Annotated in this window: 43 protein-coding genes (1 of these 43 running past the window's edge); 23 read left to right on the forward strand and 20 right to left on the reverse strand. The window is 71.0% G+C overall.

The features are described 5' to 3' along the window. Together FFS72_RS02390 and FFS72_RS02395 are read right to left on the reverse strand one after the other, a co-directional pair. Nucleotides 1-17,284, reverse strand: a 17,284-nt coding sequence (locus FFS72_RS02390; RefSeq protein ID WP_249353107.1) for a non-ribosomal peptide synthetase, incomplete at its 3' end; no start/stop codon positions are given. 345 nt (nt 17,285-17,629) lie between these two features. Then, complete coding sequence (locus FFS72_RS02395; RefSeq protein ID WP_137872457.1) at nt 17,630-17,962, reverse strand: hypothetical protein; 333 nt, start codon at nt 17,960-17,962, stop codon at nt 17,630-17,632. 162 nt (nt 17,963-18,124) lie between these two features. On the opposite strand from FFS72_RS02395, the gene FFS72_RS02400 reads away from it, so the two are divergent. After that, nucleotides 18,125-18,463 carry an RNA polymerase-binding protein RbpA gene (locus FFS72_RS02400; RefSeq protein ID WP_050064362.1) on the forward strand — a complete coding sequence of 113 codons (339 nt, stop codon included), beginning with the start codon at nt 18,125-18,127 and terminating at the stop codon, nt 18,461-18,463. Nucleotides 18,464-18,574: 111 nt separating this feature from the next. On the opposite strand, the gene FFS72_RS02405 is transcribed toward FFS72_RS02400, so the two are convergent. From FFS72_RS02405 to FFS72_RS02435, 7 genes are all read right to left on the reverse strand, one after another. After that, nucleotides 18,575-19,351, reverse strand: coding sequence for a polyprenol monophosphomannose synthase (locus FFS72_RS02405; protein ID WP_050064361.1), 777 nt, complete (start codon nt 19,349-19,351; stop codon nt 18,575-18,577). Beyond that, nucleotides 19,348-20,985, reverse strand: coding sequence for an apolipoprotein N-acyltransferase (gene lnt, locus FFS72_RS02410; protein WP_137872458.1), 1,638 nt, complete (start codon nt 20,983-20,985; stop codon nt 19,348-19,350). The genes FFS72_RS02405 and lnt overlap by 4 nt, the downstream gene beginning before the upstream one ends. Further along, nucleotides 20,975-22,552 carry an amidohydrolase gene (locus tag FFS72_RS02415; RefSeq protein ID WP_171018529.1) on the reverse strand — a complete coding sequence of 526 codons (1,578 nt, stop codon included), beginning with the start codon at nt 22,550-22,552 and terminating at the stop codon, nt 20,975-20,977. The genes lnt and FFS72_RS02415 overlap by 11 nt, the downstream gene beginning before the upstream one ends. Nucleotides 22,553-22,558: 6 nt before the next feature. Continuing rightward, entirely contained in the window at nt 22,559-23,134 is a 576-nt protein-coding gene (locus FFS72_RS02420) for an FxsA family protein (protein WP_137872460.1), read from the reverse strand. A 65-nt stretch (nt 23,135-23,199) separates the two neighbouring features. Then, on the reverse strand, nt 23,200-24,414 hold the full coding sequence (locus FFS72_RS02425; protein ID WP_137872461.1) for a GNAT family N-acetyltransferase: 1,215 nt from the start codon (nt 24,412-24,414) through the stop codon (nt 23,200-23,202). A gap of 47 nt (nt 24,415-24,461) precedes the next feature. After that, nucleotides 24,462-24,971 carry a peptide-methionine (S)-S-oxide reductase MsrA gene (gene msrA, locus FFS72_RS02430; protein ID WP_137872462.1) on the reverse strand — a complete coding sequence of 170 codons (510 nt, stop codon included), beginning with the start codon at nt 24,969-24,971 and terminating at the stop codon, nt 24,462-24,464. A 180-nt stretch (nt 24,972-25,151) separates the two neighbouring features. Then, nucleotides 25,152-26,198: a hypothetical protein gene (locus FFS72_RS02435; protein WP_137872463.1), complete on the reverse strand. Its 1,047-nt coding sequence runs from the start codon at nt 26,196-26,198 to the stop codon at nt 25,152-25,154. Nucleotides 26,199-26,397: 199 nt separating this feature from the next. On the opposite strand from FFS72_RS02435, the gene FFS72_RS02440 reads away from it, so the two are divergent. The 9 genes from FFS72_RS02440 (at nt 26,398) to FFS72_RS02480 (ending at nt 35,515) form a co-directional block, all read left to right on the forward strand. Continuing rightward, nucleotides 26,398-27,666 carry a DUF1214 domain-containing protein gene (locus FFS72_RS02440; protein ID WP_137872464.1) on the forward strand — a complete coding sequence of 423 codons (1,269 nt, stop codon included), beginning with the start codon at nt 26,398-26,400 and terminating at the stop codon, nt 27,664-27,666. A gap of 171 nt (nt 27,667-27,837) precedes the next feature. Continuing rightward, entirely contained in the window at nt 27,838-28,893 is a 1,056-nt protein-coding gene (locus FFS72_RS02445; RefSeq protein WP_249353108.1) for a site-specific integrase, read from the forward strand. 138 nt (nt 28,894-29,031) lie between these two features. Continuing rightward, the gene (locus FFS72_RS02450) at nt 29,032-29,331 is read left to right on the forward strand and encodes a hypothetical protein (RefSeq protein WP_137872465.1); all 300 of its coding nucleotides are present in this window, start codon (nt 29,032-29,034) and stop codon (nt 29,329-29,331) included. 36 nt (nt 29,332-29,367) lie between these two features. Continuing rightward, nucleotides 29,368-30,063 carry a response regulator transcription factor gene (locus FFS72_RS02455; RefSeq protein WP_137872466.1) on the forward strand — a complete coding sequence of 232 codons (696 nt, stop codon included), beginning with the start codon at nt 29,368-29,370 and terminating at the stop codon, nt 30,061-30,063. Beyond that, nucleotides 30,060-31,391 carry a sensor histidine kinase gene (locus tag FFS72_RS02460; RefSeq protein ID WP_137872467.1) on the forward strand — a complete coding sequence of 444 codons (1,332 nt, stop codon included), beginning with the start codon at nt 30,060-30,062 and terminating at the stop codon, nt 31,389-31,391. Before FFS72_RS02455 ends, FFS72_RS02460 begins: the two co-directional genes overlap by 4 nt. Before the next feature lie 59 nt (nt 31,392-31,450). Next, nucleotides 31,451-32,218, forward strand: coding sequence for a TSUP family transporter (locus FFS72_RS02465; RefSeq protein ID WP_137872468.1), 768 nt, complete (start codon nt 31,451-31,453; stop codon nt 32,216-32,218). Nucleotides 32,219-32,238: 20 nt separating this feature from the next. Next, nucleotides 32,239-33,747 carry a TldD/PmbA family protein gene (locus FFS72_RS02470; protein ID WP_137872469.1) on the forward strand — a complete coding sequence of 503 codons (1,509 nt, stop codon included), beginning with the start codon at nt 32,239-32,241 and terminating at the stop codon, nt 33,745-33,747. 2 nt (nt 33,748-33,749) lie between these two features. Continuing rightward, a complete protein-coding gene (locus FFS72_RS02475) occupies nt 33,750-35,129 on the forward strand; it encodes a metallopeptidase TldD-related protein (protein WP_137872470.1) in 1,380 nt (459 codons plus the stop codon). Continuing rightward, a complete protein-coding gene (locus tag FFS72_RS02480) occupies nt 35,126-35,515 on the forward strand; it encodes a YchJ family protein (RefSeq protein WP_137872471.1) in 390 nt (129 codons plus the stop codon). The genes FFS72_RS02475 and FFS72_RS02480 overlap by 4 nt, the downstream gene beginning before the upstream one ends. Nucleotides 35,516-35,522: 7 nt before the next feature. Here the strand turns inward: FFS72_RS02480 and FFS72_RS02485 are convergent, their stop codons facing one another. Both FFS72_RS02485 and FFS72_RS02490 read right to left on the reverse strand, forming a co-directional pair. Next, nucleotides 35,523-36,194: a pyridoxine/pyridoxamine 5'-phosphate oxidase gene (locus FFS72_RS02485; RefSeq protein WP_137872472.1), complete on the reverse strand. Its 672-nt coding sequence runs from the start codon at nt 36,192-36,194 to the stop codon at nt 35,523-35,525. A 46-nt stretch (nt 36,195-36,240) separates the two neighbouring features. Continuing rightward, nucleotides 36,241-36,594 (reverse strand): hypothetical protein, encoded by a 354-nt coding sequence (locus tag FFS72_RS02490; RefSeq protein ID WP_137872473.1) that lies wholly within the window; start codon nt 36,592-36,594, stop codon nt 36,241-36,243. A 223-nt stretch (nt 36,595-36,817) separates the two neighbouring features. Between FFS72_RS02490 and FFS72_RS02495 the strand changes: the two genes are divergently transcribed. Both FFS72_RS02495 and FFS72_RS02500 read left to right on the forward strand, forming a co-directional pair. After that, entirely contained in the window at nt 36,818-37,570 is a 753-nt protein-coding gene (locus tag FFS72_RS02495; RefSeq protein ID WP_137872474.1) for an alpha/beta hydrolase family protein, read from the forward strand. 81 nt (nt 37,571-37,651) lie between these two features. Continuing rightward, the gene (locus tag FFS72_RS02500) at nt 37,652-38,503 is read left to right on the forward strand and encodes an alpha/beta fold hydrolase (RefSeq protein WP_137872475.1); all 852 of its coding nucleotides are present in this window, start codon (nt 37,652-37,654) and stop codon (nt 38,501-38,503) included. 39 nt (nt 38,504-38,542) lie between these two features. On the opposite strand, the gene FFS72_RS02505 is transcribed toward FFS72_RS02500, so the two are convergent. After that, nucleotides 38,543-38,971, reverse strand: a complete 429-nt coding sequence (locus FFS72_RS02505) for a hypothetical protein (protein WP_171018530.1) — start codon at nt 38,969-38,971, stop codon at nt 38,543-38,545. A 193-nt stretch (nt 38,972-39,164) separates the two neighbouring features. On the opposite strand from FFS72_RS02505, the gene FFS72_RS02510 reads away from it, so the two are divergent. From FFS72_RS02510 to FFS72_RS26315, 3 genes are all read left to right on the forward strand, one after another. Beyond that, the gene (locus tag FFS72_RS02510) at nt 39,165-40,595 is read left to right on the forward strand and encodes a lipase maturation factor family protein (protein ID WP_137872477.1); all 1,431 of its coding nucleotides are present in this window, start codon (nt 39,165-39,167) and stop codon (nt 40,593-40,595) included. A gap of 9 nt (nt 40,596-40,604) precedes the next feature. Then, nucleotides 40,605-40,985: an RNA-binding S4 domain-containing protein gene (locus FFS72_RS02515; RefSeq protein ID WP_137872478.1), complete on the forward strand. Its 381-nt coding sequence runs from the start codon at nt 40,605-40,607 to the stop codon at nt 40,983-40,985. Between the two features lie 189 nt (nt 40,986-41,174). Then, nucleotides 41,175-41,990, forward strand: a complete 816-nt coding sequence (locus FFS72_RS26315) for a hypothetical protein (protein ID WP_212744311.1) — start codon at nt 41,175-41,177, stop codon at nt 41,988-41,990. A 73-nt stretch (nt 41,991-42,063) separates the two neighbouring features. Here the strand turns inward: FFS72_RS26315 and FFS72_RS02525 are convergent, their stop codons facing one another. Further along, nucleotides 42,064-42,444, reverse strand: a complete 381-nt coding sequence (locus FFS72_RS02525; RefSeq protein ID WP_137872480.1) for a PPOX class F420-dependent oxidoreductase — start codon at nt 42,442-42,444, stop codon at nt 42,064-42,066. Between the two features lie 224 nt (nt 42,445-42,668). On the opposite strand from FFS72_RS02525, the gene FFS72_RS02530 reads away from it, so the two are divergent. Then, nucleotides 42,669-44,033: an MFS transporter gene (locus FFS72_RS02530; RefSeq protein ID WP_137872731.1), complete on the forward strand. Its 1,365-nt coding sequence runs from the start codon at nt 42,669-42,671 to the stop codon at nt 44,031-44,033. Between the two features lie 66 nt (nt 44,034-44,099). Here FFS72_RS02530 and cobN read toward each other — a convergent pair whose 3' ends face one another. Next, a complete protein-coding gene (gene cobN, locus FFS72_RS02535; protein WP_137872481.1) occupies nt 44,100-47,720 on the reverse strand; it encodes a cobaltochelatase subunit CobN in 3,621 nt (1,206 codons plus the stop codon). Nucleotides 47,721-47,902: 182 nt separating this feature from the next. Between cobN and cobG the strand changes: the two genes are divergently transcribed. From cobG to cobJ, 3 genes are read left to right on the forward strand one after another with little or no spacing between them, the layout of a single operon-like run. Continuing rightward, nucleotides 47,903-49,057, forward strand: a complete 1,155-nt coding sequence (gene cobG, locus FFS72_RS02540) for a precorrin-3B synthase (protein ID WP_137872482.1) — start codon at nt 47,903-47,905, stop codon at nt 49,055-49,057. 18 nt (nt 49,058-49,075) lie between these two features. Next, nucleotides 49,076-49,702 (forward strand): precorrin-8X methylmutase, encoded by a 627-nt coding sequence (locus FFS72_RS02545; protein ID WP_137872483.1) that lies wholly within the window; start codon nt 49,076-49,078, stop codon nt 49,700-49,702. Then, entirely contained in the window at nt 49,699-51,189 is a 1,491-nt protein-coding gene (cobJ, locus tag FFS72_RS02550) for a precorrin-3B C(17)-methyltransferase (protein ID WP_137872484.1), read from the forward strand. The genes FFS72_RS02545 and cobJ overlap by 4 nt, the downstream gene beginning before the upstream one ends. Before the next feature lie 24 nt (nt 51,190-51,213). Here the strand turns inward: cobJ and FFS72_RS02555 are convergent, their stop codons facing one another. After that, nucleotides 51,214-51,513, reverse strand: coding sequence for a hypothetical protein (locus FFS72_RS02555; protein WP_137872485.1), 300 nt, complete (start codon nt 51,511-51,513; stop codon nt 51,214-51,216). Nucleotides 51,514-51,720: 207 nt separating this feature from the next. On the opposite strand from FFS72_RS02555, the gene FFS72_RS02560 reads away from it, so the two are divergent. Both FFS72_RS02560 and FFS72_RS02565 read left to right on the forward strand, forming a co-directional pair. Continuing rightward, nucleotides 51,721-52,077 carry a YciI family protein gene (locus tag FFS72_RS02560; RefSeq protein WP_050064329.1) on the forward strand — a complete coding sequence of 119 codons (357 nt, stop codon included), beginning with the start codon at nt 51,721-51,723 and terminating at the stop codon, nt 52,075-52,077. Nucleotides 52,078-52,135: 58 nt separating this feature from the next. After that, nucleotides 52,136-53,389: an RNA polymerase sigma factor gene (locus FFS72_RS02565; protein ID WP_137872732.1), complete on the forward strand. Its 1,254-nt coding sequence runs from the start codon at nt 52,136-52,138 to the stop codon at nt 53,387-53,389. Between the two features lie 13 nt (nt 53,390-53,402). On the opposite strand, the gene FFS72_RS02570 is transcribed toward FFS72_RS02565, so the two are convergent. The 5 genes from FFS72_RS02570 to dprE2 are packed head-to-tail and all read right to left on the reverse strand — an operon-like array spanning nt 53,403 to nt 57,080. Beyond that, on the reverse strand, nt 53,403-53,615 hold the full coding sequence (locus tag FFS72_RS02570; RefSeq protein ID WP_137872486.1) for a DUF4287 domain-containing protein: 213 nt from the start codon (nt 53,613-53,615) through the stop codon (nt 53,403-53,405). Between the two features lie 36 nt (nt 53,616-53,651). Next, entirely contained in the window at nt 53,652-54,386 is a 735-nt protein-coding gene (locus tag FFS72_RS02575; RefSeq protein ID WP_137872487.1) for a cobalt-precorrin-6A reductase, read from the reverse strand. Continuing rightward, nucleotides 54,386-55,135, reverse strand: coding sequence for a precorrin-4 C(11)-methyltransferase (gene cobM / locus FFS72_RS02580; RefSeq protein ID WP_137872488.1), 750 nt, complete (start codon nt 55,133-55,135; stop codon nt 54,386-54,388). The genes FFS72_RS02575 and cobM overlap by 1 nt, the downstream gene beginning before the upstream one ends. Then, nucleotides 55,132-56,343, reverse strand: a complete 1,212-nt coding sequence (cbiE, locus tag FFS72_RS02585) for a precorrin-6y C5,15-methyltransferase (decarboxylating) subunit CbiE (protein WP_137872733.1) — start codon at nt 56,341-56,343, stop codon at nt 55,132-55,134. The genes cobM and cbiE overlap by 4 nt, the downstream gene beginning before the upstream one ends. Next, nucleotides 56,343-57,080 carry a decaprenylphospho-beta-D-erythro-pentofuranosid-2-ulose 2-reductase gene (gene dprE2, locus FFS72_RS02590; RefSeq protein ID WP_137872489.1) on the reverse strand — a complete coding sequence of 246 codons (738 nt, stop codon included), beginning with the start codon at nt 57,078-57,080 and terminating at the stop codon, nt 56,343-56,345. Before dprE2 ends, cbiE begins: the two co-directional genes overlap by 1 nt. A 30-nt stretch (nt 57,081-57,110) precedes the next feature. Between dprE2 and FFS72_RS02595 the strand changes: the two genes are divergently transcribed. Both FFS72_RS02595 and FFS72_RS02600 read left to right on the forward strand, forming a co-directional pair. Continuing rightward, nucleotides 57,111-57,524 carry a pyridoxamine 5'-phosphate oxidase family protein gene (locus FFS72_RS02595; protein ID WP_137872490.1) on the forward strand — a complete coding sequence of 138 codons (414 nt, stop codon included), beginning with the start codon at nt 57,111-57,113 and terminating at the stop codon, nt 57,522-57,524. Between the two features lie 87 nt (nt 57,525-57,611). Further along, nucleotides 57,612-57,671 carry the beginning of a hypothetical protein gene (locus FFS72_RS02600; protein WP_137872491.1) on the forward strand. The gene runs 393 nt beyond the window's last position, so only the first 60 of its 453 coding nucleotides appear in the window; it begins with the start codon at nt 57,612-57,614; its stop codon lies beyond the right edge, outside the window.

Consider the following 57,671-nt stretch of genomic DNA (forward strand, 5'->3'; position numbering starts at 1 on the left):
CCGCTGCCCTCGCCCCGCCCCGCCGCGCGTACCAGCGGCGCAGCTGCGCGAAGTCCAGTGCCTCGCCGCCGAAGACCACGTACCGCAGCGAGGTGAGGAGCTGTCCCGCGGAGGCGCGTTCGGCCTCGGCGAGCTGGTAGAACGCGGTCGGGGTCTGGTTGAGGACGGTGACGTGCTCGCGTTCGAGCAGATCCAGGAACGCCTCCGGCGAACGGGAGGTGTCGTGGTCGACGACCACGAGCCGACCACCGTGCAGGAGCGGACCCCACAGTTCCCAGACGGAGAAGTCGAAGGCCGCAGAGTGGAACATCGTCCATACGTCGGTCTCGTCGAACCCGAAGGTGTCGCGGGTGTTCTCGAACAGGGTGAGCACGTTGCGATGCGGCACGAGGACACCCTTGGGGCGTCCGGTGGAGCCGGACGTGTAGATGACGTACGCCACCGACTCCGGAGTGAGGGGCGCGCGGCGGTCGCGGTCCGTCACCGGCCGATCGGAGGCGCCGCGCAGCGCCGCCACGACGGCGGGATCGTCGACCGCGAGGGTCGGGACGTCGCCGGCGGGCAGCCGCTCGGCCTCGGCGCGGGTGGTCACGGTGCACACGGGTGCGGCGTCGGCGAGGGTGAACGCGTGCCGCTCCGCCGGATGCCCGACGTCCAGGGGCAGGTACCCGGCGCCCGATTCGATCACCGCGAGCAGCGCGACGACGAGGTCGATGCCGCGGGGTAGTGCCACCGCGACGAGGGTTTCCGGTGCGGCGCCCGCGTCGATCAGGACCCGCGCGAGGCGGTGCACGCGGGACGCGAGGTCGGCATAGGTGAGGGTGAGGTCCCCGGCGGTGACGGCGGCGGCGTCGGGGCGGCGGCGTACCGCGTCCGCGAACGCGGCGGCGAGCGTGACGTCCGGGGCACGGCGGCCCGGCAGGTTCCAATCCCCGGTCATCGCCTCGAGCTCGGCGGCCGTGCACAGATCGAGGTCGCCGACCGGCCGGTCCGGATCCGCGTCGACCTGCACGAGGAGTCGCCCGAAGCGGTCGGTGATCGCCACCGCGGTCGCCTCGTCGAAGACGTCCGTCGCGTACGTCAGCGTCCCGGTGATCCCGTCGGGAACCCCGTCGTCGGTGAACGTCTCCGCGAGGGTGAACTGCAGGTCGAACTTCGCGACCGGCAGGTCGGGTTCGATCGCGGTGACGGTCAGACCGGGCAGCGTCAGCGCCGGCAGCTCGTTGTTCTGGAACTCGATCAGCACCTGGAACAGCGGCGTGTGGCTGGTGGAGCGGTCCGGGGCGAGCGCATCGACGAGGACCTCGAACGGCAGGTCGGTGTTCTCGAACGCCGCGACGTCGCGGGATCGCATGCCCCCGATCAGATCCCGGAACGACCGCGCCTGCGGGACGGGGCTGCGCAGCACCAGGGTGCCGACGAACATGCCGACCATGTCGTCGAGTGCCGCGGCGCCGCGACCGGCGACGGGAGTGCCGATCGCGAGGTCGTCGCTGCCGGTGAGGTTCGACAGCAGCAACGCCACCGCCGCGTGCATCGTCATGAACATCGTCGCGCCGCGACTGCGGGACAGGTCCGCGAGCGCCCGGTGCGTGTCCGCGTCCACGCGCAACGGCACCCGGGCACCGATCATGTTCCGCTGCGTCGGGCGCGGCCGGTCGGTCGGCAACTCCAGCACCTCGGGCAGGTCCGCGAGTTCGCGGGTCCAGAACGCCAGTTCGGCGGCGTGCCGGGACGTCGGATCATCCGGGTCGCCGAGCAGATCCCGTTGCCACAGCGCGAAGTCCGCGAACTGCACGGCCAGCGGGTCGCGGTCGGCCGCGGCGGGGTGACCGGCGACGCGGGCCTGGTAGGCGACCATCACGTCCCGGGCCAGCGGAGCCATCGAGTACCCGTCCGCGCAGATGTGGTGCACGACGATCGCGAGGACGGCGTCGCGGGGTCCGGTCACGAACACGGCCACCCGGACCGGGACCTCGGCGGTGACATCGAATCCGGCGCCGACGAACTCGGCGAGGCGCGCGGGCAGGTCCGCTGCGGTGACGGTCCGCACGTCGAGGTCCGTCGCGGTCCCGTCGTCCGGGGCGGCGCCGAGGATCACCTGTTCCGGTTCGCCGTCCTCGCCGAGCGGGTACCGGGTGCGCAGCGACTCATGCCTGCCCTGGACGTCCCGCAGCGCCGCGGCGAGGGTCGCGACGTCGAGGTCGCCGGTCAGCCGGACGGCGAGCGGAATGTTGTAGGCCGGTGAGGTGGTGTCGAACTGGTTGAGGAACCACATCCGCTGCTGCGCCGGTGAGAGCGGCAGGTGCTCCGGCCGGGGGCCCGCGGCCAACGGTGGGCGGGCCGCGCCGCCTCCGCTCCCGGCCGCGATGTCGGTGCTCAGCGCGTCGGCGACGGTACGGACGGTCCGGGCGTCGAAGAGGGTCCGCACCCCGACCGGCGCGTCCAGGGTCGCGGTCAGCCGTGCCGCGACGCGGGTCGCGATCAGCGAGTTGCCGCCGAGGTCGAAGAAGTCGTCGTCCGCGCCGACCCGGTCGACGCCGAGAACGTCCGCGAACACGTCCGCGACCGTCTGTTCCAGCGGAGTGGAGGGCGGCACATACTGCGCTGCGGCGAAGTTCGGTTCCGGAAGTGCACGTCGGTCGAGTTTGCCGACCGGGGTCAGCGGGATCTCGTCGAGGAACGTCACCGACTCCGGGACCATGTGCGCGGGCAGCCGGTCGCGGACGAAGGCGCGGATCGCGGTTGCCGTCGGGCGCGGGTGGTCCGAGCCGCCCGCACTGCCGTCCCCTCCCGTGGTGACGTAGGACGCCAGATGGGTGTCGTCGCCGATCTTGTGGGCGACCGTGACCGCGAACGTGACGTCGGGGTGCGCGGCGACCGCGGAGTCGATCTCGCCGAGTTCGATGCGGAACCCGCGGATCTTGACCTGGAAGTCGCTGCGGCCCAGGTAGTCGAGCGTCGGGGTGTCGGTGTCGTCGAGGCGCCAGCGCACGAGGTCGCCGGTGCGGTACATCCGCTCGCCCGGTGCGAACGGGTTGGCGACGAACCGGCCCGCGGTGAACCCGGGCCTGCCGTGGTAGCCGCGGGCCAGGCCGGGCCCGCACAGGTACAGCTCACCCGGCGCCCCCGCGGGCACGGGCTGCAGCCGTGACCCGAGCACCACCTGCGTCGCCCCGAGCACCGGACCACCGATCCCGACGGGGTCCCCGGCGCGCAGGGGGGCACTGATGTCGGCCATGATCGTCGCTTCGGTGGGTCCGTACCCGTTGAAGAACCGGCGATCCGGGTGGTCGGCCGTCCATCGGGTGACGAGTTCGGGTGGGCAGGCCTCGCCGCCGACGAGCACGGAGGTGAACTCGTCCAGTCCGGCCGGGTCGACGGTTTCGAGTCCGGCGGTGGTGACGAACGAGTGGGTGACGTGTTCGCCGGCGATCAGGTCGGCGAGGTCGCGGCCGCCGTACACGCCGGGCGGTGCGATGACCATCGTCGCGCCCGCACCGAACGCGAGCAGGTAGTCGAGGACGGCGCCGTCGAAACTCGGGGACGCGAAGTGCAGGGTGCGGCTGCGGTGGTCGGCGCCGAGTCGGCGTCGCAGTTCGTGGTTGAAGACGTCGAGGCCGCGGTGGGTGACGACGACTCCCTTCGGGGTGCCGGTGGATCCGGACGTGTAGACGACGTATGCGGCGTCGTCCCGGTGCAGCGGGGCGCGCCGGTCCGTGTCCGTCACGGGGTCCGCGGACACCGACGCCAGCATGTCGGCGGCGTCGGGCCCGTCGAGGCGCAGCCAGATCACCTCCCCCGGCAGCCGGGTTTCGGTGTCGGTGAGGGTGACGCCGTGCACGGACCCGGAATCGGTCAGCATGTGCGCGATGCGGTCCGGCGGATAGGTGGGGTCGACGGGCACGAACGCGGCACCGGTCTTGGCGACCGCCCACATCGCGGTCACCGAGTCGGCGGACCGGGCCAGGGCGAGTGCAACGGTCGTGCCGGGGCCTGCGCCGCGCGCGATCATCACCCGCGCCAACCGGTTCGACGTCTCGTCGAGGTCCCGGTAGGTGATCGAGTGGTACGGCCCGTCCGCACCGGGTCGGTGCCGCAACGCGACCGTGTCGGGGTGGGCGGACGCGGTGTCGGTGAGGATCTGCGGCAGCGTCCGGTGCACGCCGGCCGGCGGGCCGGGTGACACCGTGGGGACGGGGCCCCGCGCGGGTGCGAGCAGCGCGCGTTCACGCTCGTCGAGCAGCAGCAGTCGCGGCAACGGCACATCCGGGTCGTCGACGAGGGTGCCCAGGACCTGCGCGAGCTGCCCCCCGAGCCGCTCGACGAGGGCGTGGTCGAACACCTCCGGGAAGTACTCGAGGTCGAGGGTCAGGTGGTCGTCGTCGGACGCGATCAACGCCAGCGGGTAGTGCGCGGCGTCGGCGGTGTCGTGGACGTCGATCACCCGCATGCCTGCGATGTCGGTGTCGGCGGTCAGTGCGTGCCGGTCGATCGGGTACGACTCGAACACGGTGAGGGAATCGAACACGGCGCCGGGCCCGACCGCGCCGACGATGTCGGACAATCCGACGTGGTGATGGTCGAGGAGGGTGGCCTGCTCGGACTGCAGCCGGGTACTGGCTTCGATCAGCGTCTCGTGCGGTGCGAGCGTGACGCGCACGGGCAGCGTGTTGATGAACAGGCCGACCATCGCCTCGATGCCCGGGATCTGCGGGGGCCTGCCCGCGACGGTGCCACCGAAGACGACGTCGTCGCGTCCGGTCAACTCCCCCAGCACGATTCCCCAGGCGAGGCGCACCATCGTGGACAGGGTGATGCCGCGATCGCGGGCCAGGGACCGCAGGCCTGCGGCCACATCGGTGTCGAGGTCGACGCGCACCTGCCGCGACGTCTCGCCTGCCGCCCCACCGTGATCGAGCAGGGTCGGGTCGGTGGCCCCGGCGAGGGCGTCGCGCCACGCGGTCAGCGAGTCCGTGGTGTCGCGGCCCGCGAGCCAGTGCAGGTAGTCGCGGTAGGGATGGACCCGCGGCAGATCGGTGTCGTCGCCGCCGGTCGCGTACAGGGTCAGCAGGTCCCGCAGCACCAGCGGCATCGACCAGCCGTCGAGGAGGATGTGGTGGTTGGTGAGGACGATGTGGTGCGTGTCGTCCCCGGTGCGGATCATCGTGATCCGCAGCAGCGGCGCGGTCGCCATGTCGAATCCGCGGGCCCGGTCCTCGGTCATCAGCCGTTCGAGTGCGGCGTCCCGGTCGGCGTCCTCCAGGTCACCGAGATCGACCTCGACCCAGGGCAGTTCGACGCTGCGGTGCACGATCTGTACCGGTCGGCCGTCGTCGTCGGGCACGAACGCCGCCCGCAGGTTGGGGTGCCGGTCCAGCAGCGCCTGGCCGGCGCGGCGGACCCGCCGCGGGTCCGCGCCGCGCACCACCAACGTCAACTGCACGGTGTAGGAGTCGACGGCCCGCCCACCCGGCGCCGCGCCCGATCCGGCGGCCTCCGCGTGGTACAGCAGACCCGACTGCAGCGGTGAGAGCGACCAGATCTCCTGCAGACCCGGATGCCGGGCCTCGATGCGGTCGATCGCCGGCTGGTCCAGGTCGACGAGGTCGACGTCGGACGGGGTCAGGCCACCGGCGTCCGGGCCGGTCACGTGCCGCGCGAGCGCCGTCAGCGCGGAGGTCCACAGACCGGCGATCTCGGCGACCTCCGCGCCGGTCAGCACACCGGTCGGGTACGCCCACGTCGCGCGGAGCACCGGCCGGTCGCCCTGCATCGTGGTGACGGCGTTGACGTCGAGGACGGACGCCAGCGGCATGTCCCGGTCCTGGGCGCGCTGCATGTCGACGTCCCCGACCGGGGTCCATGTGGCGTCGGCTCCGCCCGCCGTCAGGTCGGTCGCGAACCGGCCCAGGTAGTTGAACGAGACCTGCGGTGCGGCGTGGGCGGCCAGTTCGGGACCGGCATCCGGGTCCAGGTACCGCAGCAGGCCGTAGCCGACGCCGCTGTCGGGGATCGCGAGCAACTGTTCCTTGACGGCCTTGATCGCCGTGCCCGCCGACCGTCCACCCGCGAACGCGTCGTCCAGGTCGACACCGGGCAGGTGCAGCCGCAGCGGGTGCAGTGAGGTGAACCAGCCGACGGTGCGGGACAGGTCGGCGCGGCCTTCTCGGGCGGAGCCTCGGGCATGGGTGGCCACGACCTGCTCTTCGCGGCCGTGCCCTTCGAGCCCGAGGAGGGTGCCGCCGGAGACGTCCTGTCCGCGGTCGTGACGCCACCGGGTCAGGGCCAACGCCAGCGCGGCGAGCAGGCCGTCGGCGACGCTGCCGTGGTACAGCTCGGGGACCGCGGTCAGGACGGCGTCGCTGACGTCGGTGGGTACCTCGACCGTGATCCGTTCGGCGGTGGACTCGACGTCGACGGCGGGGTCCAGGGGCCGCGACCCGATCACGGGGTCGGGACCGGTGTGCACGGCCCGCCAGAGGTCCAGTTCGTCGCGTCGCGAGCCCGCGACGTCGACGAGTGCGTGCGCCCACCGCCGCATCGAGGTGCCGACCGGCGCCAGTGCCGGCTCCTGGCCCGCGGTCACGTGCGACCACGCGATCGCCAGGTCCGGGACGAGCACCCGCCACGAGACGCCGTCGACGACGAGGTGGTGGATCACGACCATCAGCCGGTCCTCGCCCGCCGCCGAATCGAGCCACACGACCTGCACCATCACGCCGTTCACCGGATCGAGGCGGTCCTGGGCGGCGTCGAGGACGGCGAGTGCCGTCGACGCGTACTCCGGGGTTCCGGGCGCCGACCGGACCGTGACCCGCCGCACGCACGAGGCGGCGTCGACGGCGCCGACGGGCCGCGTCTCCATCACCGGCCCCGTGGCGGGGTCGTCGATCCGCAGTCGTGCCCGCAGCATGTCGTGGCGGTCGATGACGGCCTGCACCGTCGCGACGAGCGGCTCGAGCGCGGTGAGATCGCGGGGGGCGCGCAGCATCGTCGGCTGGGACATCCGGCCGAACCGGTCGATTCCGTCGCGTGCCCCGTCGGGGTGCCCGCTGCGCTCGATCAGCCACCGGACGATCGGGGTGGGCGGCATGTCGCCGACACCGCCGCCGGGCAGTTCCTCCAGCGCGGGCACGGGTGCGTCGCCCGTTTCGGCGACGGCGGCGAGCGCGGCGACCGTCTTGTGTTCGAACACCTGCCGCGGGGTCAGCTGCACCCCGGCGTCCTTGGCGCGGGCCACCAGCTGGATGGACATGATGCTGTCGCCGCCGAGCGCGAAGAACGAGTCGTCGACACCGAAGTCGGTCTCGTTCAGGCCGAGTACCTCGCCGTACAGGGCGACGAGGGTGGTTTCGGCGGCGCCGTTCGCGGCGCGCCGTGTGGCTGTGCGGGCGGTGAAGTCCGGTTCGGGCAGGGCCCTCCGGTCCAGTTTGCCGACCGGGGTCAGCGGCAGGTCGTCGAGGACGACGAGGGCGGCGGGCACCATGTACGGGGCGAGTTGGGTCGCGGTGAACGCGAGCAGGTCGTCGATGTCCACGTGGTCCACCGCAGGCACCACGTACCCGACCAGACGCGGTCGCCCGGCGGTGTCGGGGTGGGCGACGACGACGGCTCGGGCCACGGACTCGTGGCGGGTCAGCGCCGACTCGACCTCGCCGAGTTCGATGCGGAAGCCGCGGATCTTCACCTGGAAGTCGCTGCGCCCCAGGTACTCTAGCTCCCCCCGGCCGTCCCCCGTCGCTCCGCTCGTCTTGCCGTTCCAGCGCACGAGGTCCCCGGTCCGGTACATCCGACCCCCGGTGAACGGGTCAGCCACGAACCGCTCGGCCGTCGTCCCCGGACGATTCCGGTACCCGCGGGCCACGCTCGGACCCGTCACGTACAGCTCCCCCACCACTCCCGCCGGGACGGGATGGAGCCGGTCGTCGAGGACGACGACCGCGCCGCCGGTCGGCGGCCGGCCGATGGTGACGGGCCTGTCGGGGTCCATCGGTCCGGTGACGGTGGCGACGACGGTCGCCTCCGTCGGGCCGTACGCGTTGAACATCGATCGGTCTCCGGTGGCCCACTGGCGCACCAGTTCCGGCGGGCAGCTGTCTCCGCCGGTGGCGACGCGTCGCAGGTCCGGCACCGCGTCGGCGTCGACGGAACCGAGGGCGGCGGGGGTGATGAAGGCGTGCGTGACCCGTTCCCGGCGGAGCAGGTCGGTGAGTTCGCCGCCGCCGATCACGTCCGGCGGCGCGACCACCATCGTCGCGCCCGCGCCGACGGCGAGGAGCAGTTCGAGGATCGACGCGTCGAAGCTCGGCGACGAGAAGTGCAGGGTCCGCGACTCGGCGTTGATCTCGTACCGGCGGCGTTCGTCGGCAGCGAAGCTCGCCAACCCGCGGTGGGTGACGATGACGCCCTTCGGCACACCGGTCGAGCCGGACGTGTAGATGAGGTAGGCGGGATGATCGATGCGGAGCGCGGTGGTGCGGTCCGCGTCGCCGATCGGCCCGTCGCCTGCGTCGGTGGATGCGTCGTCGTCGAGGGTGACCGCGACGACCCCGTCCGGGACGATGCCGCGTTGCTCGTCGAGGGTGACGGCGAGGGCCGCGCCGGAGTCCTCGAGCATGTGCAGGATGCGGTCGGCCGGATAGTTCGGGTCCACCGGGACGAACGCGGCGCCGGTCTTCGCGACCGCCCACACGGCGACCACGGACCGCGGGGACCGCGGCAACGCGACCGCGACGACGGTGTCCGGGCCCGCGCCGAGCCCGATCAGGCGGCGCGCCAGCCGGTTCGACGCGGCGTCGAGTTCCCGGTATCCCATGGTGGTGCCGTCGGCGCCGTCGACGAGGGCGATGCCGTCGGGGTTTTCGGCGACGGCCGCGGCCAGCAGGTCGGGCAGGGTGCGCGGGGGCACGGGTTCGGGTCCGCGTACCGGGGCCAGTGTCGCCGCGGTGCCGGCGTCCAGGACGGTGACGTCCCCGACCGGGGCGTCGGGTGTCGCGGTCACCGACGCCAGGATCCGCCGCAGCCGCCGCGACAACTCGTCGACGGTGGAGGTGTCGAAAAGGTCGGTGGCGTAGGTGAATCCGGCCTCGATTCCGGCGGGGGTGCCGTCGGGGTCGAACTGTTCGGTGCAGGTGAGCTGCAGGTCGAAGTTCGCGATGGACACCTCGAGGTCGACCGCCGACACCGTCAGACCCGGCAACTCCAGCCGGGCGCGTTCGGTGTTGCGGAACTCGAACATCACCTGGAACAGCGGTGCGTGCGCGGTGCTGCGTTCCGGCGCCATCACCTCCACCAGCCGCTCGAACGGCAGGTCGGACTGATGGAAGGCCTGCAGGTCGCTTTCCCGGACCGCCGACAGCAGGTCGACGAACGACAGGTCGGGCCGCACGTCGGTGCGCAGCACCAGGGTTCCCACGAACATGCCGACCATGTCGTCGAGTTCGGGTTCCCCGCGCCCGGCGATCGGGGTGCCGACGGCGACGTCGGTGGTGCCCGACGAGCGGGCAAGCAGGATCGCGAGCGCCGCGTGCATCGCCATGAACACCGTCGTGCCGCGTTCGCGGGCCGTCGCGATCAGCCGCCGGTGCAGTTCTGCGTCGATGGTGAACGGCGCCACCGCCCCGCGCAGCGACTGCGTCGCGGGCCGGGGCCGGTCGGTGGGCAGCGGCAGCAGATCCGGCAGGTCCGCCAGGGTGGTGGTCCAGTAGTCGAGTTGCCGGGCCATCAGGCTGTCCGGGTCGTCCGCGGCGCCGAGCACCCGTTGCTGCCACAGCGCGAAGTCCGCGTACTGCACCGGCAGCGGCGTCCATTGCGGCACCAGTCCGGCGGTCCGGGCGCCGTACGCGGTCATCACGTCCCGCGCCAGCGGCGCCATGGAGAAGCCGTCCGCGCAGATGTGGTGCAGCACGATCACCAGCACGTGCGCCTGCGGCGCGGTCCGCAGCAGGGCGGCGCGCAGCGGGGGCGCCGCGGTGACGTCGAAGCCCTCCGACGCCAGCGCGGTGATCCGCTGCGGCAGATCGGGTTCGGGCACCGACACCGCGGTCAGGTCGAGGGCGACGTCGGCGGTCGCGACGACCTCCTGCGTCGGTGCGCCGCCGACCAGTGGGAACCGGGTCCGCAGCGCCTCGTGCCGTTCCAGGACGTCGCCGACAGCGGCCTGCAGCGCGTGGGTGTCGAGGTCGCCGTCCAGTCGGATCGGCATGACGATGTTGTACGCCGGTGAGGTGGTGTCGAACTGGTTGACGAACCACATGCGTTGCTGGGCGAGCGCGACGGGGACCGGTGTCGGTCGTGGTTCCGGAGTGAGCGGGGGCCGGTCGGTGGCGGCCGCGGTCGCCGACTCGACCCGCAGGGCCAGCGTCGCGACAGTCGGCGCGTCGAACACCTCGCGGACGCCGATTCGGCTGCCCAGTGCCGCGTTCGCGCGGGCCACCAGACGGGCGGCGATCAGCGAGTTGCCGCCCAGGTCGAAGAAGTTGTCGTGCACCCCGACCCGCGGCGCCGCCACCAGGTCGGCGACGATCGCGCAGAGGATCTCCTCGACGGGGTTGCGGGGGGCGACGAACTCCGCCGACGACACCACGAACTCCGGTTCCGGCAACGCCCGCCGGTCCAGCTTTCCCGTCGACCCGAGGGGGAACTCGTCGAGGACGAACACCTGCGCGGGCACCATGTACGCGGCCAGTTCCGTCGCCGCGGCGGCCCGGACCGCGGCCGGGTCGACGTCGCGGCCCGGTTCGGCGACCACGTAGCCGATGAGCGATTCGCCGGTGATGTCGTCGCGGTGCACCACGACGACGGACTGCGCGACCCCGTCGGCGCCGAGGAGGGCGGCCTCGACCTCGCCGAGTTCGATGCGCTGGCCCCGCAGCTTGACCTGGAAGTCGCTGCGCCCCAGGTATTCCAGGACGCCGGCGCTCGGCCGGCCGGGTGCGCGGCTCGGGCGTTCGAGCCACCGCACCACGTCGCCGGTGCGGTACATGCGTGCGCCGGGGTCGGGGGCGAACGGGTCGGCGACGAACCGGTCCGCGGTCAGGTCGGGACGCCCGACGTAGCCGCGGGCGATCTGGACGCCCGCGAGGTACAACTCGCCGCGCACCCCGACCGGGACCGGGTGCAGCCGGGAGTCGAGGACGTAGAGCCGGGTGTTCCACACCGGCGAGCCGATCGGCACGGTGCCCGTGTCGGCGGCGGAGATCTCCCAGGCGGTGACGTCGACCGCGGCCTCCGTCGGCCCGTACAGATTGTGCAGCGCGGCGCCGCAGAACCGGCGGAACGTCTCGGCGGTCGCCGGTGGCAGGGCCTCACCGCTGCAGAACACGCGCAGCAGGCCGGCGCACTCCTCGGGCCGCGCCGCGGACAGGAACGTCGCGAGCATCGACGGCACGAAGTGCATTGTCGTGATGTGTTCGGCGGCGATGATCCGGGACAGGTAGTCGGGGTCGCGGTGGCCGTCGGGGGCCGCGACGACGAGCCGTGCTCCGGTCATCAGGGGCCAGAACAACTCCCACACCGACACGTCGAAGGTCACCGGTGTCTTCTGCAGCACCGCGTCGGAGCTGTCGAGCGGGTACGTGTCCTGCATCCATTGCAGCCGGTTCACGATCGCGCGGTGGGTGACCTCCACCCCCTTCGGTCGGCCCGTCGACCCGGACGTGTACAGGACGTACGCCGCCGAATCCGGGTGTGGGTCCGGCAGGTCGACGGCCGGCTCGGCCGCCGGATCGAGGTCGTCGAGGAGTAGGAGCGGCGCATCCTCGGGCAACCGGTCGACCAGCGTCGTGGTGGTCAGGACGACGGTGGGGCCCGCACTGTCGAGGACGTACCGGGTCCGAGCCTGCGGGTGGTCCGGGTCGAGCGGCACATATGCCGCGCCGGCGCCGACCACCGCGTGGATCGCGACGAGGAGGTCGTCGGAACGGCGCAACGCCACCGCGACCCGCGCACCGGGCCCGACGCCGCGGGCGACGAGGACCCGCGCGAGATCGCCGACCCGCGCTCCGAACTCGGCGTAGGTCCAGCTGTGGTCGCCGAAGACCAGGGCGACGCCGTCCGGGGTGCGGCCGCGTTGTGCCCGCAGCAGGGCGGGCAGCGTGTCCGGCGCGACGGGGACCGAGGTGTCGTTCCAGTCCTGCACGACGCGGCGGTGCTCGTCCGCGCCGACGACGGGCAGGTCGCCGACCACGGCGTCCGGGGCCGCGGTCACCGCCTCGAGGACCCGGACGAAGCGGTCCGCCATCGCCGACATCGTGGTGTGCTCGAACAGGTCCTTCGCATACGCGAACTGGGTGTCCAGCGGCCCCGGTGCACCGTCCGCGGTGGTGTGCTCGGTGGCGATCACCTGCAGGTCGAACTTCGCGGTGCCCGTGTCGACGTCCTCCACGTCCGCCGTGACACCCGGCAGCTCCAGGTGTGCGTCGACGGCGGCCTGCAGCACGAGCATCACCTGGAACAGCGGCGAGTGCGCCGTCGTGCGGGCCGGGTTCATGGCGTCGACGAGCACCTCGAACGGCAGGTCCGTGCGACCGAGGGCGGCGAGGTCGTCGGCGCGGACGCGGTCCAACAGCGCGGTGAACGGTTCCGCCGGGTCGACCTGCGCGCGCAGCACGAGGGTGCCGACGAACATGCCGACGAGGTCGTCGAGCCCCGCCTCGCCGCGCCCCGACACCGGCGACCCGATGGAGATGTCCGACTCGCCGCTCGAGCGGGCCAGCAGCACCGCCAGCGCCGCGTGCAACACCATGAACAGGCTGGTGCCGCGGTCGTGCGCGAGGGTGAGGAGCCGGGCGTGCAGGTCCGCGTCGAGTGAGACGTCGACCGTTCCGCCCCGCATCGAGGCCCGCGCCGGACGCGGCCGGTCGATGGGCAGCGACAGCACCTCGGGGGCGCCGGCGAGCGCCCCGGTCCAGAACCGCAGCTGCCGCGCCAGCAGGCTGTCCGGGTCGTCCGCCGACCCGAGCAGGTCCCGCTGCCACAACGCGTAGTCGGCGTACTGCACCGGCAGGGGCGTCCACGTCGGTGCCCGTCCCTCGATCCGCGCCGCGTAGGCGGTCAGCACGTCCCGTGCCAACGGTCCCATCGACAGCCCGTCGGCCGCGATGTGGTGGACGACGAGGACCAGCACATGGGTGGTGGGCGCGATCCGCAGCAGCGTCGCGCGCAGCGCCGTGCTCGTGGTGACGTCGAACCCCGTCGTCGCCAGGTCCCGCACCCGGGGGCGCAGTCGGTCGACGGGCACGTCGACGGGCGTCAGGTCCGGGGTGGCCTCCGTCGCGGACCGCACCTGCTGGACGGGCCCGGTCGGGGTGTTCGGGAAGACGGTGCGCAGCGTCTGGTGGCGGTCGACGACGTCCCCGAGCGCGGCGGTCAACGCCGTCACGTCCAGTTCGCCGGTGAGCCGCACCGCGATCGGGATGTTGTACACCGCGGACGTGGTGTCGAGTTGGTTGACCACCCACATCCGCTGCTGCGCCAGCGACACCGGAACCGGGGTGTCGTGCAGTCGCGGCTCCAGCGCCCGCCGCACCCCCGTGGTGTCCGCGACGTCGCCGCGTGCCGCGAGGGTTGCCACCGTCGGCGCCTCGAAGAGGTCGAGGACCCCGAGCGAGGTCCCCAGCGCGGCGTTGATCCGGGCGACGACCCGGGTGGCGATCAGGGAGTCGCCACCGAGGTCGAAGAAGCTGTCGTCGACGCCGACGCGGGCGGCGCCGAGAACATCCGCGAAGACCTCCGCGATGCGACGCTCGGTGTCGGTGGCCGGCTCGCGGTAGGCGGTCGTGGTGGTGTCGAACCGCGGCTGCGGCAACGCCCGCCGGTCCACCTTCCCCGCCGGGGTCAGCGGCAGGGTGTCGAGGACGACGAGGGCGGCGGGCACCATGTGCGCAGGCAGCGACGCGGCCGCGTGGGCCAGCAGCGCGGCCTCGTCGACCACGGCCCCCTCGGCGGGCAGCACGTACCCGACGAGCGCCAGGTCGCCCGACTGCCGCAGGTGTCCCGCGGTGGCGGCGAACGCGACCGCGGGATCGGCGCGGAGCACCGAGTCGATCTCGCCCAGCTCCACTCGGAACCCGCGGATCTTGATCTGGAAGTCGCTGCGCCCCAGGTATTCCAGCTCCCCCTGGCCGTTCCAGCGCACGAGGTCCCCGGTTCGGTACATCCTTCCCCCGGTGAACGGGTCCGCCACGAACCGTTCCGCCGTCGTCCCCGGACGATTCCGGTACCCGCGGGCCACACTCGGGCCCGTCACGTACAACTCCCCCACCACTCCCACCGGGACGGGATGGAGCCGGTCGTCGAGGACGAGCGACCCGCTGCCCCGCGAGGGTCCACCGATCGTCACCGGCCGGTCCGCTGTCAACGGTGAGCTGATACCCGCGACGACGGTCGTCTCGGTCGGGCCGTACGCGTTGAACAGGCGCCTGTCGTCGGTGGTCCACTGCTGGACCAACTCCGGTGGGCACACGTCGCCGCCGGTGATCACGCACCGCAGGTCGTCCAGTCCGGTCGGGTCGACGGACGCCAACGCTGCCGGGGTGACGAACCCGTGCGTGACGTTCCGCAGCACCTCCTTCAGTTCCTCGCCGCCGTACACCGTCGGCGGCGCGACGACCATCGTCGCGCCCGATCCCACCGCCAGCAGCAGTTCGAGTATCGACGCGTCGAAACTCGGCGACGAGAAGTGCAACGTGCGACTGTCCGCGGTCACCTCGAACCGCTGCCGCGCCTCCTCCATCAGGTTCGCCAACCCGCGGTGCGCGACGACGACCCCCTTCGGCAGACCCGTGGACCCGGAGGTGTAGATCAGGTAGGCGACGTCGTCGACCCGCGCCCGCGGCAACTCCGCCGCGGGTGGTGCCGTGAGATCGACCTCGTCGACGTCGAACCATTCGACCAGGTCGGGCAGCTGGTCGCGGTGTGCCCGGACGGTCAGGCCGAGGGAGGCGCCGGAATCGACGAGCATGTGCTCGATGCGGTCCGCCGGATAGTTCGGATCGACCGGCACGAACGCGGCACCGCACCGCACGACCGCCCACCACGCGGTCACCGATTCGATGGATCGCGCGATCGAGAGCGCCACCACCGAGCCGGGTCCGGCGCCGCGACCGGCGAGGACCGCGGCCAGCGCGGCGGAGCGGTCGGCGAGTTCCCGGTAGGTGAGGGTGCGGGCGCCGTCGACGACGGCGGTCCGGTCCGGTCCGGCCTCGACAGCGTCCGACATGAGCTGCGCCAACGTCCGCGGGTCGGCGCGCGACGGACCCCACACCGGGGCCAGCGCGTCCGCCTCCGCGGCGGAGAGCACCGGGATGTCACCGATGGCCAGGTCGGGGTCCGCGGACACCGCAGCGAGGATGCGTTCGAGGCGGGCGACGACGGTGGCGACGGCTTCCGGTGCGAACACGTCGTTGGCCTCGTGCGCGACGAGGGCCGGAACGGGGCCGGGCCGGTACTGGAGCACCAGGTGGGCGCGGTGGGGATCGACGTCCGGGGCCGTGACGGCGAGCGGAACATCGGGAAGGTCGAGCGTCTCGGCGAGGCGCGAGCGGGGGGTCGAGGCGTGCTCGGCGGCGCGGCGCACGCTGTCGGCGGTGCGGCGGACCTGCTCGGCGAAGGAGGTGGCGGGATCGAGTCGGGAGCGGATGGGCAGCGGATCCGCTGCGGTCCCCCTCCGCATCGGATCCGGTCCAGAAGCGGCCGGACCGTCGGGTGGCTTGTCGGCACTGTAGGAGGGCGGGGTGACATCGGTGGCGGTGGCGAAGTCGTCGGCTCCGGTGAGCCTGCCGACGAGGACGGCGAGCGCGGTGTGCAGCACCGTCACCGTCTCGACACCGATCCGGGTGGCCAGCGCCCGCAACCCGTCCGCGATACCCGAACCGAGGACGAATTCCGTTGTGGTGTAGCCGGGTTGCCGCTGGTCGGGCCTGGCTCCGGGCAGGGTGGGTGCGACGGGCAGTCCGGCCAACTCCGTGCGCCAGTAGTCGACGTCGGCGGCGGTGCGCAGCCGATCGTCGCCGATGGCCGCGGACTCGGGATGGACGGAGTCGACGCGGGCGTCCGGTGCGGCGGCGACGAACTCCTCGACGAGGGCGACGCACCGCCGGTGGTGCTCGCGCAGGTCGTCCGCCCCGTACCGGTTCGGGTTACCTCGGAAGTCGACGAGTGTCTTTGCCGGAGAGCCACTTTGGTAGATGTTCACCAGCAGGTCCTGGACGGGTCCCGAGGTGACGATGTGGTACTCGCCGACGACGGACCCCAGCGTGATCTCCTGCCGGAACAGCATCACGTTGACCATCGGTCCGGTCAGGCCCTGCCGCGCGCCCGTCAGTCCGGCGTCACGGCGAATGTCCTCGATGCTGCACCGTTGATGCCGCAGCGCACCCATCAGTTCCAGTTGCACCCGCTGCACCAGCGACCTGACGGTGTCGTCGGCGTCGACCTGGATGTGCAGGGGCGCGACGTTGACGAGCATGCCGCCGGACCGCTGCAGGGGCGCGGTGGTGCGCGCCGAGACGGGCAGGTTGACCAGGACGTCACGTCGACCGGTCATGCGCGCGAGATAGCACGCGAACGCGGCGACCAGCACCGCCGCAGGCGTGCCGCCGAACAGGTCGTCGGTGGCACCGAGACGGTCCAGGGTCGGCTGCGAGAGGACAGCGCTCTCGAGCCTGCTGCGGGCAGAGACTGGACCCTCGCCTTCGGCGAGGGTCGATCCGGACTCGATGCCGCGAATGTGTTCGGCCCAGTATTCCCGATCCGAGGCGAACCTGCTCGATTCGCGGTACCCGACGTCCAGGTCGTAGAGCCGCCGAAGATCCAGTGCCCGACTCGGTTCCGGCTCGACGCCCTTCGCCGCGGCCGTGTACAGGGCCGCGATCCGGTTCACCATCGTCATGCCGCTGTACCCGTCGAGCGCGACATGGTGAATCCGTGTGTACCACAGGTAGTCTCGGTCGCCGACCTGGAGGATCGTCATCTCCACCAAGCGGTCGCGGGTGATCCGGATAGGTGTCACGTAGTCGGTGTCGATCCAGGCGTGCGCGGCCGCCATCGGGTCGCGTTCGCCGCGGAAGTCGAAGAAACCGATACTCGAGTCGATCGACGGGTCGACGATCTGACGCGGCTCGCCGTCGATCTCGACCAATGTCAGGAAAGGTGACTGGAACTCGTGCGCCGCCGCGAGCGCGGACTCCCGAAGCAACGGTAGGTCGATGTCGCCGTGCAGTTCGACGTACTGCGCGATGAACGTCGGCACCGTCGGATTGAGCTGCTGCGAGAACCACATCGTCCGCTGGACCGCGGACAACGGAAACGCCCCGGAATCCGACTGCGCGGATCGGGGTTCGGTGTCGTTGTCGCTCGCTGTCGGGTCTGGCCGGCCTCGCTGCGGATCCCGTGTCGATGATGCGTCCCGCTTGGGATCTGGAGAGGAGGAATCCTTCATCGTAATCCTCACGCAAAGGGATGGTTGCGGTTCGATCGCGGCGTGTCGTGGCTGTGTTCCCAGACTAGTAGCCAGGGTTGCGTACCGCTCGGCGTTTTGTGCGTCTGTGCCTTTGTCGAGACCCGACGGCCCGGTGTTACCCGTGAACCGGGGCGTCCGCCCGAAGGATGCGGAAGATTCGCTCCGTCAGCGCAGACGTTCGGCGTCCCGCGCCAACCGGACCAGAGTGGCGCACAGTTGCGCGAGCTCCGCCGGGTCCGCGCCCTCGCCGGCCGCGGTGGCAACGTCCTCCGCGGCGCAGCGGACCTCGAACATGCGGTCCATCGCCGCCTCGGCCTCCACCGCCGTGAGAATCGTCGAGTCCGCCGCGATCGTCGTCCCCTTGACCGCGGACCGCTGCTCGTACGCCCGCTGACGGCACGACTGCTTGCAGTAGCGCCTGCGCCGACCCACCCCGGCGTCTGCAACCTCCCGGCCACACCACACGCACGATTGCTGTCTGCGCGTCGGGCCGGTCACCGAACCCACGATACGTGGGCGACCGGCCCGTCGACCGACGGGTCCGGGACCGCATCGGCGCACCCGGTAGAATCCATGTGACTTTGCGCTGCGTGCGGGAACGATCCGCAGATCCGTGACGTTGAGATCAGTGAGAACGGCTGAGGAGAGGACACCACCACCATGGCAGATCGCGTACTTCGAGGGAGCCGCCTCGGAGCGGTGAGCTACGAAACGGACCGTGACCACGACCTCGCGCCCCGGAGGATCGCCCGCTACCGCTGCGACAACGGCGAGGAATTCGACGTCCCGTTCGCCGACGAGGCCGAGATCCCCGGCACCTGGCTGTGCAAGAACGGACTCGAGGGCACCCTCCTCGAGGGCGCGGCACCCGAGGTCAAGAAGGTCAAGCCGCCCCGCACGCACTGGGACATGCTGCTCGAACGCCGCTCCGTCGAAGAGCTCGAGGAGCTGTTGAAGGAGCGTCTGGACCTGCTCAAGACCAAGCGACGCGGAGCGTAGCGGAGCCGGCGCCGATGGGTCAGCGACGCGGAGCGTAGCGGAGCCTGGTACACGTCAGGTCGTAGATACGAAGAAGCCCCGGAGGACATCCTCCGGGGCTTTCTCGTGTCGTCACTTGCCGACGAGGGCCTTCACTTTGCGCCAGCGATTTGCCATGCCCCACCCGAGGACCTTGGTGAAGGCCTCGGTGATGATGTTGCCGGACATCTTGGACTCGCCGAATTCGCGTTCGGTGAACGTGATGGGCACCTCGACCATGGTGAAGCCGGCCTGCAGCGCGCGCCAGCCCATGTCGATCTGGAAGCAGTAGCCGGCGGATTCGATGGCCCCGAGGTCGAGGGTTTCGAGGACGACGCGCCGGTAGGCGCGGTACCCGCCGGTGATGTCCTTGATCTTCACGCCGAGCGCGAGCTGGGAGTAGATGTTGCCGCCGCGGGAGAGGATCTCGCGACGCCGCGGCCAGTTCACGACGCTGCCGCCGGGCACGTAGCGGGATCCGGCGACGACGTCGGCGCCCTCGTCGATCTTGTCGAGGAGGCGGTGCAGCTGTTCGGGTGCGTGGCTGCCGTCGGCGTCCATTTCGACGACGACCTGGTAGTCACGCTGCAGCGCCCACTGGAATCCGGCGATGTAGGCGGCGCCGAGTCCGTTCTTCTCGGTGCGGTGCATCACGTGGATGCGTCCGTCGGTGTCGTCGGCGGCGAGCTTGTCGGCGATGTCGCCGGTGCCGTCGGGGCTGCCGTCGTCGGCGACGAGAACATGGGCACCGGGCACGGCCGCGTGCAGGCGGCCGATGATCAGTGCGATGTTCTCGCTCTCGTTGTACGTCGGAATGATCACCAACGTGCTCGAGCTCGGCTTGTCCCCGGTCGGCTTACCCGCGCTCATTCGATCCTCTCCCCCAGCCGAGGCTGGTCCTTTCCGTGAACATCCGCACCCTCAGTTGAGGGTGCGGCCGGCCGGCGTCGCCTTCCTGCGGTGCGCAGTGCTGCGGCGATCAGGGCCAGGGTGGCTGCGGCGGCCAGAGCGAACTCCGGAATCGAACCGAGCCGAGTAGCCAGCGTAGTGGAGGATCGAAGCGGAACCTGCGCCACCAGTGTCGTGGGCTCGAAAAGTGCCGACGAATCCGTCACAGTTCCGTCGGGTGCGACGATCGCGCTGACACCGGACGTGGCGGCGACCACGACGGCGCGGCCGTGCTCGACGGCCCGCAACCGGGACATCGCGAGCTGCTGATACGTCATCTCGGTGTCGCCGAACGTGGCGTTGTTGGTCGGCACCGCGATCAGCTGCGCGCCGGCGCGGACCGCGTCGGTGAGGGCGCGGTCGAACGCGACCTCGTAGCAGGTGGCGACGCCGACGGGTATCCCGGCCGCGTGCACGACGCCGTCACCGTCGCCGGGGCTGAAGTTCCCGGCGCGGTCGGCGTACTCGGAGAAGTGGCGGAAGAACTCGCGGTACGGCAGGTACTCGCCGAACGGCTGGATGATCTTCTTGTCGTGTTCCTCGCCGGGACCGCTGTCGGGGTCCCAGACGACGACGGTGTTGGTGGTGGTGCCGTCCTTCCGCACGAGGACCGTTCCGACGAGGATCGGGGCGTCGACGGCGCGGGCGGCCGCGGTGATCGACGCGGCGGCGTCGGCGTTGCGGAACGGGTCGATGTCGGACGCGTTCTCGGGCCAGATCACGAGGTCGGGTTGCGGGGTGACGCCTGCGTCGACGTCGGTGGCGAGCTCGAGGGTCTGCCGGACGTGGTTGTCGAGGACGGCGCGCCGCTGCGCGTTGAAGTCGAGGCCGAGTCGCGGGACTCCGCCCTGGATGGCGGCGACGGTGATCGAGCCGGATTCGGCGGAGTCCATGCCGGGGATGGTGGGGGCGAGTGCGACGGCGACGATCGGCATCACCGCGGCCGTCGCCGCGGGCGCGATCCATCGTCGCGGTTCCCGGGGCGCCCTGACCGCCACCGCGACGAGGGCGGCGAGCGCGGTTCCCGTCAGCGCGACGGCGAAGCTGACGAGGGGGGCGCCGCCGATGCTCGCCAGTGGCAGGAGTGGCCCCTCGCTCTGCCCGAAAGCGAGCCTGCCCCACGGGAATCCGCCGAACGGGACGATCGAGCGCAGCCATTCCGTCAGGGACCATACGCAGGCGATCCACAGCGGCGCGAGGGGAAGTCGGGCCACCGCGACCGCCGTGAGTCCGAACAGGCCGACGAACAGTGCCTCGACCCCGGAGAGCGCGAGCCACGGCACCGGGCCGACGTACTCACCGATCCACGGCAGCAGGGGCAGCAGGAACCCGAGTCCGGCCAGGTAGCCGTACCCGAAACCGGCGCGCAGGCGGCGCGTGCCGCGTCCCAGGTCGGTGAGCACGAGGACCAGCAACGCGATCCCCACGGGCGCGAGGAACCACAGCGGTCGCGGCGGGAAACTCGCGAACAGCAGAAACCCGGACGCGACCGCGAGCAGGGAGTTCCGCAGGACCGGCACCGCCCGGCGGGCGCGACCAGGGTGGTCAGCGCTCATGGATGGTGACGCCGCGGTGCACCGTGCGCAGGCACACGGGGTTCGGTGTGTCGTCGTCGAGGCGCGGCATCGCGGGCACCCGCGACCGCGGGTCGGTGGACCACCGCTGCACCGTGTCCTTCGCGGCGGTGACGACGAGGTCACCGGCCTCCCACACCGCGTACGACGCGGGCGCGCCGGGGACGAGGGTGCCGGCCAGTCCGTCGCGGACCCCGCCGGCGCGCCACGCGCCGCGGGTGGCGGCCGAGTAGGCGGCGCGCGGCGAGATGCCGCTGCCGTCGGTGCGGTGGTGGACGGCCGCGCGCAGCGAATCCCACGGGTTCAGCGGCGTGACCGGCGCGTCGGATCCGATCGCGAGGGACACCCCGGCCGAGGCCATCGCCGCGAACGGGTTCATCGCCAACGCCCGGTCGGCGCCGAGCGCGCGGGCGTACATGCCGTCGGCGCCGCCCCACAGGGCGTCGAACCCGGGTTGCACGCTGGCGACGACACCCCACGCGGCGAGCTTCGCGGACTGCTCTGCGCCGATCATCTCGACGTGTTCGAGGCGGTGCCCGCACGACGCGACCGCGGGACCACCGAGTTCGGTGACGACCCGCTCGAACCCGGCGACCGCGGCGTCGACGGCGGCGTCACCGATGACGTGGAAGCCGGCTTGGATGCCTGCGATGGTGCAGGCCCGCAGATGTGCCGCGACGGCGTCGACGTCGAGGTAGCTGGTGCCGGTGTGCGGGCGGTCGGCGTACGGCTGCGACAGCCAGGCGGTGCGGGAGCCGATCGCGCCGTCGACGAACAGGTCGCCGCCGAGGGCGTGGGCGCCGGTGGCGGCGAGGAGGGCGGTGGCCTCGTCGGCGTCGGTGACGGCCTCGCCCCAGAAGGCGCGGACCTGCACGCCGTGGTCGGTGGCGAGGAGTTCGGCGAGGTCGGTGCGGCCCGCGATGTCCGGGCCGGAGCATTCGTGGACCGCGACGATGCCGAGGGCGGCGGCGCGGTCGAGTGCGGCGGACCGGGCCCGGGCCCGCTGCTCCGCGGTCAGCAGTTCGCGGGCGACAGCGCGGATCCGGTGATGGTCGCCCGCGGTGACGGGCTCGTCACCCGGGACGGCAGCCGACGCACGCAGGGGCGTCGAGCAGGCCGCGGAGTGGGCGTCGATCCGGGCCAGGTACACCGCGCGGCCGGGAGCCGCCTCGTCGAGTTCGGCGGTGGTCGGTCCGCGGTCCGCGTCGGGCCAGGCCGTCTCGTCCCAGCCCTGACCCCACACGACCGCGTCGTCGTGGGTGGCGGCATAGGCGCGCACCAGATCGAGGCACTCACGGAGGGAACGGGCGCCCGCGACGTCGAGGCCGGTCAGGGTGAGCCCGACCGCGGTGGTGTGGACGTGGGTGTCGACGAAGCCGGGTCCGACGAACGCGCCGTCGAGGTCGATGACCTCCGCGTCGGGATGCAGTGCGCGACCGGGCCGGTCCTCACCGACCCAGACGACGGTGCCGTCCGTGATCGCCATCGATGTCGCGTCCGGTGCCGCCGGGCTGTAGATCCTGCCGCCGACCAACAGTTGGGTACTCACAGGGATTCAGTGTGCCTGCCCGTGGTCCGGGCGCTGCGCACGGGGATGGTCGGGGGCGACGATCTCACCCTCGATCGCGAAGGGGTCGACGATGTGTGTCGACGGCGAACCGAACGGGTCGGTGCCGGTGTCGACGACGGTGTCCTCGACGACGACGCCGTCGACCACCGTCGTGCGGCGGGTGCGGGCGTAGACGCCCGCACCGGCGGCGCCGGACGCGGTGACGACGGCGAGGCGGCGTCCGCCGAGCAGCACCGCGAGCGGGCGCAGGACCCGTCGGGTCGGGGGTGCCAGCATCAGGAGACCGAGCACGCTGGTGACGAGGCCCGGAACGATCAGCAGGGCGGTGCCGCCCGCGACGAGGGCGCCGTCGGCGACGGCGCCTCCGACGGAGGCCGCGTTCTGGCCGGCGTCCCGGAACTGCGTCAGCACCTTGCGGAACTGCGACCTCACCAGCCACAAGCCGATCGCCCAGGTCGCCAGGAACAGCAGGATGGTCCAGCCGACGCCGATGGTGCTGCCGAGCCACACCACCGTCGCGACCTCCACCACGAGGTACAGCACGAACAGTGCGGGGATCATGTGGGTCCTTTCGATCGGTGCTCTCCCCTGTCAACGACCGGGATGCCCGATTTTCTCCCGACCCGTCAGAAGGTGAAACCCGCGAACGCCGCCCGCGGCCACCAGAACAGGTCCTCGGCCGCATCGAGGGCGGCGGTGTCGAGGACGCGGACCCGGCCGCTGTCGGCGAGCTGGTGCCAGCGCACCCCACCGAGCAGGACCGATCCCAGTGCGGACGCGTCGACGACGATCTGCGGGCTGTCGTGCGTCGCGGTCGCTTCGCCGCCGGAGATCAGGTAGCGGCCGCTGTTCTCGGGGATCACCGCGTCCTCGACCTCGATCGTCACCGATCCGGTACCGCGGTACTCACGGGCCGCGAGGGCGCGCGGCACGTCGAGCACCCGCAGCCACGTCTCGTCGCTCGCCGACACCATCCGGGCGGCGCGGTGGTCGGTGAGCAGCCACGGCAGCGCGGTGTCGACGGGAAGTGCGGTGAACACGAGCCGGTCCACGAGGTCGAGGGTGAGGAGGAACTGAAGCAGCGCAGTCGTGGTGTCGGCGTCGGCGGCGACGAGGTCCTCGACGATCACGGTCCTCTGGTCGGCGGAGAACCAGCGCTCGGGGGTGGCGGGCCGGTACCTCACGTACCCCGTTTCGGCGCCCGGAGCCCCGCAGACCACGAGGTAGCCGGGGTGTGCGGTGGACCGGGAGTCACGGCGACGCCCGAACGCCCACCACTGCGGCGCCCGGTCGATGGTGCCGGGACGGTCGCTGCGCGTCGACGTGTAGATCCGTTCGCACACGGCGGGGTCGACGTCGACGAACCGGACCGGGCGATCGGACGAGGTCCGCAGCCGAGCGCGCCGTGTCACCAGTTCCCACGTCGCGGAACTGCCCGCGACGCCGTATCCGAAGCGTTCGTAGATGGTGGCCTCGGAGGCGCGCAGCGTCGCGGCCACGTCGCCGTTGCCCCGTGCCGTGCGGAGCTGTGTGGTGACCAGCGCCCGCAGCACCCCGCGCCGGGTGTGCGTGGGGAGCACCCCGATGTGGGTGACGGCGGCGTGCGGGACGCGCGCCCCGCCGGGCAGCGTCAGCTCCCCGCCGGTGCTGTCCGCGGTGCCGACCATGACCCCGTCCACGAACGCGCCGAGCGTGCGGCCCGGCTCGAGAAGGTCCGCTATCTCCCCCGCCGCGAGGTCACCGAGATGCGGCAGCCCCACCATCGCGGTCCGGAAGATGTCGTTGGCGCGCAACAACTCCGCCTCGCCGCGCAGGATCCGGACGTCGGGTGCGGCGTTCATCGTCGCTGGCCCCTTCTCTGTCGTGCCCCCACCTGAGTGAGGAACTGCTACGCGCCGTTGGAGTTCGGCAGCTTCCAGCCCGGGCGGGGGAAGTGGCAGGTGTAGCCGTCCGGGTAACGCAACAGGTAGTCCTGGTGCTCCGGTTCCGCTTCCCAGAAGGTGCTCGCGGGCGTCACCTCGGTCACGACCTTGCCGGGCCACAGCCGCGAATCGTCGACGTCGACGATGGTGGCCAGGGCGACCCGCTTCTGCTCGTCGTCGAGGTAATAGATCGCCGACCGGTACGAGGTTCCGACGTCGTTGCCCTGACGGTTCTCGGTGGACGGGTCGTGGATCTGGAAGAAGAACTCCAGCAGCGCGCGGTAGTCGGTGCGCTCGGGGTCGTAGACGATCTCCACGGCTTCGGCGTGCCCGGGATGGTTGCGGTACGTGGGGTTGTCGTTGCTTCCCCCGGTGTAGCCGACTCGGGTCGACAGGACGCCGGGCTGCCTGCGAATCAGGTCCTCCATGCCCCAGAAGCATCCGCCCGCCAGGATCGCCGTGCGCGTGTCGGCCATTCGTCCTCCTTCATGAAATGTCACCGGTATCACCGCACAGCGCGGCGGGTCGACGAGAAATTCCCGCGACGCGTTCGATCCTCGCATTCCGCAACAGATACACATCGACCTCGAGGCAGAGCACATAGGTAGGGCGGAGCCACCGGCGACCGACATCCGCCGCGCAGTGGGCGCTGTCGGTCAGACCGGTCGCTGCTTCTCGCGCCGCCCCTCCTTCTCGGCCGGTGGTGCCGGCGCCGTTCTTTCCGCTCGCAGTTGCGCGATCTCCTCCCGGAGGGCGGCCACCTGCTCCCGCTGTGCGGCTTCCGCTGCTCCCGCCTGCCCGGCCTCGATGCGGCAGCGTTCCAACTCGTCGCGGAGGGCGTCGATCCTCTGGTTCGCCGCGGCGGCGGCGCCGCGTTCCTGGTCGACCGCGGCTTCGAGGCGTGTGACCGTGGCCGTCGCGGCGTGTGCGGCAGTGTCCGCCGCCGTCCGCAGATCGTCGATGCGCTGCTCGAACACGGCGGTGACCTGCGTGAGATGCCGCGCCGCGGCCTCCGACGACTCGGTGCCGCGCTGCTTCTCGGTCGCCGCCGCTTGTTCGGCGGCGTCGGCGCGACGCTCGGCGGCCGCCAGGTGTTCCTGACTCTCGCGGAGCTGGTCGCGCAGCAGGTCGGCTCGTTCGTCTGCTGCGGCGAGTGCCGCGTCGCGGTCCGCCAGAGCAGAGGTCTTCTCGTCCGCGAGTTCCTGCAGGCGCGCCTCGTGGGCCGTCGCGAGTGTCTCGATCTCGGCGTTGTGGGCCTCGGCGGCGGCGGCATATTCCGCGTCGACCGCGACGACGGCCGCGTCGGCGTTCGCGCGGTCGTCGACCGCGATATCGAGTTTCGCGCGCAGATCGGCGAGTTCGGTGGCGTGGGCGGCCTTGGTCTGCGCGAGTTCGACGTTGGCGCGGTGGAGGGCGGCGTCGACGACCTCGGGGTCGGCGAGGCGGTCGACCGCGGCGGTGATCTGCCGGGCGACGACGGTGAACTGCTCGAGCGTGCCTGCGCTCAGGGCGCGCAGGTCGGTCAGCGTCTTCTCGAGGACGCCAACCGCCTCGGTGGGTGTCGCGGTCTCGACCGCCTCGACGTCACCGTCGCGTTCCCGCTGCTTCTGCCGCGCACGGAAGGCGCGGACACGGTCGGCGTCGCTGGCGTACTTCCGGGGGCGTCCCGGCTTCGGTCCCTCGTTCTCCGGCTGCTGCTGCACGATTCATTACATTACAGCCTTTGAAACGTAACGCATCACGTAATGAAACGACTAATCTTGATCGTCATAATTCCCACTTATGATGAGTTTGAAGTCGGAGTTCATACGGTGCGGGTGAGGCCGGTGCAGACGCCCCTCGGAGACCATCGAAAAACTGCCACCGGGGGTGGCGCCCGAACTTGCGAAGGAGTCACGCTCGATGACCGAGTCACCGACCCACTGGACGCCCACCGACGACGACATCCGGCAGGCGTACATCTATCTGTTGGCGCGATTCCTCGTGATCCGGCAGGAGAACACCGACCGGGCCGCAGACGGATTCGCCTACAACCGGATCAGGTACAACCCGCTGGGCAGCGCCGACTTCGTCAACCCGAACTTCGACGTCGCCTACCTGGAGGCGTGGTTCGCCGTGGACGACGACACCGCCGTACTTCTGGACGTGCCGGCGATCACCGGGCGTTACTACACCGCGCAGGTCCTCGACGAGTGGGGCGAAGTGGTGTTCAACATCAACGACCGGACCACCCCGTCGAAGCCGCACGGGACGTTCGCGCTGGTCAAGCCGGGAACCTTCCCGCCGATCCCGGACGGCGCCACCCGTCTGGAACTGCATTCCGCCAAGGCCAAGATGCTCGCGCGGATCGAACTCGCCGACGACCCCGACGGTGCCGTCGCGCTGCAGCACGAGTTCACGGCCACCCCGCTGGGCGACGTGACCGTCGCCGCACCGCCGGACATCCCTGCCTTCGGGAACGCGGACCTCCTGGGGGCCGACATCTTCGACAACCTCGACGCCGTCCTGGCCAGCGCCAGCGACGTCTCCCCCGCCGCGTTCCGCATGCAGATCCTCGCCCGGTCCGTCGCCGACCACCTGGCGACCGATCCGGCGGTGCGGGCCCGGGTCGACACCTTCCTGCGGACGTCGGTCGTCCCCGAGTTCAAGGAGTTCGCGCTCACGAAGAGCACGCCGTACGTGAACAGGTGGGTGGGCGGCATGGCGTCGGGCAACTACGGCGCCGACTACACCACCCGCACCGTCGTCGACCTGCTCGGCATCTGGGCGAACACCTCCGAGGAGGTGATCTACTTCAACACCAGCCACGGCGCCGACGGCGGCCCACTCGACGGCGGGAAGAGTTACACGCTGCACTTCCCGGCCGACGACCTACCGTCCTCCGTCGTGGACGGGTACTGGTCGGTCATCCTCGTCTCGGTCCCCGACTTCCGCGTCATCCCCAACGCGCTGCACCGCTACAACATCAACGACCACTCGCCGGTGACCTATGGAGCCGACGGTTCGCTGACGCTCGGTGTAGGCCCGAATCCCGTTCCCGGCGTACCGGAGTCGAACTGGCTGCCGTCCGCACCGGACACACCGTTCTCGCTCACCTTCCGCTGCTACGTGCCGAAGAGCTTCGTCGGCAACGGTGGTTGGGCACCGCCGCCGCTGACCGAACTGGCCTGAAGCAGCGACACCGGTCGGCGTAACGTTCGGTGCTCGGAGACGCCGACCGGGTGAGGGAACGGGAGACTGGACACAGTGCGACGACAGGATCCGCCCACCCACCTGGTCCGCAGCGCCGACACCGGGCCGCTCATCCCCGCGACACCCGTCCCCGAGGACGTCGCGGACGCGATGAACAGACTGCGCCGCGCCGCCGTCTCCGAGAACACCCGCGCCGCACAGATCAGCGACTGGACGATCTTCGGCCGCTGGTGCGAGCGTGTCGGTCAACCGCCGCTCCCCGCGACCCCGGAACTCGTCGGCTGGTTCCTAGCCGAGAAGTCGGCGGAGGTGCGGCCGGACGGCAGGCCCGCGTACGCGCCGTCGACGATGACGCGGTGGGTGGCGTCGATCAACACGATCCATTCGCTCGCCGGGCATCCGAAACCGGGTCAGGCGTCCGCGGTCCGGGAGATCCTGCGCGGCATCGCCCGCAGTCGCGCCACCCCGCCGGCGCGGCGCGAACCGCTGCTCACCGACGACGTCCGCATCATCGTCGAGACGATGCGACAGGGTGCCGGGCGCTGGCCGGAGCGGGCCGCGGAGCGTCGCGACTCCGCCCTGCTGTTGACGGGGCTGACCGGGGCGATGCGCCGCTCCGAACTGTCCGGGCTGCTCGTCTCGGACGTCCGGCCGCACCGCGCCGACGGCCTGTACGTGACGATCCGCCGCTCGAAGACCGACCAGGCCGCCGCCGGCCGCACCGTCACCCTCCCCTACGGGTCGTCGCCGGTGACCTGCCCGGTGTGCGCGTACCGCAGGTGGCGGGAGGTCGTCGACGCGTGGGACACGGGCGGACGCGACGCGGTCGCCGCGCTGCTCGACGAGGACGACCCCCACACCGAGCACCGCTGCCGCGGACTCACCGCGACCACCGTCGGCACGCCGCGACCCCTGTTCCGCAGCGTGCACCGCACCGGCAGCCTGGGCGAGGTGGCGCTGTCGGGGCAGGCGATCGCGTCGATGATCCAACGCCGCGCCCGCCAGGCCGGGTACGCGGACGAGTTCGTGGCGATGCTCGGCGGGCACAGTCTGCGAGCCGGTTTCGTCACCCAGGCGGTCCGCAACGCCGCGAGTGCGGAGCAGATCATGACGCAGAGCGGACACACCGATCAGCGGATGATCGCCCTGTACTCCCGGCAACACGCGGGACTGCACGGCAACGCGGTCACCGCCCTCGGGCTCTGATGCGCCGCGCCGACTCTCACAGAGTTCTCACTCGCCCCCAATAGAACCCCCACCTTCCATCCCTAGCCTGGTCACACAGGCTTTTCGGGAAGCGAATCTCCCTGGAGAGCGCGGTGTTTCGAGAGGCCGGGAGGCGTCATGTCGAGCATTCGGAAGACGAACCGGGAGCGGCGCTGCATCACCGCGACGACCGCCGAACTTCGCAGCCGTGGGCTGGCCGCGATCATCGCGGACGGGCGGAACTGTCGGGAGGTGCTCGTCACCGAGCCCGGCCGCGGATGGATGGCGTCCGTGCTGCCCGGTGCGACGCCCGACGACGCGATCGACGTCCTCGTATTCGCCACCGAGCCGGCGCAGGTGTGGACGGACGGCTTCCGGGAATGGGCGGACGCGGTGGAGTCCCTGCTGAACCCGCCGCCCGCGGCCGAGGCCGCATAACCGGCGCGTAGCGGCGCGGCCCTGCAAGATGAGGGGGTGGTTGCTGTCCACAAGGTGCTGATCGTCGAGGACGACGCGGACGTCCTGATCGCGCTGCAGCGGGGCCTCGAACTCTCGCAGTTCGCGGCCTTCACCGCAGCCGACGGGGCTGCTGCGCTGCGTGCCGTCGCCGAGCACGATCCGGACCTGATCGTGCTCGACCTCAATCTGCCCGTGCTCGACGGGGTGGGCGTGGTCACCGCGTTGCGGGCGACGAACAACGACGTCCCGGTGTGTGTGCTCAGCGCACGAAGCGCGGTCGACGACCGGATCGCGGGCCTCGAGGCAGGCGCGGACGACTACATGGTGAAGCCGTACGAGTTCAGTGAACTGGTCGCGCGGATTCGCGCTCTCCTGCGGCGTCGGCCGGATCCGGTCGGCGGACACACCGGTGGGACGGTCCACGTCGGACCGGTCGACGTCGACCTGCTGGGCCGCCGCGTCGACGTCGACGGCACGACGGTGCATCTGACCAAGCGGGAGTTCGACCTGCTCGCGGTGCTGGCCGAGAACCGTGGGGTGGTGCTCGGCCGCGAGACCCTGCTCGAGAAGGTGTGGGGGTACGACTTCGAGACCGAGACGAACGTCGTGGACGTCTTCGTCAGCTACCTGCGGCGCAAGCTGGAGTTCGGAGGCGCGCCCCGGGTACTGCACACCGTGCGCGGGGTCGGGTTCGTCCTTCGAGACGGATGACCACGCACCGGGGACCGGTTTCGCTGCGCCTACGGGTGACCGCGGCGGCGGCGCTCGGGACCGCACTGGTCGTGCTGGTGCTAGGTGGGGTCGCCTGGATCGGCATCGAACGCCAGGTCACCGCGCAGCTCGACGCCAAGCTCGATTCGGTCACCCAGGTGACGGCGGCGAACCTGACCAGCCTGCGGGTCCTGCAGGGACCGCTGCCGCTGCCACCGGACTACGCGGGCACCCTCCGCGCGGGTGGACTGGTGGTGTCGACGACCGCCGCGACACTGCCGCAGTCGCCGGAGGGCTGGAGTGACGCGACGGTGGACGGCACGCACTATCGGGTGCGGACGGTCGAGGTGATCAACGCGCTCGGCGCGACGCTGTCGGTCGGCGCCCCGACCGACCCGGCCCGCTCGACGATCACCGGGCTGCACCGATGGACGGTGGTCATCGGTCTCGGGGCGATCCTCGTGGCGGCCGCGCTGGGGTGGCTGTTCGCGGGGGTCGCGATCGCGCCGTTGCGCAGGCTCGCGGAACAGACCCGCCGGCTCGGCGTCGATCCGGGGGCTCCGCCGCCGCAGGGGTCGGGAGCGCGGGAGGCCGAGGAGTTGGCCGGGGCGCTCCGGCAGCTGCTCGAGGCCAACGCCGACGAGCGCGCACGCACGCGGTCGGCGCTGGAGACGGCCCGGGACTTCGCGGCCGCCTCCGCCCACGAGTTGCGGACCCCGATGACCGCGATGCGCACCAACCTCGAGGTCGCGGCGACGATGGACCTGCCCGAGTCCACGCGCCGGGAGGTCCTGGCCGACACGTTGCGCACGCAGCGGCGGGCAGAGGCCACTCTGGGCGCGCTGGAACGGCTCGCGGCCGGGGACCTGACGTCGGGCGCCGATTTCGTGCCGGTCGATCTGGCCGAGTTGTTGGACCGCGCCGCGCAGGACGCGACCCGAACCCACCCCGGGGTCGACATCCGTCTGGACGTGCCGCCGACCCTGACGGTGGTCGGTCTGCCTGCCGGGCTGCGGCTCGCGGTCGACAACGCCGTGACCAACGCGGTCCGGCACGGCGGGGCGCAGGTGGTCGAGATCGGTGCCCGGGACGGTCGCGACGCGGTGTATGTCGCGGTGACCGACGACGGCACCGGGGTGCCCACGGGTGAGCGTGAGGTGCTGTTCGAACGATTCCGGCGCGGTGCCGACGCGGCGGCGGGTGGATCGGGGCTGGGGTTGGCGTTGATCCGTCAGCAGGCGCAACTGCACGGGGGCGTCGCCTGGTTCGAGGACAGTCCGCTCGGTGGTGTCCGGCTGGTGCTGAGGCTGCCCCGGGCACCGTCCTGACGGGCTCGACCGAGCGCGTCCGTCGCGGCGCCACGACCGGTCTGTGATTGGGTTGGCCGATGGGTTGGGCCGACTGGGGTGTCCTGATGACCGCCGCGCTCGCGGCGGGTTGGGTGGACGCCGTCGTCGGCGGCGGCGGGTTGATCCTGCTGCCCGTGATCCTGCTGACGATGCCGCAGATGACGCCGCAGGAAGCGCTGGCCACCAACAAGTTGACGGCCGTCAACGGCACCGCGGCCGCGGTCCTGACGTTCTCCCGCAAGGTGCGCCTCGAATGGCGGCTGATGGTTCCCGCGGCAGTCCTCGCCGCGGTGTGCTCGGCGGCGGGTGCGGCCGTCGTGTCGTTGATCGACAAGGACCTGTTCATCCCGATCATCATGGTGCTGCTGATCGCGGTCGCCGTGTTCGTGACGATGCGGCCCACCATCGGCACGACACTCGCCACGCACCGGCCGTCGCGGCTGAAGGTGGTCACGACAGTCCTCGTCGCGGGCGGTGCACTCGGTTTCTACGACGGTCTCTTCGGTCCCGGCACCGGCACCTTCCTCATCATCACGTTCGCGGTGATGCTGGGCACCGAGTTCGTCCGCAGCGCCGCGATGGCGAAGGTGATCAACCTCGGCTCCAACGTCGGCGCCCTCGTGTTCTTCGCGGCCACCGGAAACGTGTGGTGGTCACTGGGGCTGGCGATGGCCGTGTGCAACGTGATCGGTTCGGTCGTCGGGGCCAGGATGGCGCTCGCGAAGGGGGCCGGGTTCATTCGGATCGTGCTGCTGGTCGTGGTCGTGGTGATGGTGATCCGACTGGGCTGGCAGCAGTTCGGATGAGAGTTCGTTAGGTTGACCGGGTGGGAACACACGACGTCGATCCGGACTTCCTGGCACTGCCCCTGAGGCAGCTCGCCGACGCGGCCCTGTCCGCGGCCCGTACCGCGGGTGCGAGCCATGCGGACCTGCGGGTGCACCGGCTGCGCACCCAGTCGATCCGGTTGCGGGACGGCAAGGTCCAGTCGGTCGTCGACGGCGACGAGCTGGGGTTGGCGGTCCGCGTGATCGTGGACGGCACCTGGGGTTTCGCGTCGCACGCCGAGCTGACCGCGGAGTCCGCGGCGCGGACCGCGGCCCGGGCCGTCGAGGTCGCACGCGCGCTGCGCTCACTGAACCGGGACCCGGTCGAGCTCGCCGCCGAGCCCGTCCACGCCGACGCGGTGTGGGTGTCGGCGTACGAGGTGGACCCGTTCACCGTCCCGACCGCCGACAAGGTCGGGCTGCTCGCCGAGTACTCGGGCCGACTGTCCGCCGCGGACGGCGTCGACCACGTCACCGCGAGCACGCTGCAAGTCAAGGAGCAGACGTTCTACGCCGACCTCGCCGGGTCGCGGATCACGCAGCAGCGGGTGCGGCTGCACCCCGAACTGGAGGCCACCGCCGTCGACGCCGCCGCCGGCAGCTTCGAGACGATGCGGACACTGGTCCCGCCGGCCGGTCGCGGTTGGGAGTACCTGAGCGGTGACGACTGGGACGCCGAACTGGCACGCATTCCCGAGTGGCTGGCCGAGAAGGCGAAGGCGCCGTCCGTGGTCGCCGGCCCGACCGACCTGGTGATCGATCCGACGAACCTGTGGCTCACGATCCACGAATCCATCGGCCACGCCACCGAATACGACCGCGCGATCGGCTACGAGGCCGCCTATGCGGGAACCTCGTTCGCGACCCCCGACCAGCTCGGCACCCTGAAGTACGGGACCCCGATCATGCACGTCACCGCCGACCGCACCGAGGTGCACGGTCTGGCGAGCGTCGGGTTCGACGACGACGGCGTGTCCGGACAGCGCTGGGATCTGGTTCGCGACGGTGTCCTCGTCGGCTACCAGCTCGACCGGGTGTTCGCGCCCAGGCTCGGACTGGACCGCTCCAACGGCTGCTCCTACGCGGACTCCCCGCATCACGTCCCGATCCAGCGCATGGCGAACGTGTCCCTGCAACCCGACCCCGGCCGGGACACGAGCACCGCGGAGCTGATCGCCCGGGTCGAGGACGGCATCTACGTCGTCGGCGACAAGAGCTGGTCGATCGACATGCAGCGCTACAACTTCCAGTTCACCGGGCAGCGGTTCTACCGGATTCGCGACGGCAAGCTCGACGGCCAGGTCCGCGACGTCGCCTACCAGGCGACGACCACCGACTTCTGGGGGTCGATGGAGGCGGTCGGCGGCCCGTCGACGTGGCGGCTCGGCGGCGCGTTCAACTGTGGGAAGGCGCAACCCGGTCAGGTCGCCGCGGTCAGCCACGGCTGCCCGTCGGCGCTGTTCCGGGGCGTCAATGTTCTCAACACCCGAAACGAGGGGGGACAGTGACGATGAGCGGGGGCCCCGCGGCGATCTCCGCACAGGACGTCGTCGAACAGGCGTTGGCGCTGGTGACGGTCGACGAGGCGATGGTCATAGTCACCGACGCCGCGGAGACGTCGCTGCGGTGGGCGGGCAATTCGATGACCACGAACGGGGATTCGCGCTCCCGCAGCTGGACGGTCGTCGCGGTCGTCCGCGACGGCGACCAGGCCCGTGTCGGGTCGGTGACGTCGTCGAGTGTCGACCCCGACGCGATTGCCGGTGTCGTGCGCGCCGCCGAGGACGCCGCCCGCACCGCCCGGCCCGCCGACGACGCGATGCCGCTGATCGAATCCGGCTCCGGCCCGGACGCCGGCTGGTCCGACGGGCTCGCCGAGACCGGAGTCGAGGTGTTCGGCGGCATCACCGGTGGGTTGGCGGACGGATTCGCCGGCACCGACCGGCTGTACGGGTTCGCGCACCACCAGATGCACAGCACCTGGCTCGGCACCACCACGGGACTGCGGCGCCGGTTCACCCAGCCGACCGGCTCGGTGGAGATCAACGGCAAGCGCGGCGACGCGAGCGCCTGGGTCGGTGCGGGCACCCTCGACTTCGCCGACGTCGACGTCCCGAACCTGCTGTCCCAGTTGAGTACCCGCCTCGACTGGGCGAGCCGCACCGTCGCGCTGCCCGCCGGACGCTACGAGACGCTGCTGCCGCCGTCCGCGGTCGCCGACCTGATGATCTACCTGATGTGGACGATGGAGGGTCGCGGCGCGCAGGAAGGCCACACCGCCCTGTCGCGGGCGGGTGGCACCCGCGTCGGCGAGAAGCTCACCGACCTGCCGCTGACACTGTTCTCCGATCCGCGTTCCCCCGGCCTCGAGTACGCGCCGTTCGTGGCGACCGCCGCGTCGAGCGAGTCGCTGTCGGTCTTCGACAACGGCCTCGCCGCCGATCGGGTCGACTGGATCCGAGACGGCACGATCAACGCGCTCGCCTACCCGCGGCACGCGGCACGCGAATTCGACGTCCCCGTCGCGGTTCCGGGCGAGAACCTGCTGCTCACCGGCGGCGACACCAGCCTCGACGAGATGGTCGCGCGCACCGAACGGGGACTCCTGCTGACGACCCTCTGGTACATCCGTGAGGTCGATCCGGCGACGCTGCTGCTGACGGGCCTGACCCGCGACGGCGTGTACCTCGTCGAGGACGGCCGGGTCACCGCCGCCGTCAACAACTTCCGCTTCAACGAGTCACCGCTGGACCTGCTGCGCCGGGTCACCGAGGCGGGCGCCACCGAGCCGACGTTGCCGCGGGAGTGGAAGGACTGGTTCACGCGCACCGCGATGCCGGCGCTGCGGATCCCGGACTTCCACATGTCGTCGGTGAGCGCGGCGCAATGACCGCTCCCGAGGACGTGCGGTGTCCGTGCCTGTCCGGCGAAACCTACGGCCACTGCTGCGGCCGCTTCCATTCCGGTGCCGCCGAGGCCCCGACCGCGGAAGCGTTGATGCGGTCTCGGTATGCGGCGTTCGCGGTCGGTGACGCCGATTACCTGCTGCGCACCTGGCATCCGAGCACCCGCCCGAAGTCCCTGGACCTCGACCCGGACCAGCGGTGGATGCGACTCGACATCCTGTCGCGGTCCGGCGGCAGCCTCCTCGAATCCGCGGGCACCGTCGAATTCGTCGCCCACTACCGGTACGGCCGAGACCGCGACTCACTGCACGAGCACAGCCGGTTCGTACGCGAGCACGGGCGCTGGCTGTACGTCGACGCGCTCGGCTGACGAGCCGTCACGGCCACAGCACGGCACGTGACCAGGTCCCGTCGTCGAGGGTGTAGCGCACTCTGATGTGGCGTCGCTCGGGATGGCCCTGCCAGAACTCGACCTCGTCGGCTCGGACGGCGTAGGAGGTCCATTCATCGGGCACCACGTCGGGGTCGGCGGCGAGTTCGCGGGCTGCCCGCGCGAGTGCCTCATCGAGTTCGGCGTCCCCGCTGAGCCTGTCGCTCTGTCTGCGGGTCAACGCGAGCAGGCGGGAACCGACCGGCCGCGCACGGAAGTCCGCGGCGGCGAGATCGGGCGGATCGGCGACCACGGGGCCCGACACCCGCACCTGTCGAACCTGCTCGCGCCAGTGGAACGTCAACGCCGCAACCGGATTCTCGGACAGCTCACGCCCCTTGCGGCTGACCGAGTTGACCGCGAAGTGCCAGCCGTCCTTGTCGACGTCCTTGAGGATCAGGACGCGGGCCGACGGCCGACCGTCGGCAGAGACGGTGGACAGGGTCATCGCATGCGGCTCCGCGACGCCCGACCGAGTCGCGGCGAGAAGCCACTCGGAGAACAAGACGTGAGGGTCGTCCGGTACGTCCGTGTGGTCGAACTCCGGCGAGACACCCGTCAGGACGGGAATCGCGCGGAGTGTGTCTCGCAGCTGGTTCTCGGCGTCCACGTCGTTCATCACCCCTTTTTGTCTGATCCACGCTGTTGCCTGACCCCCGAGCGCGTCACTGCCCGAATGTGAACCGCAGGTTCGCATTGATCAACGTGTTGATCCGCTTGCGCATGCGGACGATGGTCTCCCGATCGGGTGCCGGTTCGTCGACGTAGAGCGTCCATTCGAGGGTGGTTCCCCCGACACCGGTCAGGTCGAAACGAATCTGCGCGTCCGGACGCCACGGCCACAGGGAACTCCACACGACCAGATGGGGTGCCTCGGATTCGAGGACGATCGGCCGCTGTTCGTTCCCCAGCAGGTGCAGCCACGGGCGCGACGGATCGCGGTCCGGGTCGATCAGTGCCTCGTGGACGAACCGCGGCGGCGGTGGCTGGGAACGTCGACGACGCGCGACCGCGATCATGGGTCGACCCTACGGCGTCGGTGTGGTCGTGGCGCGGAGCGAAATTCGTTGGACCGGCCTCACCACGCGTTGATAGCGTGCGCGTGACCGTGACATCGCGCGAGGAGGTGAGACCCATGAACGCAGTAACCAGGTGGGTGCTCTCACTCGTGTTCACGGATCGGCAACCGATGTAGGTGTTGCCGGGAGCGCCCGAAACTCGGCAATCCCGAAAGGCAACATCATGTACTTCACTTCTGAGACATCGGCGAACGGTGTCGTCGAGCGCACATTCACCCGCGGCGACGTCCCGGGTGTGCTCTGGTCGCCGGAATCCGGTTCGGCCGGCGCTCCCCTGCTGCTTCTGGGGCACTCCGGTGGCATGCACAAGAAGGCGCCGGGGCTCGTCGCCAGCGCACTCCGCAGCGTGACCGAGCACGGGTTCAGCGTCGCGGCCGTCGATGCGCCCGGTCACGGCGACAGGCCGCGAACCGCCGAGGACCAGCGGTGGATCGACGCGATCCACCGGGCCAGGGCGGCGGGCGACCCGATCGCTCCCGTCGTCGTCGACTACAACGTGGCGGTGGCGGAGCGGGCGGTACCGGAGTGGCGGGCGACTCTGGACGCACTCCTGGCGCTGCCCGAGATCGGTGCCGACGCGCCGGTCGGCTACGGCGGCGTGTCACTGGGTGTCGTGACGGGGATGACGCTGGCGGCGGTCGAACCTCGCATCGCCGCCGTGAGCTTCGGTTGGGTCTTCGTGGACGACGCGCTGATCGAGGCCGCGCGGAAGGTCACCGTCCCGGTCGAGTACCGGATTCCTTGGGACGACGAACAATTCGATCGCACCTCCGATGTCGCGTTGTTCGACGCCTTCGGCTCGACGGACAAGACGTTGCACGCCCATTCGGGCAGGTACGACCAGGTGCCCGAATGCGAACGCGACGCTTCGGCGCGGTTCTTCGCCCACCACCTCGGCCGCCGGGCCGCGGACTGACCTGACGGAGGATCGGCGTCCGGCGCCGTGCCGGACGCCGATCCTCCCCTCGCCAACTGGAACGTGTTCTAGTGTGGCGGGATGGACGTGACCTACGAGGGGACCAAGCGGGAGATCGTCACCGACAAGGGGGTACTGCGCTATCACGAGGCGGGCGAGGGTCCGCCGTTGCTGCTACTGCACGGCTCGGGAATCGGGGTGAGCGGTTGGCGGAACTACCGGGGAAACCTGGAGGTGTTCGCCGAGCACTTCCACTGCTACGTTCTCGAATTCCCGGGGTTCGGTGTGAGCGATCCGGTCGACGGGCATCCCGTGCTGACCGCGGGGTCGTCGGTGATCCGATTCATGGATGCCCTCGGCATCGGTTCGGCGGCGATGATCGGTAATTCGATGGGCGGGGTCGTCGGCGTCAACGTGGCCATGAAGCACCCCGAGCGAGTGAGCAAGCTCGTCACCATCGGTGGGGTCGGGCCGAACATCTTCAGCCAGAACCCGAGCGAGGGAACCCGGCTGCTGCAGGACTTCGCGGACGGCCCGAGCCGCGAGAAGTTGGTTCGCTGGCTCGCGTGCATGGTCTACGACCGGTCCGTGGTCACCGAGGAGCGGATCGAGGAACGGTGGGAGACGGCCAACGATCCGGAGTCGCACCGGACGCTGGCGGCGATGTACGGCTCCCGGGCTTTCGAGGCGCAGCAGCAGGCGATGGCCAGTTCGGGACTGCCGCCCTACTGGTCGATGATGGGCAAGGTGCAGTGCCCCACCCTGTTGACGTGGGGTCGCGACGATCGTCAGTGTCCGCCGGACATGCCGATGATCCCGATGCGCCTGATTCCCAATGCCGAGTTGCACATCTTCCCGAACTGCGGGCATTGGGTGATGATCGAAGCCAAGGAGGCATTCGAGCGGGTCACCGTCGAGTTCCTGCTCCGATGAGCTGATGCCTCTTCGCAGGCGACCCGACGAGCACCGGATTCACCGTGGTGACCGAACGACGGTCTCGTCGGGTGCGCCCGGTCGGGCATGGCTCACGTGTTGATGGAGTCCGCGTCGTACTGCAGCGAATCCGCCGGACCGATCGGAAAGGCTTCCAACTCCGCGGTAGGTGACCCGGCTGCCGTTGAAGTGCCCGGATCCTTCCCAGAGGGCGAAGTACGCCACGTCGGGCGTCGAGGTACGGCGGGCCAACAGTTCGACGAGCACGCCCGCGTCCGGTTCGTCGAGCGCACCGGCCTCCGGCTCGCCACCATCCCATCGTGCGCTTCGTGGATCGAACGGCTCCCGGGCGTCGATCAGCCGCCACCACTGGACCAGCGGATGAACCACTCGGCCGGTTGCTGCCGCCACATCACGCCACCGCACGACATCCGCACCCACGGTGTCGAGCGGGTGCAGTATCCGCACCTAGGCGTCGAACCCGGCGGGAACGACACCCGTCACGGACCCCCATCCTCCCGTCAGACGCGGGCGAATCCACGCACCGACCGACACATCCGAAACCGGTTCCACACCGTGATCGTGTCAGCCCGGCCGGGGCGCGGGCCACACATTTCGGGGCCGCGGACGGAGTAGCGTCCGATTCGGTGGGTGTGTGTCGATGGACTGGTTCGGCGTTGGCTCTCTCGGCCGGTGGCTCTTCACGGAGGGGCTCGCGGCCCTCTATCTCGTGGCGTTCGTGGCGGCCGCGCGTCAGTTCCGGGCGTTGCTGGGCACGACGGGGATGCTCCCGATCCCGGACTACCTGGCGACGTCGTCGTTCGGGAGGTCGCCGAGCATCTTCCACTGGCACTATTCGGACCGGTTCTACGCCGTCGTCGCCTGGTCGGGTGCCGCGCTGGCCGCGGTTACCGTCGCCGGCGTGACGGCGCGACTTCCGCTGCCGGTCTGCATGCTGGTGTGGCTGCTGCTGTGGGCGGCGTACCTGTCGATCGTGAACGTCGGGCAGCTCTGGTACAGCTTCGGGTGGGAATCGCTGCTCCTCGAAGCCGGGTTCCTGGCGATCTTCCTCGGCAACGCCGAGACCGCGGCGCCGGTGACGGTGATGCTGCTCCTGCGGTGGCTGCTGTTCCGGCTCGAGTTCGGGGCGGGGTTGATCAAGATCCGCGGCGATCCGTGCTGGCGGCGACTGACGTGCCTGTACTACCACCACGAGACGCAGCCGATGCCGGGACCGCTGAGCTGGTACTTCCACCACCTGCCGCGGCCGCTGCACCGTGTCGAGGCGGCGGGCAATCACGTGACGCAACTGGTGCTGCCGTTCCTGCTGTTCGCGCCCCAGCCGGTCGCGGGGTGGGTTGCCGCCGCCATGATCGTGACGCAACTGTGGCTGGTGGCCAGTGGCAACTTCTCGTGGCTGAACTGGCTCGCGATCGTACTCGCCTGCTCGGTGCTTCCCGACTCGATGCTGAGTCGGATCGTCCCGGTCGACATTCCGGAACCGTCCTCTGCGCCACTGTGGTTCACGGCCGCGACGCTGGCCGTGACCGTGGGCGTCGTCGTGCTGAGCTACTGGCCCGTGCGGAACATGGCCGGCCACCACCAGTTGATGAACGCCTCGTTCAACCACTGGCACCTCGTCAACACGTACGGCGCGTTCGGCACCGTGACCCGGGTCCGCACCGAGATCGTCGTCGAGGGCACCGACGACGACGCACCGGGGCCGCACACCGAGTGGCGGGAGTACGAGTTCCGCGGCAAGCCCGGCGATCCGTCGCGGCGGCCGCGTCAGTTCGCTCCCTATCACCTGCGACTGGACTGGCTGATGTGGTTCGCGGCGATCTCCCCCGGCTACGGCGACCGCTGGTTCGGCGGCCTCGTCCGCAGGCTCCTCGAGAACGACCGGGACACCCTGAAATTGCTGCGCCACAATCCGTTCCCCGACACCCCGCCAACATGGGTACGAGCACAGCTGTACGAGTACCGGTTCACGGACCGACTCACTCGCCGCGAGACCGGCCGTTGGTGGGATCGGGAGCCGATCAGTGTGTGCTTGCATCCGGTGAACCGGGCCCGGTTCGGGCGCCGGTAGCCTGAGGTCGTGTCGGAATCCTCGGGTGTGCGCCTCGACAGTTGGGTCTGGTCGGTGCGCCTGTTCAAGACCCGATCCGCCGCGGCCGCCGCCTGCCGGTCGGGTCATGTCCGCGTCAACGGGGTGTCCGCCAAGCCGGCACAGCTGGTCCGGGTCGACGACGAGATCCGGATGCGGGTGGGCGGCCGGGAGCGGATCGTCGTGGTCGCGCGGCTGATCCGCAAGCGGGTCGGCGCCGCGGAGGCCGCCCTGTGTCTGATCGACAAGTCACCCCCTCCACCGGCTCGTGAGGCGTTGCTGGCGGTGCCGCAGCGGGACCGCGGGACGGGTCGACCGACGAAACGTGAACGGCGCGAGTTGAATCGGTTGCGCGGGTTCAACGAAGACTAGCTATCCGAACTAGGGATATCATCCTCCCCAATTCGCTCCATCTGGACTGGCGTCCATGACATGCTTCCCGCCGCCGGTGGCATTCGCGCCGGCATGGACGTGATGAGCGAGGTGTGGTTGATGATCGGTCTGGTCGGCAGTCGACGAGGACTGAGGCGCGGACGCAGCGCGGCGCGAATGGTCGCTGTCATGAGTGTTGCGTCCGCCTCCGCGGCGCTGCTCGGCGCTGGTGGCGTATCGGCGCAGCCGTCCGCGTCAACCGGGTGCGCGACGGTGAACGGCAAGACATCCTGCGCATACGACAGTTCGGCTGGGATCGTGGAGTTCTTCCTCGAGGTTCCGCTGGACGTCACCACGATGCACGTGGTTGCCGAGGGCGGCAGTGGCGCCGGCGCTCAGGGAGGTCGCGGAGCCCTCGTCGAAGCGGACGTCGCGGTCACACCCGGTTCCACCCTGTACGTCGTGGTCGGGAGCGGCGGTGGCACCGGAACGAAACGCGGCGGCGGCTACTCGTCGCTGAGCACCGCCTCCCTGGACGACGGGGTGGCCGCGCTCACCGGCCGGCTGATCGTTGCCGGAGGCGGCGGTGGTGCCGGACTGGGACCCGGCGGTGACGCGGGTGCGGCTGCTCCCGGTGGTGGCCTGGCAGGCACCGCCGCCGCGGGCGGGGACGCGGGTCTCGGAGGCACCGCAGGCACACTGGGCGCCGGTGGCGCAGGCGGAATCGGTGGCGGCGGCGGTGGCGGCGGCCTGTACGGCGGCGGCGGCGGAACCGCCGGCGGCGGCGGCGGCTCGTCCCTGATTCCGGCGGGCGGCACCTTCGGTTTGTCCTCGCCCGGCTACCGGGCGAAGCTGTCGGTGTCCTTCGACTCGAGCTCCGTGATCAGCGGCAGCTCGGACTCCGGCAGTGCCGGCAGCTCCGGAAGTTCCGATTCCGGCAGTGCCGGCAGCTCCGGCTCCGGTAGTGCCGGTAGCTCCGACATGTTCGGCAGCAGCCAGTCCTGACCTCAGAACCGAGTCGCGTGGCCCGGGCGGGCATCCGGTTCGATCCGGAACTCCGCTCGGGCCATGCGATCTGCTACTGGGCGGTCACCGCCAGGCCGATCGTGCCCGAACGGCCCCGCCGCAGCAGGCTCCCCTTCATGGTGATCCACCCGAGAAGTCCGTAGCGTTTGGCGATCGCGTCGCGAGCGCGGTCCGTGCCCGCGTCGTCGAGGATCTCCGCGGTCGCCTCGACTGCGGGGCCCTTCGGGTTGCCGCGAACGTCGCATGCCGCGACCGTCACCCGCGGATTCCGCCGGATCCTCTTGACCTTCCACGAGTCGGTCACCGTCCACATCAGCAACCGGTCGCCGTCGAGGGCCGCCCACAGGGGGGTCGACACCGGCGTCCCGTCCTTGCGGAACGTGGTGAGCAGAACGTATTTCGCTGCGGCGACGTCGCCGAATGAGGCACCCATGAAGGCAGCCTAGGGGCTGTGGTCTCGGTCACCGGGAAGCAACCCGTGTGAAATTCCGTAGAACCCTACCTTGACCGTCGTGCAAGCAACGAAGTTTCGGCTTGCCGGAATTCCGGTTGACGGCAGACGGGTGTCCAGTGACAACAACAGACCAGATTCGAGTCGAGGAGATTCCCGACGGCGGTCGCCGCAGCGGGTGGTACGACCGGCAGCGCTCCGCCGGGGTGATCATTGCGGTCCTCGTGGCGGTGGAGGTCATCAGCGCGTTCGAGACGTCGATGGTGTACGCCGCCATTCCGACGTTCATTGCGGAGTTCCACAGTGACGCCGCGACCGTCGGCTGGGCCGTGACCGCGTTCCTGCTGGTGGCTGCCGCGTCGGCGGCGGTGTGTGGGCGGCTCGGCGACATGTACGGCCGCGAACGTGTGCTGATCGTGCTGCTGTGCGCGGCCGCCGTCGGGTCGATCGTGAGCGCGGTCGGCGACAGTATCGGCTGGATCATCGCCGGGCGCGCCATCCAGGGTGTCGCCGGTGCGATCCTCCCGCTGTGCATCGGACTGGCCCGCGAGCACCTGCCCGCGTCCCGCGTCCCGGTGGCGGTGGCGATCATCTCGGGGTCCGCGGTGGCCGCCGGATCGGCCTCGCTGCTCGTCGCCGGCGTCCTGCTGGACCACGCCAGCTGGCACATGATCTTTCTCGTCGCGGCGGTGTACGCGATCGGCGCCATCGCCCTCGTGGTGTTCGTGCTGCCCTGGCGGCGGCCGACCGGGACCAAGGAGACCGTGGACTACGTCGGCGCGGTCGCGTTCGTGCCTGCCATCGCCGCTGTTCTTCTCGGCGTGAACAAGTCCACCGCCTGGGGCTGGACGAACCCCGCCACCCTCGGCCTGGTGCTCGGCGGCGTCGTGGCGCTGGTGCTGTGGGTGTTCTGGGAGCTGCGGACAACCTCGCCGATCGTCAACATCCGGCAGTTCTCGAACCGCAAGTTCGCGCTGACGATGCTCGCGACGTTCGCGATCTCGATCGGCCCCATCGGTGTGACGACGATGATCATTCCGATTGTCCTGCAGTCCCCGACGACCGCGCCGTTCGGTCTCGGCCTGACCCCAACCAACGCCGGCTGGCTCTCCTTCGCCGGATCGATGTTCGGGTTCGTGTGCACCCCGCTCAGTGGGCGGATCGCCGCGGCGGTCGGTGCCCGCACCTCGATGCTCATCGGCAGCACGTTGTTCCTGATCGGCAACGCGATGCTGTTCGTGTTCCACGACTCCGTCGTCGGCATGATGATCATGGTCATCACCGTGTCGGTGGCGACGGCGTTCGCCTACACCGCTCTGCCGAACCTGCTCGTCGAGGCCGTCCCCGAGCATTCCACCAGCGAGGCCGCAGGCACCAACGCCGTCATCCGTACCGGAGGCAGTGGCATCGGTGTCTCCATCGCGACGATGATCCTCGCGAGCACCGCACTGTCGAGCGGCGCCAACACGACGAGCGGACTGACCGCGATCGTCGTGATGCTGAGCGTGGCATCGCTCGCGGCGATCGGCTTCACCCTGCTGATCCGCCGGGGAAAGGCGAACGCAGCCTGAACAGGATGGGGCCGAACCGGATTCCGGTTCGGCCCCATCGCCGTGGTGTGGGTTCGGAGACCTGCCCTAGCGGTCCTCGAGGTCGCCCTCGGTCTCGAGGTACACCTTCCGGAGCCCGTCCAGGATCTCCCGCGTCGGCTCCTCCCACATGTCCCGTTCCACGGCTTCGAGCAACCGCTCCGCGATGCCGTGCAGCGCCCACGGATTCGACTTCTCCATGAACGCCCGGTTCTGCTCGTCGAGGACGTACGTCTCGGCGAGCTTCTCGTACATCCAGTCCGCGACGACATTCGTGGTGGCGTCGTACCCGAACAGGTAGTCGACGGTCGCCGCCATCTCGAACGCACCCTTGTAGCCGTGGCGGCGCATCGCCTCGAGCCACCGCGGGTTCACCACGCGGGCCCGGAACACCCGCGCGGTCTCCTCCGACAGGGTGCGGGTGCGCACCGCGTCCGGGCGGGTGCTGTCGCCGATGTACGCCTCGGGGTCCTTGCCGGTCAGCGCGCGCACCGTTGCGACCATGCCGCCGTGGTACTGGAAGTAGTCGTCCGAGTCCGCGATGTCGTGCTCGCGGGTGTCGGTGTTCTTGGCGGCCACCGCGATTCGCTTGTACGCGGTCCGCATGTCGTCCGCGGCGGGCGCACCGTCGAGGCCGCGGCCGTAGGCGTAGCCGCCCCACGTCGTGTACACCTGCGCGAGATCGGCGTCGCCGCGCCACGACTTCGAGTCGATCAACTGCAGCAGGCCCGCTCCGTACGTGCCCGGCTTCGAGCCGAAGATGCGGGTGGTGGCGCGGCGCTCGTCGCCGTGCTCCGCGAGGTCCGCCTGCGCGTGAGCGCGGACGAAGTTTCGTTCGGCCGGCTCGTCGAGCGCCGCGACCATCCGCACCGCGTCGTCGAGCAGGGCGAGGACGTGCGGGAACGCGTCCCGGAAGAACCCGGAGATGCGGACCGTGACGTCGATGCGGGGACGGCCCAACTCCTCGAGGTCGATGACCTCCAGTGTGGTGACGCGGCGCGACGCCTCGTCCCACACCGGCCGGACACCGAGCAGCGCAAACACTTCCGCGATGTCGTCGCCGGACGTACGCATCGCCGATGTTCCCCACACGGACAGGCCGACCGACGTCGGGTAGGTGCCGTGGTCGGCGAGGTACCGGGCGAGCAGCGACTCGGCCATCGCCTGACCGGTCTCCCACGCGAGCCGCGACGGCACCGCCTTCGGGTCGACCGAGTAGAAGTTCCGCCCGGTCGGCAGCACGTTGACCAGGCCGCGCAGCGGCGACCCACTCGGTCCCGCCTCGATGAACCGGCCGTCGAGCGCGCGCAGCACCTGATCGATCTCGCGGGACGTGCCGCGTAGCCGCGGGACGACCTCGGTGGCGGCGAACTCGAGCACCGCGACGACCTGGTCGCCGTGCGCGGCGCCGATCTCGCGGGCGGCGGCGCGGTCCCAGTCGGCCTTCTGCAACGCGGCGACCAGGCCGTGCGCGGTCTGCTCGATCTCGTCGACGCGGCCGCGGGCCTCGTCGCCGCTCTCGCTCAGTCCCAACGCTTCCCGCAGTCCGGGAACGGTGCGTTCACCGCCCCACATCTGCTTCGCGCGGAGCACCGCCAGCACGAGTTCGACCTCGGCGTCACCGTCCGGCGCCTGCCCGAGCACGTGCAGGCCGTCGCGGATCTGCACGTCCTTGATCTCACACAGCCAGCCGTCGACGTGCAGCAGCATGTCGTCGAAGACGTCCTCCTCGGGCCGTTCCGCCAGCCCGAGGTCGTGGTCCATCTTCGCGGCCCGCATCAACGTCCAGATCTGCTGCCGGATCGCGGGCAGCTTCGCCGGGTCGAGCGCGGAGATGTTCGAGTGCTCGTCGAGCAACTGCTCGAGCCGGGAGATGTCGCCGTACGACTCGGCGCGCGCCATCGGCGGGATCAGGTGGTCGACGAGGGTCGCGTGCGCGCGGCGCTTCGCCTGCGTCCCCTCCCCGGGATCGTTGACCAGGAACGGGTAGATCAGCGGCAGCTCGCCGAGCGCGGCATCGGTGCCGCACGACGCCGACATGCCGAGCGTCTTGCCGGGCAGCCACTCCAGGTTGCCGTGCTTGCCGAGGTGCACGATCGCATCGGCGCCGAATCCCCCGGCGTCCGCCGCCGCCGAGATCCAGCGGTACGCGGCCAGGTAGTGGTGGCTCGGCGGCAGGTCCGGATCGTGGTAGATCGCGACCGGGTTCTCGCCGAATCCGCGGGGCGGCTGCACCATCAGCACCACGTTGCCGACCCGCAGTGCCGCGATGACGATCTCACCCGCCGGGTCGGCGCTGCGGTCGACGTACAGTTCGCCGGGCGCGGCCCCCCAGTGCTCCTCGACGGCGTCACGGAAGTCGGCGGGCAGCGTCGCGAACCACTCGTGGTAGCGGGCGGCGGAGATGCGAATCGGGTTGCCCTCCAACTGCTCCGCCGTCAGCCAGTCCGGGTCCTGCCCGCCGGCCGCGATCAGGGCGTGGATCAGGGCGTCGCCGTCGCCGGCCGCGAGGCCGGGCAGCGCGTCCTCCCCGTCCCGGGGACCGAGGTCGTATCCGGCGTCGCGCATCGCCGACAGAAGTGCGATCGCGCTGGCCGGGGTGTCGAGGCCGACCGCGTTGCCGATCCGCGCGTGCTTCGTCGGATACGCCGACATCATCAGCGCGATCCGCTTGTCCGTGTTGGCGACGTGCCGCAACCGCGCGTGCCGCACCGCGATGCCCGCGACGCGAGCCGCCCGCTCGGCGTCGGGGACGTAGGTGGTGAGGCCGTCGGCGTCGACTTCCTTGAACGAGAACGGGACCGTGATGATGCGTCCGTCGAACTCCGGCACCGCGACCTGCGTCGCCACGTCCAGCGGCGTCAGCCCGTCGTCGTTCGCCTCCCACGCCTCACGACTGCTCGTCAGGCACAGGCCCTGCAGGATCGGCACGTCGAGCGCGGCGAGCGCGGCGACGTCCCACGATTCGTCGTCCTCCCCGGCCGAGGCGCTCGCCGGTTTCGTGCCACCCGCGGCGAGGACCGTCACCACCATCGCGTCGACGGTGCCGAGCACGTCGAGCAGCTCCGGTTCGGGCGTCCGCAGCGACGCGCAGAAGATCGGCAGCGGCCGCGCGCCGCGGTCCGAGATGGCCCGGCACAGCGCCTCGACGTACGTGGTGTTCCCCGCCAGGTGCTGCGCCCGGTAGTACAGCACCGCCACCACCGCCCGTGAGTCCTCGAGGTCCGTGTCCGGACCGGAAGGACTCACGTGGCCGTAGCCCCAGGTGGGGGTGTGCACGGGCGCCTCGAAGCCGACGCCGGTGAGCAGGACGGTGTCCGAGAGGAAGCCGTGCAGCTGCGCCAGGTTCGCCGCCCCGCCCTCGGCGAGGTAGGTGTGCGCCTGCGCGGCGACGTTGCCGGGCACCGTGGACAGCTCCATCAGGTCGGCGTCCGGCGCGAGTTCGCCGCCCAGGACCACCGTCGGGATCCCCGCCGCGAGGACGACGTCCAGCCCGTCCTCCCACGCCCGCCTGCCGCCGAGGATGCGGACCACGACCAGATCGGCGCCGTCGAGGAGGCCGGGCAGGTCGTCGACGAGGAGCCTCGACGGGTTCGCCCAGCGGTAGTCGGCGCCGCTGGCGCGGGCACTGAGCAGATCGGTGTCGGACGTCGACAGCAGCAGGATCACGTGACGGGCCTCCTCGGGGTTTCGCGCCCCACTTGGTCGGGACGGCAGCGTCGGAGGGTCTGGCTTCCCGGTGAAAACCCCGGGTCACAGTGGCGCGACCGCACCGGAATCACACCGGCTTCCTCTCGAGCTGCCGCAATGGTTGGTGATGCTACCGGTGGGCCCGCCGTACCCTGGAGGCGATGTCCGAGCTCACCTCCCCCGACCGTTCCCGCCCCGACGCGTGCCCCGGTGCACTGCAGGTGCACCAGGCCGCCGACGGCGCGTTGTCCCGTGCCCGACTGCCCGGCGGCGCGATCAGCCCGGCGCAGTTGCAGGCGTTGGCCGACGCGTCCCGCGACCTGGCGGGCGGTGAGATCGAACTGACGTCGCGTGGCAACGTCCAACTCCGCGCGGTGACCGACCCCGCGACGTTCGCCGCCCGGCTCGCGGCGGTCGGGCTGCTGCCCTCCGCGACGCACGAGCGGGTCCGCAACATCCTCGCCACGCCCCTGTCGGGCCGGGTCGGCGGGTTCGTCGACGTCCGCGGCTGGGTCGCCGACGTCGACGCCGGACTGTGCGCCGACCCCGACCTCGCGGATCTGCCGGGACGGGTCCTGTTCACCCTCGACGACGGCCGCGGCGATGTCACCGCGCTGCGCGGTGACATCGGGCTGCACGCGGTGACGCCGACCGAGATCGCGCTGGTCCTCGCGGGCGCCGATCACGGTGTCCGCCTGCGCCCCGACGACGGTGTCACGGCGCTCCTCGGCGCGGCGCGGGTGCTGCGCGAGATCCGCGGTTCGCAGTGGCGTCTCCACGAGATCGAGGACGGTCCCGCCGCGGTGCTGCAGCGTCTCGGGCTGTCCGTGACAGCGGAGGTGATCGACCTGGCCGCGCCCGTGACGACGGGACCGATCGGCTGGATCGACCAACCGGACGGCGGGGTCACGCTGGCAGCGGGACTGCGGTTCGGTGTGCTCCCCGCCCGCCTCGCCGACTTCCTCGTCGCCGTCGACCGCCCGATCACGGTGACGCCGTGGCGCTCGGTGCTGCTGCACGACCTGACCGAGGACATGGCCGAACAGGTCGTGCGGGTGCTGGCGCCGATGGGACTGATCTTCGATGCGGACTCACCGTGGCTGCAGGTCAGCGCCTGCGCCGGCCAACCCGGATGCGCGAAGTCCCTCACCGATGTGCGAGCCGACGCGGTGCGCGCCGTCGAGACCGAAACGCTGCCCGCGGAGGGGCGCCAGCACTGGGCCGGATGCGAACGCCGCTGCGGACGACCGCGCGGCGCCGTCACGGACGTCGTCGCCACCGACGACGGCTACCGGGTGGACCCGCCCGCACGCTGACCCAATATCGTGTGCGCCATGACCGACTACATCCGCGACGGCGCAGAGATCTACCGCCAGTCCTTCGCCACGATCCGCGCCGAATCGGACCTGTCTCGGTTCCCCGCGGACGTCGCGCAGGTGGTCGTGCGGATGATTCACGCATGCGGCCAGGTCGACCTCACGTCCGACGTCGCGTTCACCCCGGGAGTTGTCTCGGCCGCCCGAGGAGCGCTGCGCAGCGGAGCGCCGATCTTCTGCGACGCGACGATGGTCGCCTCGGGTGTGACGCGAAAGCGGCTACCCGCCAACAACGATGTGGTGTGCATGCTCGGTGACCCGCGGGTACCGGTGATCGCCGAACGTCTCGGCAACACCCGGTCGGCCGCCGCACTGGAACTGTGGGGTCCGAAGCTCGAGGGTGCTGTCGTCGCGATCGGCAACGCCCCGACCGCGCTGTTCCACTTGCTGGACATGATCGACCAGGGCGCTCCGAAGCCCGCGGCGATCATCGGGTGCCCGGTCGGGTTCATCGGTGCCGCCGAATCGAAGGAGGACCTCATCGTCCGCGCCGGCGACATCGAGCACATCGTGGTGCGGGGACGGCGCGGGGGCAGCGCGATCACGGCCGCAGCCCTCAACGCGATCGCGACGGAGGTCGAATGATGGCCGGGAAACTCTGGGGAATCGGTCTCGGCCCCGGCGACCCCGAACTGGTCACCGTCAAGGCGGCCCGGATCATCGGGGACGCCGACGTCGTCGCGTTCCACAGCGCCCGGCACGGACGCAGCATCTCCCGCGCCGTCGCCGCGCCCTACATGCGCGAGGGCCAGATCGAGGAACACCTCGTCTACCCCGTCACCACCGAGACCGTGGACCATCCCGGCGGCTACCAGGGCGCCATCGACGACTTCTACGCCGAGGCATCCGAGACCCTCGCCGCGCACCTCGCCGCCGGTCGCACCGTCGCCCTGCTCGCCGCGGGCGACCCGCTGTTCTACAGCTCCTACATGCACATGCACAAACGGCTGTGCGACCGATTCGAGGCCGAGGTCATCCCCGGGGTCACCTCGATCAGCGCCGCGTCCGCCGCACTCGGTGTGCCCCTCGTCGAACGCGACGAGGTCCTCACGATCCTCCCGGGCACCCTGCCCGCCGACGAGCTGACGCGGCGACTGCGCGCGACGGACTCCGCCGCGATCCTCAAGCTCGGCCGCACCTTCCCGGCCGTGCGCAAGGCCCTCGAGGACTCGGGGCGGCTCGCCGAGGCGTCCTACGTCGAACGTGCCAGCAGCGACCGGCAGCGGGTGCTGCGCGCCGCGGACGTCGACGAGTCGCAAGTCCCGTACTTCTCGATCGCGATCGTGCCGAGCCCGTCCAACAACCCGGCCGCGACGCCGGTCGCCGAGGCCGGCAGTGTCACCGTCGTCGGACTGGGTCCGGGCGACGATGCGTGGACGACACCGGAGGTGCGGGACGAGTTGGCGCGCGCCACCGACGTCGTCGGGTACACCACCTACGTCAACCGGGTACCGGTACGCCCCGGCCAGAACGTGCACGCCAGCGACAACAAGGTCGAATCCGAGCGCGCCGCAATGGCATTGGACCTCGCCAAACGCGGCGCCCGCGTCGCGGTGGTCTCCTCCGGTGATCCCGGCGTGTTCGCGATGGCGGCGGCGGTGATCGAGATGGCCGCCGACGAGCAGTGGCGTGACGTGCCGGTCCGGGTGCTGCCCGGCATGACCGCCGCGCATGCCGTCGCCAGCCGGGTCGGCGCCCCGCTGGGGCACGACTACGCGATGATCTCGCTGTCCGACCGGCTCAAGCCGTGGGACGTCGTCGCTCGCCGCATCTCCGCGGTCGCGGCCGCCGACATGGCGATCGCCGTCTACAACCCGGCGTCGAAGTCCCGCACGTGGCAGGTCGGGGCGATGAAGGACCTGCTGCTCGAGCACCGCTCCCCCGAGACCCCGGTGATCGTCGGCCGCGACGTCGCCGGACCGGAGGAGAGCGTCCGCATCGTTCCGCTCGGCGAGCTCGAGCCGTCCGAGGTCGACATGCGGACCCTGCTCATCGTCGGATCGTCACAGACCACCGTCGTGGAGTCCGGCGGCAAGCGGAAGGTGTTCACCCCGAGGCGCTACCCCGGCTGACGCGCGGTCGCCGCGGCTGCGGCGTCAGTGCTCGTCGTAGTGGTCGCCGTGCTCGGCGTGCCGATGCCCGTCGTGCACGTAGTCGACGTGGTCGCCGTGTGGCACCGCGACGTGCCCGCAGCCGTCACCGTGGTGGTGCTCGTGGGTGTCGTGCACGGTGTGCTCGGACGACTCGCACTCGTCGACGTGGTCGCCGTGCACGCGGTGGAGGTGGCCGTCGTGGGCATAGTCGACGTGGTCGCCGTGCGGCACCGACACATGGCCGCAGCCCGGTCCGTGCACGTGCTCGTGGTCGGTGTGCGGATGATGCTCGGGGGTGGTCACGGGGCACTCCTCCCGTTTCGGGGTCAGGCCGTTCGATTTCGACGGTAGGCGCCCACACGAGACCCCACAACCGGCGACGCACCACGGCGGCGGAGCACGTTCTCGGAAATTTCCTCGCGGCCGTGTCGATTCCGCGGGGGTCCTGTTCGACTCACAGGTAGCACGGGGAAAGACCCCGTCCGCAGAATCCGAATCCGAGGAGTCGTCATGCCCCGCTACCTGTCCCTCATCAAGGTCGACGAGCGCACCGCCCCCGCAGACGGGCCGAGCCCCGAACTCATGGAGCGTATGGGCGCCCTCATCGAGGAGGTCACCAAGGCCGGCGTCATGCTCGAGACCCAGGGCCTGACCCCGAGCTCGGAGGGCACCCGCATCACCTGGTCGGGCGGCGAACTCAGCTACACCGACGGGCCGTTCACCGAAAGCAAGGAGGTTGTCGGCGGCTACGCGATCATGCAGTGCCGGGACAAGGCCGAAGCGCTGGAGTGGTCGCGCCGGTTCCTGCAGGTCCACGAGGACTACTGGACCGTCACCCTCGAAGTGCGTGAGATCGCGGAGGGCTGACGTCACCGCCCTTGACTGCGCCCCCACGACTTTGCTGTCATCGGAAGTCGTGGGGGCGCTGCCGGTGGACGACACGATCGAGACGGTCTTCCGAATCTCGTCGGCTCGGGTCGTCGCGGCCGCGGCCCGCATCGTCCGCGACGTCGGGCTCGCGGAGGAGATCGCGCAGGACGCCCTCGTCGCAGCACTCGAACAGTGGCCGGTCACCGGCATCCCGGACAACCCCGACGCCTGGCTGATCACCATCGCCCGCCGCCGCGCCGTCGACGTGGTGCGGCGCGAGCAGAACTACCAGCGCAAGCTCGCCGAGGTGGGTCACGGACTCGAAGACGTGGCACCGCCGACACCGGACCCCGACGACATCGACGACGACCTGCTCCGGTTGATCTTCGTCGCCTGCCATCCCGTCCTGTCCACGCAGGCCCGGATCGCGTTGACGCTGCGACTGCTCGGCGGCCTCACCACCGACGAGATCGCCCGGGCGGTCCTCGCGTCGCAGTCCACCGTGGCGCAGCGCATCGTGCGCGCCAAGAAGACCCTCGCCGCGGCGCAGGTGCCGTTCGAGGTACCGGTGGGTGCCGCACGCGCCGCTCGGCTGGCGTCGGTCCTCGAGGTCGTCTATCTGGTGTTCAACGAGGGCTACTCGGCGACCGCAGGCGACGACCTGCTGCGGCCCGCGCTCTGCGAGGACGCGCTGCGGCTCGCGCGAGTACTGGCGGCGTTGATGCCGGACGAGCCCGAGGTGCACGGACTGTTGTCGCTGCTGAGCCTGCAGGCGTCCCGCATGTCCACCCGCACCGACCCCGACGGCGCGGCGGTGCTGCTCGCGGACCAGGACCGTTCCCGCTGGAACCGGCTGCTGATCCGCCTCGGAATGGAGTCCCTCGACACGGCAGGGGGCGTCGGGCGGCGCCGCGGACCGGGCTGGGCGGGCCCCTACTGCCTCCAGGCGGCGATCGCCGCCTGCCATGCCCGCGCCACCGACTACGAGGACACCGACTGGCCCGCGATCGCGGCCCTGTACGCGCGGCTGTACGTGCTGACACCGTCCCCCGTCGTCGCGCTGAACCGCGCGGTCGCGGTGGCGAGATCCGACGGCCCGGAGGCCGCGTTGGTCATCGTCGACACGCTCGCCGACGACCCCGCGCTGCGCCACTATCACCTGCTGCCCAGCGTGCGCGGCGACCTCCTCGTCGAGCTCGGTCGCCCCGACGACGCCCGCGCCGAGTTCACCCGCGCCGCGGAGCTGACGCAGAACGCGCGGGAACGCGACCTGCTGTTGCGCCGCGCCGCCGACACCAACCCGGCGTGACGCTCGAGCAGGGTCAGCCCGCCGCGTCCTCCTGCAACGTGTGCGCGACGAGCGCGTTCGCGTGCCCGTGACCGAGTCCGTGCTCGGCCTTGAGCCAGGCGACCAACTCCATGTGCTTGGTCAGATCGGACGCGCGGATCAGCTCCTGCCATTCGCTGATCGGCTTGCCGTACTTCTTCTCGATCGACGGGAAGTACGACGCGGGGCCCTTCACCGGTTCTGTCATGACGCCGAGGCTAGCGGCGACCTCCGACACGGGCTCTCAGGCGCGGCCGGCCGCCCAGGCGGTCGCCTCGTCGATGTCCGCGGTCGACGCCGCGCCCTCGGGAATCGGGGTGCGGGCCACCATCGCCACCGGCAGGCCGAGTCGCCGGGCCGCGTCGAGTTTCGCCGACGTCAGCGCTCCCCCGCTGTTCTTGGTCACGACGACGTCGATGCGGTTCTCCCGCATCAGCGCCACCTCGTCGTCGACGGTGAACGGTCCGCGGGCGAGCAGTACCTCACCGTGCTGTGGTACCGCCACCGTCGGCGGATCGATCGCCCGGATCAGGAACCAGCCCGGCGAGTCGACGAAGGCGTCGACGCCCTGCCTGCCGATGGTCAGCAGCACCCGCGCGTCCGCGGGCAGGGCGGCGGCGGCGTCCTGGAGCGACGCGACCGTCGTCCACCGGTCCCCCGGTCCCGCCACCCATTCGGAGCGCCGCAGCACCAGCAGCGGGACATCGACACGGCGCGTCGCGGCAGCAGCGTTCCCGGTGATCCGCGACGCGAACGGGTGCGTCGCGTCGACCACGGCATCGATGTCGTTGTCACGCAACCAGTCCGCCAGCCCGTCGACACCGCCGAAACCGCCGACGCGTACCTCGCCGACCGGAAGCCGGGGGTTGCGCACCCGACCCGCCAACGACGACACCACCGTGACGTCCGGCTCCTCTGCCAGCGCGGTGGCCAGAGCGCGACCCTCGGACGTGCCGCCGAGAATCAGGACCCGCCGCATCAGTGCGTGACGCGACTGCGGGTGGCCGAGTAGAGGTAGCTGTCCGGGAAGCCGGCCGCACCGAGCACCCGACCGACCACGATGACCGCGGTCTTCGTGACGCCGGCGTCGTGGACCTGTGCCGCAATCGAATCCACGGTCCCGCGCAGCACGATCTCGTCGGGACGGCTGGCGAACGCGACCACCGCGACCGGGCAGTCGCCGCCGTACGGGCCGCGCAGCTCGTCGACGACCTGATCGATGCGGTGCGCGGCGAGGTGGATCACCAGCGTCGCCCCACTCGCGCCGAACGTCGCGATGTCCTCGCCGTCGGGCATCGCCGTCGACAGCGTCGACACGCGGGTCAGGACGATCGACTGCGCGACCCCCGGCACCGTCAGCTCCCGGCCCAGCGTCGCGGCCGCCGCCGCGAACGCGGGCACCCCCGGCACGATCTCGTAGTCGACGCCCGCCGCCTCGAGCCTGCGCACCTGTTCGGCGACCGCGCTGTAGATCGACGGGTCGCCGGAGTGCAGGCGCGCCACGTCCCTCCCGGCGCGGTGCGCGGCGACGAGACGGTCGGTGATCTCGTCGAGGCTCAGCCGGGCGGTGTCGACGACCTCCGCCCCGGCGGGGCACATCTCGAGCAGTTCGGTCGGCACCAGGCTACCCGCGTACAGACACACCGGGCTCTCCCCGATGATCCGCGCGCCGCGCAGCGTGATCAGGTCTGCGGCGCCCGGTCCGGCACCGATGAATCGAACCGTCACTGCATGTTCTCCTTCGTCACGACCCACTGGGCGACCGGCAGTTGGGGCCGCCAGGCGGTGAACCCGCCGAGCGCGGAACCCCGGTAGATCTGGAACTTGCGCAACGCACCGCCGTGCGCGGCGTGCCAGCGGAGCAGCAGCACCTCGGACTCGGCGGTGACCGCGTTGACGACCATCCGTCCGCCGACCGGCAGTGCGTCCCAGCAGGAATCGAACACGCCGGGCGCGGTGACGCCGCCGCCGAGGAAGATCGCGTCCGGCGTCGGTGCGTCTGCCAGAGCGTCGGGTGCGGCGCCGCGCACGTCGAGCCCCGGAACGCCGAGCCGGGACGCGTTGGCGGTGATCCGCGATCGCCGGGTCTCGTCGCGCTCGAACCCGATGGCCCGGCAGGTCGGATCGGTGCGCATCCACTCGATGGCGATGCTGCCCGAGCCGCCTCCGACGTCCCACAGCAGCTCACCGGGTTCGGGAGCGAGCGCGGCGACGGTCAACGCCCGCACCTCCTGCTTGGTCAGCTGACCGTCCGACTCGAACGAGTCGTCGGGCAGTCCGGGGGTGCGGGTGCGGCGGACGGAACCCGCGTCGCGGCGGCAGTCGAGGGCGAGGACGTTCAGCGGGTCCCCGGGCGCGCGGGTCCAGGTGTCGGCGGTCCCCGACACGACGGTTTCGAGCGGGCCGCCGAGCTGCTCGAGGAGAGTGATCTCGGTGTCGCGGAAACCGTTGTCACGCAACAGTTCCACCACGGCGGCCGGAGTGTGCTGATCGCGGGCGAGGACGAGCAGTCGGCGGCCCTCCGCGAGGTGCGGCAGTAGGGCGGCCACCGGCGCCGTCACCAGCGACACCACGGGCGTCTCGTGCAGCGCCCATCCCAGTCGCGCGCACGCCAGCGACACCGACGACGGATGCGCGATGACCCGCACCCGGTCGGCGCCGAGCAGGTTCACCAGGGTCACTCCGATGCCGTGGAACATCGGATCCCCGCTGGCGAGCACACCGATCCGGCGGCCGTCGTACCGCTCGAACAGGCCGGGCAGCGCGGGCACCAGCGGCGACGGCCACGGCACCCGCTCGGCGTCACCGGGAACGAGGTCGAGCTGACGGGCCGAGCCGAACAGCACCTCGGCGTCCTCGAGGGCGCGGCACGCGGACCGGGACAGCCCGTCCCACCCGTCGGCACCGATACCGACGACGGTGACCGGGTGGCCCATCAGCGCGGCATCCGGCGCCAGATCGCCTGCGGCAGGACGCGCATCACGACGATCGCGGGCCGCAGGAGACCCGGCACCCACACCCGAGAACGTCCCTTGCCGAGCGCCGCCGCGACGGCGTCCGCGACCTGGCCGGCCGTCCTCGACATCGGCGCCGGGCTCATCCCATCCGTCATCCGGCCGATCACGAACCCGGGACGCACCAACAGCAGCGACACCCCGCTTCCGTGCAGCGCGTCGGAAAGCCCGCTGGCGAACCCGTCCAGGCCGGCCTTCGCCGAGCCGTACACGTAGTTGGCGCGGCGAACCCGGGCGCCGGCGACGGACGAGAACACCACGATCCGGCCCGAGCCCTGCGCCCGCAGCAACTGGGCGAGATGCGTCAGCACCGACACCTGCGCGACGAAGTCGGTGTGCACCACGGCCACCGCGTGCTGCGCGTCGGTTTCGGCGCGAGCCTGATCGCCGAGAACACCGAACGCCAGGACCACCGTGTCGATCGGGCCGAGCTCCGCGATCTCCGACAACGCACGGGAGTGGTCGTCGAGGCGGTCCGCGTCGAATTCGACGGTGTGCACCGCGGTCGCGCCCGCCGCTTCCACGGCGGCGCGCTCGTCGGTGAGCTGATCGCTGCGCCGCGCGGCCAGGACCACCGGCCGACCCGACGCGAGCCGCGTCGCGACCTCGAGACCTATCTCGCTGCGCCCACCGAGGACGACCACCGATCCGATACCCATCCCTCCAGTGTGCGCGACTAGCCTCAGCGCATGGCTCGCACCCCCACCGACCCGACGGATCTGACTCCCGACGCACAGGGCTTCCTCACCGACCGACACCTCGCGTCGCTGACGACGCTGCGGCGCGACGGCACACCACATGTCGTCGCGGTCGGGTTCACCTGGGACCCCGAACGGTCGTTGGTCCGCGTCATCACCAACAGTGGGTCCCAGAAGGCCCTCAACGCCGAACGCGGCGGGTACGCCGCCGTGACGCAGGTGGACGGCCCGCGGTGGTTGACGCTGGAGGGGAAGGCGCGGGTCAGTTCCGATCCCGGCGACGTCGCGGAGGCGGTCACCCGGTACGCCGGCCGCTACCGGCAGCCGCGGGAGAACCCGACCCGGGTGGTCATCGAGATCAGCGTCGGTCGGGTCCTGGGCGTGGCGGGACTGCTGGGCCGCTGACGGCCCTCGACTCCGGCACCGCCGCGGGCATAGTGTTGAACGGATCAGTTGCGCAGATTGCGGGGAATCTCGACCCGAGGACGAGCAATGAGCATTCGACGCACGACGACACGAGCCTTCATCCTGGCCGGAGCGACCGTGGCGGGC

Origin of the sequence: Rhodococcus sp. Q, assembly GCF_005503035.1 — a bacterium.
Taxonomy (GTDB): domain Bacteria; phylum Actinomycetota; class Actinomycetes; order Mycobacteriales; family Mycobacteriaceae; genus Rhodococcus_G.

Bases quoted from the DNA above. Each gene is read 5' to 3' on its own strand.
- FFS72_RS02400 (WP_050064362.1), top strand. From the start codon at position 18,125: ATGGCAGATCGCGTACTTCGAGGGAGCCGCCTCGGAGCGGTGAGCTAC.
- FFS72_RS02405 (WP_050064361.1), bottom strand. From the start codon at position 19,351: ATGAGCGCGGGTAAGCCGACCGGGGACAAGCCGAGCTCGAGCACGTTG.
- lnt (WP_137872458.1), bottom strand. From the start codon at position 20,985: ATGAGCGCTGACCACCCTGGTCGCGCCCGCCGGGCGGTGCCGGTCCTG.
- FFS72_RS02420 (WP_137872460.1), bottom strand. From the start codon at position 23,134: ATGATCCCCGCACTGTTCGTGCTGTACCTCGTGGTGGAGGTCGCGACG.
- FFS72_RS02425 (WP_137872461.1), bottom strand. From the start codon at position 24,414: ATGAACGCCGCACCCGACGTCCGGATCCTGCGCGGCGAGGCGGAGTTG.
- msrA (WP_137872462.1), bottom strand. From the start codon at position 24,971: ATGGCCGACACGCGCACGGCGATCCTGGCGGGCGGATGCTTCTGGGGC.
- FFS72_RS02440 (WP_137872464.1), top strand. From the start codon at position 26,398: ATGACCGAGTCACCGACCCACTGGACGCCCACCGACGACGACATCCGG.
- FFS72_RS02445 (WP_249353108.1), top strand. From the start codon at position 27,838: ATGAACAGACTGCGCCGCGCCGCCGTCTCCGAGAACACCCGCGCCGCA.
- FFS72_RS02450 (WP_137872465.1), top strand. From the start codon at position 29,032: ATGTCGAGCATTCGGAAGACGAACCGGGAGCGGCGCTGCATCACCGCG.
- FFS72_RS02460 (WP_137872467.1), top strand. From the start codon at position 30,060: ATGACCACGCACCGGGGACCGGTTTCGCTGCGCCTACGGGTGACCGCG.
- FFS72_RS02465 (WP_137872468.1), top strand. From the start codon at position 31,451: ATGGGTTGGGCCGACTGGGGTGTCCTGATGACCGCCGCGCTCGCGGCG.
- FFS72_RS02475 (WP_137872470.1), top strand. From the start codon at position 33,750: ATGAGCGGGGGCCCCGCGGCGATCTCCGCACAGGACGTCGTCGAACAG.
- FFS72_RS02480 (WP_137872471.1), top strand. From the start codon at position 35,126: ATGACCGCTCCCGAGGACGTGCGGTGTCCGTGCCTGTCCGGCGAAACC.
- FFS72_RS02485 (WP_137872472.1), bottom strand. From the start codon at position 36,194: ATGAACGACGTGGACGCCGAGAACCAGCTGCGAGACACACTCCGCGCG.
- FFS72_RS02490 (WP_137872473.1), bottom strand. From the start codon at position 36,594: ATGATCGCGGTCGCGCGTCGTCGACGTTCCCAGCCACCGCCGCCGCGG.
- FFS72_RS02495 (WP_137872474.1), top strand. From the start codon at position 36,818: ATGTACTTCACTTCTGAGACATCGGCGAACGGTGTCGTCGAGCGCACA.
- FFS72_RS02500 (WP_137872475.1), top strand. From the start codon at position 37,652: ATGGACGTGACCTACGAGGGGACCAAGCGGGAGATCGTCACCGACAAG.
- FFS72_RS02510 (WP_137872477.1), top strand. From the start codon at position 39,165: ATGGACTGGTTCGGCGTTGGCTCTCTCGGCCGGTGGCTCTTCACGGAG.
- FFS72_RS26315 (WP_212744311.1), top strand. From the start codon at position 41,175: ATGAGTGTTGCGTCCGCCTCCGCGGCGCTGCTCGGCGCTGGTGGCGTA.
- FFS72_RS02525 (WP_137872480.1), bottom strand. From the start codon at position 42,444: ATGGGTGCCTCATTCGGCGACGTCGCCGCAGCGAAATACGTTCTGCTC.
- cobG (WP_137872482.1), top strand. From the start codon at position 47,903: ATGTCCGAGCTCACCTCCCCCGACCGTTCCCGCCCCGACGCGTGCCCC.
- FFS72_RS02545 (WP_137872483.1), top strand. From the start codon at position 49,076: ATGACCGACTACATCCGCGACGGCGCAGAGATCTACCGCCAGTCCTTC.
- cobJ (WP_137872484.1), top strand. From the start codon at position 49,699: ATGATGGCCGGGAAACTCTGGGGAATCGGTCTCGGCCCCGGCGACCCC.
- FFS72_RS02560 (WP_050064329.1), top strand. From the start codon at position 51,721: ATGCCCCGCTACCTGTCCCTCATCAAGGTCGACGAGCGCACCGCCCCC.
- FFS72_RS02570 (WP_137872486.1), bottom strand. From the start codon at position 53,615: ATGACAGAACCGGTGAAGGGCCCCGCGTCGTACTTCCCGTCGATCGAG.
- FFS72_RS02575 (WP_137872487.1), bottom strand. From the start codon at position 54,386: ATGCGGCGGGTCCTGATTCTCGGCGGCACGTCCGAGGGTCGCGCTCTG.
- cbiE (WP_137872733.1), bottom strand. From the start codon at position 56,343: ATGGGCCACCCGGTCACCGTCGTCGGTATCGGTGCCGACGGGTGGGAC.
- dprE2 (WP_137872489.1), bottom strand. From the start codon at position 57,080: ATGGGTATCGGATCGGTGGTCGTCCTCGGTGGGCGCAGCGAGATAGGT.
- FFS72_RS02595 (WP_137872490.1), top strand. From the start codon at position 57,111: ATGGCTCGCACCCCCACCGACCCGACGGATCTGACTCCCGACGCACAG.